At 41.0% G+C, this 57671-nt stretch carries 60 protein-coding genes (1 of these 60 running past the window's edge); 8 read left to right on the forward strand and 52 right to left on the reverse strand.

Annotated features, from left to right (window positions below; genetic code table 11):
- Positions 1–54: 54 nt before the first annotated feature.
- The 21 genes from DP73_RS13025 to DP73_RS13125 all read right to left on the reverse strand — a co-directional run bounded on the left by DP73_RS13025 (position 55) and on the right by DP73_RS13125 (position 18966).
- Positions 55–477, reverse strand: a complete 423-nt coding sequence (locus DP73_RS13025) for an acyl-CoA thioesterase (RefSeq protein ID WP_034600074.1) — start codon at positions 475–477, stop codon at positions 55–57.
- A 39-nt stretch (positions 478–516) separates the two neighbouring features.
- A complete protein-coding gene (locus DP73_RS13030) occupies positions 517–1374 on the reverse strand; it encodes an ARMT1-like domain-containing protein (protein ID WP_034600076.1) in 858 nt (285 codons plus the stop codon).
- A gap of 20 nt (positions 1375–1394) precedes the next feature.
- Positions 1395–1826 carry a DUF2695 domain-containing protein gene (locus DP73_RS13035; RefSeq protein ID WP_034600078.1) on the reverse strand — a complete coding sequence of 144 codons (432 nt, stop codon included), beginning with the start codon at positions 1824–1826 and terminating at the stop codon, positions 1395–1397.
- Between the two features lie 79 nt (positions 1827–1905).
- Positions 1906–2451, reverse strand: coding sequence for a phosphohydrolase (locus tag DP73_RS13040; protein WP_034600080.1), 546 nt, complete (start codon positions 2449–2451; stop codon positions 1906–1908).
- Between the two features lie 162 nt (positions 2452–2613).
- Entirely contained in the window at positions 2614–3333 is a 720-nt protein-coding gene (gene fabG, locus DP73_RS13045) for a 3-oxoacyl-ACP reductase FabG (protein WP_034600081.1), read from the reverse strand.
- A gap of 27 nt (positions 3334–3360) precedes the next feature.
- Positions 3361–4446 (reverse strand): class III poly(R)-hydroxyalkanoic acid synthase subunit PhaC, encoded by a 1086-nt coding sequence (gene phaC, locus DP73_RS13050; protein WP_242865754.1) that lies wholly within the window; start codon positions 4444–4446, stop codon positions 3361–3363.
- Between the two features lie 22 nt (positions 4447–4468).
- The gene (locus tag DP73_RS13055; protein ID WP_034600083.1) at positions 4469–5566 is read right to left on the reverse strand and encodes a poly(R)-hydroxyalkanoic acid synthase subunit PhaE; all 1098 of its coding nucleotides are present in this window, start codon (positions 5564–5566) and stop codon (positions 4469–4471) included.
- Positions 5559–5762 (reverse strand): hypothetical protein, encoded by a 204-nt coding sequence (locus DP73_RS13060; protein WP_348982427.1) that lies wholly within the window; start codon positions 5760–5762, stop codon positions 5559–5561. The genes DP73_RS13055 and DP73_RS13060 overlap by 8 nt, the downstream gene beginning before the upstream one ends.
- 363 nt (positions 5763–6125) lie before the next feature.
- Positions 6126–7307: a radical SAM protein gene (locus DP73_RS13065; RefSeq protein WP_242865755.1), complete on the reverse strand. Its 1182-nt coding sequence runs from the start codon at positions 7305–7307 to the stop codon at positions 6126–6128.
- 237 nt (positions 7308–7544) lie between these two features.
- Entirely contained in the window at positions 7545–8582 is a 1038-nt protein-coding gene (locus DP73_RS13070; RefSeq protein WP_034600086.1) for an NAD-dependent epimerase/dehydratase family protein, read from the reverse strand.
- Positions 8575–9873 carry a beta-ketoacyl-[acyl-carrier-protein] synthase family protein gene (locus DP73_RS13075; RefSeq protein WP_034600087.1) on the reverse strand — a complete coding sequence of 433 codons (1299 nt, stop codon included), beginning with the start codon at positions 9871–9873 and terminating at the stop codon, positions 8575–8577. The genes DP73_RS13070 and DP73_RS13075 overlap by 8 nt, the downstream gene beginning before the upstream one ends.
- Positions 9870–10886: an AIR synthase related protein gene (locus tag DP73_RS13080; protein WP_242865756.1), complete on the reverse strand. Its 1017-nt coding sequence runs from the start codon at positions 10884–10886 to the stop codon at positions 9870–9872. The genes DP73_RS13075 and DP73_RS13080 overlap by 4 nt, the downstream gene beginning before the upstream one ends.
- A 46-nt stretch (positions 10887–10932) precedes the next feature.
- Positions 10933–11889 (reverse strand): diacylglycerol kinase family protein, encoded by a 957-nt coding sequence (locus DP73_RS13085; RefSeq protein WP_242865757.1) that lies wholly within the window; start codon positions 11887–11889, stop codon positions 10933–10935.
- An 8-nt stretch (positions 11890–11897) separates the two neighbouring features.
- Positions 11898–13073 carry a pyridoxal phosphate-dependent aminotransferase family protein gene (locus tag DP73_RS13090; protein WP_034600090.1) on the reverse strand — a complete coding sequence of 392 codons (1176 nt, stop codon included), beginning with the start codon at positions 13071–13073 and terminating at the stop codon, positions 11898–11900.
- A gap of 5 nt (positions 13074–13078) precedes the next feature.
- Positions 13079–13306: a phosphopantetheine-binding protein gene (locus DP73_RS13095; protein ID WP_034600091.1), complete on the reverse strand. Its 228-nt coding sequence runs from the start codon at positions 13304–13306 to the stop codon at positions 13079–13081.
- Between the two features lie 6 nt (positions 13307–13312).
- The gene (locus tag DP73_RS13100; protein ID WP_034600093.1) at positions 13313–14521 is read right to left on the reverse strand and encodes an NADH:flavin oxidoreductase; all 1209 of its coding nucleotides are present in this window, start codon (positions 14519–14521) and stop codon (positions 13313–13315) included.
- 71 nt (positions 14522–14592) lie between these two features.
- Complete coding sequence (locus DP73_RS13105) at positions 14593–15573, reverse strand: UbiA family prenyltransferase (RefSeq protein WP_034600094.1); 981 nt, start codon at positions 15571–15573, stop codon at positions 14593–14595.
- Between the two features lies 1 nt (position 15574).
- Positions 15575–16048: a helix-turn-helix domain-containing protein gene (locus tag DP73_RS13110; protein WP_034600095.1), complete on the reverse strand. Its 474-nt coding sequence runs from the start codon at positions 16046–16048 to the stop codon at positions 15575–15577.
- A gap of 249 nt (positions 16049–16297) precedes the next feature.
- Positions 16298–17053 carry a sulfite exporter TauE/SafE family protein gene (locus DP73_RS13115; RefSeq protein WP_034600097.1) on the reverse strand — a complete coding sequence of 252 codons (756 nt, stop codon included), beginning with the start codon at positions 17051–17053 and terminating at the stop codon, positions 16298–16300.
- 300 nt (positions 17054–17353) lie between these two features.
- The gene (locus tag DP73_RS13120) at positions 17354–17989 is read right to left on the reverse strand and encodes a DedA family protein (RefSeq protein ID WP_034600098.1); all 636 of its coding nucleotides are present in this window, start codon (positions 17987–17989) and stop codon (positions 17354–17356) included.
- A 224-nt stretch (positions 17990–18213) separates the two neighbouring features.
- Positions 18214–18966, reverse strand: a complete 753-nt coding sequence (locus tag DP73_RS13125; RefSeq protein WP_034600099.1) for a carbonic anhydrase — start codon at positions 18964–18966, stop codon at positions 18214–18216.
- 254 nt (positions 18967–19220) lie between these two features.
- On the opposite strand from DP73_RS13125, the gene DP73_RS13130 reads away from it, so the two are divergent.
- A complete protein-coding gene (locus tag DP73_RS13130; RefSeq protein WP_034600100.1) occupies positions 19221–19706 on the forward strand; it encodes a NapC/NirT family cytochrome c in 486 nt (161 codons plus the stop codon).
- Here DP73_RS13130 and DP73_RS13135 read toward each other — a convergent pair whose 3' ends face one another.
- The 3 genes from DP73_RS13135 to DP73_RS13145 form a co-directional block, all read right to left on the reverse strand.
- A complete protein-coding gene (locus tag DP73_RS13135; protein WP_242865759.1) occupies positions 19707–20432 on the reverse strand; it encodes a sulfite exporter TauE/SafE family protein in 726 nt (241 codons plus the stop codon).
- A gap of 285 nt (positions 20433–20717) precedes the next feature.
- Positions 20718–21167 carry a C-GCAxxG-C-C family protein gene (locus DP73_RS13140; protein WP_034600102.1) on the reverse strand — a complete coding sequence of 150 codons (450 nt, stop codon included), beginning with the start codon at positions 21165–21167 and terminating at the stop codon, positions 20718–20720.
- A gap of 117 nt (positions 21168–21284) precedes the next feature.
- Positions 21285–21626 carry a toprim domain-containing protein gene (locus DP73_RS13145; protein WP_205623391.1) on the reverse strand — a complete coding sequence of 114 codons (342 nt, stop codon included), beginning with the start codon at positions 21624–21626 and terminating at the stop codon, positions 21285–21287.
- 357 nt (positions 21627–21983) lie between these two features.
- On the opposite strand from DP73_RS13145, the gene DP73_RS13150 reads away from it, so the two are divergent.
- A complete protein-coding gene (locus DP73_RS13150; RefSeq protein WP_034600105.1) occupies positions 21984–22766 on the forward strand; it encodes an enoyl-CoA hydratase/isomerase family protein in 783 nt (260 codons plus the stop codon).
- A gap of 125 nt (positions 22767–22891) precedes the next feature.
- Here the strand turns inward: DP73_RS13150 and DP73_RS13155 are convergent, their stop codons facing one another.
- The 10 genes from DP73_RS13155 to DP73_RS13200 form a co-directional block, all read right to left on the reverse strand.
- Positions 22892–23659 carry a cytochrome b/b6 domain-containing protein gene (locus DP73_RS13155; protein ID WP_034600106.1) on the reverse strand — a complete coding sequence of 256 codons (768 nt, stop codon included), beginning with the start codon at positions 23657–23659 and terminating at the stop codon, positions 22892–22894.
- Positions 23640–24710, reverse strand: a complete 1071-nt coding sequence (locus tag DP73_RS13160; protein WP_034600154.1) for a 4Fe-4S dicluster domain-containing protein — start codon at positions 24708–24710, stop codon at positions 23640–23642. The genes DP73_RS13155 and DP73_RS13160 overlap by 20 nt, the downstream gene beginning before the upstream one ends.
- A 238-nt stretch (positions 24711–24948) precedes the next feature.
- Positions 24949–25794 carry an ectoine/hydroxyectoine ABC transporter ATP-binding protein EhuA gene (gene ehuA, locus DP73_RS13165; protein ID WP_034600107.1) on the reverse strand — a complete coding sequence of 282 codons (846 nt, stop codon included), beginning with the start codon at positions 25792–25794 and terminating at the stop codon, positions 24949–24951.
- Positions 25795–25834: 40 nt separating this feature from the next.
- Entirely contained in the window at positions 25835–26485 is a 651-nt protein-coding gene (gene ehuD / locus DP73_RS13170; RefSeq protein WP_034600109.1) for an ectoine/hydroxyectoine ABC transporter permease subunit EhuD, read from the reverse strand.
- 2 nt (positions 26486–26487) lie between these two features.
- A complete protein-coding gene (gene ehuC / locus DP73_RS13175) occupies positions 26488–27129 on the reverse strand; it encodes an ectoine/hydroxyectoine ABC transporter permease subunit EhuC (protein ID WP_034600111.1) in 642 nt (213 codons plus the stop codon).
- A gap of 58 nt (positions 27130–27187) precedes the next feature.
- The gene (gene ehuB / locus DP73_RS13180; RefSeq protein WP_034600113.1) at positions 27188–28075 is read right to left on the reverse strand and encodes an ectoine/hydroxyectoine ABC transporter substrate-binding protein EhuB; all 888 of its coding nucleotides are present in this window, start codon (positions 28073–28075) and stop codon (positions 27188–27190) included.
- 313 nt (positions 28076–28388) lie between these two features.
- A complete protein-coding gene (locus DP73_RS13185; RefSeq protein WP_034600115.1) occupies positions 28389–29816 on the reverse strand; it encodes a peptidoglycan DD-metalloendopeptidase family protein in 1428 nt (475 codons plus the stop codon).
- A 137-nt stretch (positions 29817–29953) separates the two neighbouring features.
- Complete coding sequence (locus tag DP73_RS13190) at positions 29954–32383, reverse strand: hypothetical protein (protein ID WP_034600116.1); 2430 nt, start codon at positions 32381–32383, stop codon at positions 29954–29956.
- The gene (locus DP73_RS13195; RefSeq protein ID WP_034600117.1) at positions 32373–33533 is read right to left on the reverse strand and encodes a hypothetical protein; all 1161 of its coding nucleotides are present in this window, start codon (positions 33531–33533) and stop codon (positions 32373–32375) included. The genes DP73_RS13190 and DP73_RS13195 overlap by 11 nt, the downstream gene beginning before the upstream one ends.
- Before the next feature lie 31 nt (positions 33534–33564).
- A complete protein-coding gene (locus tag DP73_RS13200) occupies positions 33565–34620 on the reverse strand; it encodes a GerMN domain-containing protein (protein ID WP_034600118.1) in 1056 nt (351 codons plus the stop codon).
- Between the two features lie 222 nt (positions 34621–34842).
- Between DP73_RS13200 and DP73_RS13205 the strand changes: the two genes are divergently transcribed.
- A complete protein-coding gene (locus DP73_RS13205) occupies positions 34843–35136 on the forward strand; it encodes a LapA family protein (protein ID WP_034600119.1) in 294 nt (97 codons plus the stop codon).
- A gap of 233 nt (positions 35137–35369) precedes the next feature.
- On the opposite strand, the gene DP73_RS13210 is transcribed toward DP73_RS13205, so the two are convergent.
- Both DP73_RS13210 and DP73_RS13215 read right to left on the reverse strand, forming a co-directional pair.
- Positions 35370–35711: a cupin domain-containing protein gene (locus tag DP73_RS13210; protein WP_034600156.1), complete on the reverse strand. Its 342-nt coding sequence runs from the start codon at positions 35709–35711 to the stop codon at positions 35370–35372.
- Between the two features lie 64 nt (positions 35712–35775).
- Positions 35776–36681, reverse strand: a complete 906-nt coding sequence (locus DP73_RS13215; protein ID WP_034600120.1) for a DNA-formamidopyrimidine glycosylase family protein — start codon at positions 36679–36681, stop codon at positions 35776–35778.
- A 158-nt stretch (positions 36682–36839) separates the two neighbouring features.
- Here DP73_RS13215 and DP73_RS13220 point away from each other — a divergent pair, with 158 nt between their 5' ends.
- Positions 36840–37151 (forward strand): thioredoxin domain-containing protein, encoded by a 312-nt coding sequence (locus DP73_RS13220; protein WP_242865758.1) that lies wholly within the window; start codon positions 36840–36842, stop codon positions 37149–37151.
- 273 nt (positions 37152–37424) lie between these two features.
- Here the strand turns inward: DP73_RS13220 and DP73_RS13225 are convergent, their stop codons facing one another.
- The 4 genes from DP73_RS13225 to DP73_RS13240 all read right to left on the reverse strand — a co-directional run bounded on the left by DP73_RS13225 (position 37425) and on the right by DP73_RS13240 (position 40675).
- Entirely contained in the window at positions 37425–37649 is a 225-nt protein-coding gene (locus DP73_RS13225; protein ID WP_034600121.1) for a MoaD/ThiS family protein, read from the reverse strand.
- 152 nt (positions 37650–37801) lie between these two features.
- Entirely contained in the window at positions 37802–39526 is a 1725-nt protein-coding gene (locus tag DP73_RS13230; protein ID WP_081963050.1) for an aldehyde ferredoxin oxidoreductase C-terminal domain-containing protein, read from the reverse strand.
- 92 nt (positions 39527–39618) lie between these two features.
- Positions 39619–40161 carry an SGNH/GDSL hydrolase family protein gene (locus DP73_RS13235; RefSeq protein ID WP_034600122.1) on the reverse strand — a complete coding sequence of 181 codons (543 nt, stop codon included), beginning with the start codon at positions 40159–40161 and terminating at the stop codon, positions 39619–39621.
- 193 nt (positions 40162–40354) lie between these two features.
- Positions 40355–40675 carry a heavy metal-binding domain-containing protein gene (locus tag DP73_RS13240; protein WP_034600123.1) on the reverse strand — a complete coding sequence of 107 codons (321 nt, stop codon included), beginning with the start codon at positions 40673–40675 and terminating at the stop codon, positions 40355–40357.
- Between the two features lie 186 nt (positions 40676–40861).
- On the opposite strand from DP73_RS13240, the gene DP73_RS13245 reads away from it, so the two are divergent.
- Together DP73_RS13245 and DP73_RS13250 are read left to right on the forward strand one after the other, a co-directional pair.
- Complete coding sequence (locus DP73_RS13245) at positions 40862–41272, forward strand: 4Fe-4S binding protein (RefSeq protein WP_034600124.1); 411 nt, start codon at positions 40862–40864, stop codon at positions 41270–41272.
- Complete coding sequence (locus tag DP73_RS13250) at positions 41272–43023, forward strand: aldehyde ferredoxin oxidoreductase C-terminal domain-containing protein (RefSeq protein WP_034600125.1); 1752 nt, start codon at positions 41272–41274, stop codon at positions 43021–43023. Before DP73_RS13245 ends, DP73_RS13250 begins: the two co-directional genes overlap by 1 nt.
- A 311-nt stretch (positions 43024–43334) precedes the next feature.
- Here the strand turns inward: DP73_RS13250 and DP73_RS13255 are convergent, their stop codons facing one another.
- From DP73_RS13255 to hcp, 6 genes are all read right to left on the reverse strand, one after another.
- Complete coding sequence (locus DP73_RS13255) at positions 43335–43514, reverse strand: hypothetical protein (protein ID WP_014902933.1); 180 nt, start codon at positions 43512–43514, stop codon at positions 43335–43337.
- A gap of 231 nt (positions 43515–43745) precedes the next feature.
- On the reverse strand, positions 43746–44396 hold the full coding sequence (locus DP73_RS13260) for a superoxide dismutase (protein WP_034600128.1): 651 nt from the start codon (positions 44394–44396) through the stop codon (positions 43746–43748).
- Positions 44397–45030: 634 nt separating this feature from the next.
- Complete coding sequence (nrfD, locus tag DP73_RS13265; RefSeq protein WP_034600130.1) at positions 45031–46275, reverse strand: NrfD/PsrC family molybdoenzyme membrane anchor subunit; 1245 nt, start codon at positions 46273–46275, stop codon at positions 45031–45033.
- 15 nt (positions 46276–46290) lie between these two features.
- Positions 46291–46977: a 4Fe-4S dicluster domain-containing protein gene (locus tag DP73_RS13270; protein ID WP_034600131.1), complete on the reverse strand. Its 687-nt coding sequence runs from the start codon at positions 46975–46977 to the stop codon at positions 46291–46293.
- Entirely contained in the window at positions 46974–49544 is a 2571-nt protein-coding gene (locus tag DP73_RS13275; RefSeq protein ID WP_034600133.1) for a molybdopterin-dependent oxidoreductase, read from the reverse strand. The genes DP73_RS13270 and DP73_RS13275 overlap by 4 nt, the downstream gene beginning before the upstream one ends.
- A gap of 119 nt (positions 49545–49663) precedes the next feature.
- Entirely contained in the window at positions 49664–51304 is a 1641-nt protein-coding gene (hcp, locus tag DP73_RS13280; RefSeq protein ID WP_034600134.1) for a hydroxylamine reductase, read from the reverse strand.
- A gap of 205 nt (positions 51305–51509) precedes the next feature.
- Here hcp and DP73_RS13285 point away from each other — a divergent pair, with 205 nt between their 5' ends.
- Together DP73_RS13285 and DP73_RS13290 are read left to right on the forward strand one after the other, a co-directional pair.
- Positions 51510–51833, forward strand: coding sequence for a YbjQ family protein (locus tag DP73_RS13285; RefSeq protein WP_034600135.1), 324 nt, complete (start codon positions 51510–51512; stop codon positions 51831–51833).
- Complete coding sequence (locus DP73_RS13290) at positions 51830–52048, forward strand: hypothetical protein (RefSeq protein WP_034600136.1); 219 nt, start codon at positions 51830–51832, stop codon at positions 52046–52048. The genes DP73_RS13285 and DP73_RS13290 overlap by 4 nt, the downstream gene beginning before the upstream one ends.
- A 531-nt stretch (positions 52049–52579) precedes the next feature.
- Here the strand turns inward: DP73_RS13290 and DP73_RS13295 are convergent.
- The 6 genes from DP73_RS13295 to rlmN form a co-directional block, all read right to left on the reverse strand.
- Positions 52580–52945: a hypothetical protein gene (locus DP73_RS13295; protein WP_034600137.1), complete on the reverse strand. Its 366-nt coding sequence runs from the start codon at positions 52943–52945 to the stop codon at positions 52580–52582.
- Between the two features lie 106 nt (positions 52946–53051).
- The gene (locus DP73_RS13300) at positions 53052–54425 is read right to left on the reverse strand and encodes a hypothetical protein (protein ID WP_034600138.1); all 1374 of its coding nucleotides are present in this window, start codon (positions 54423–54425) and stop codon (positions 53052–53054) included.
- A 301-nt stretch (positions 54426–54726) separates the two neighbouring features.
- Complete coding sequence (locus tag DP73_RS13305) at positions 54727–55380, reverse strand: SdpI family protein (RefSeq protein WP_034600139.1); 654 nt, start codon at positions 55378–55380, stop codon at positions 54727–54729.
- On the reverse strand, positions 55377–55649 hold the full coding sequence (locus DP73_RS13310) for an autorepressor SdpR family transcription factor (RefSeq protein WP_014902924.1): 273 nt from the start codon (positions 55647–55649) through the stop codon (positions 55377–55379). Before DP73_RS13310 ends, DP73_RS13305 begins: the two co-directional genes overlap by 4 nt.
- Before the next feature lie 278 nt (positions 55650–55927).
- Positions 55928–56959: an aminotransferase class I/II-fold pyridoxal phosphate-dependent enzyme gene (locus tag DP73_RS13315; protein WP_034600140.1), complete on the reverse strand. Its 1032-nt coding sequence runs from the start codon at positions 56957–56959 to the stop codon at positions 55928–55930.
- Between the two features lie 44 nt (positions 56960–57003).
- Positions 57004–57671, reverse strand: the 3' portion of a protein-coding gene (gene rlmN / locus DP73_RS13320) for a 23S rRNA (adenine(2503)-C(2))-methyltransferase RlmN (RefSeq protein WP_034600142.1). Its footprint extends 397 nt past the window's final position; the window shows 668 of its 1065 coding nt (coding positions 398–1065); its start codon lies off the right edge, out of view; its stop codon occupies positions 57004–57006.

Raw genomic sequence — 57671 nt, forward strand, 5'->3', positions numbered from 1 at the left:
AGACAGGCTACTACTATACTTTGTGCAATATTAGGTGCAAATTAAGCACACAGGTTATAAAGCTACTTCCAAATTCCTAATCTTTTCAGTAATCAATAACGGCAAGTCTGCCTTCTTTTCAGTATTATAATCATAAATGACAATCACTTCTTCCCCAGTTGTAGCTAGCCCAATTTTTTCGCTTACAATTATGTATTCCATGACAAAACTTGATTTGCCCATCGACTTAACTCTAGCACCAACCATTATTTGATCAGGATAAGCCAACGGCTTAAGGTACTTACAGATCGTTTGGGCCAGTATAACTCCTATACCCGTCTTGGTTTTGAATTCATCGAACCGGAGCCTTTTAAGATATTCAAGGCGAGCTTGTTCAAAGTATCTTACATAATAGATGTTTTTTACATGACCGGAAGCAGCCATCTCATTTTCAGTAATTGATATGCTTACTTGTACTGGAAAATCTCTTAAATCCATAGCACTCTCCTCTTTACAAAATATATATATTATGCATTTTTAACTGCGGCAAAACACCATTTCATTTAGTTTAACCCCTAAATTATTGGCGACAATCTCACACTTGGCTCGCAGCAAAAAATATAACCTCCTATCTTTTTTTCCAAGCTCTTCTAAGGATTCATAATTAGCCTGTCCCTTACTGATTACTAAGTCTGCAGATTTATATACATCCAGGAAATCAGACGAACAGTCTTCAAGAATCGTCCCAAGAAAGCCACTGCCGTTAGAAATAACGGGAATTTGATCTGTCATTCCCACATAAGTCGCGTCTTCCATAGTGGCATCATTTAAAATTGGTTGATCTTTAACGGCATAAGTCACCTTAACCCCAGATTTAAAAAGCTGTTCTGCTAATAACTTATCAAATACAATTTCTCCACTGTTATCTCCCAGAATTAATATCTCCTGGGCTTTATTTAGACCTTGCTGGAAAGAAGCATAATCGTCCCGCCTAAAACTTTTAGCCAACGCCTCCTGAATACTTTTCTCAACATCGAAATCTTTCAGAATCCCCATATCAATGATATTCCCGGCTACTGCGATTTGCAAAGACATTAACAGAGGATCTTCGCTTTTCTGAATTCTGTCTTTTAGTTGAGGAAGAAGTTCAAGAGCCAAATCATTAGACTCTTTTTTAGCCTTATGAAAGGGATCCTCGTTTCCCAACAATTCATTTGCTCTTCTAAGAATAATGGTCGAGTTCTCTGCAGGAGTTCTTTGAGGATCTAAGGTTGAAATAAGGGGGAGAGTTGCATTAATTATTTCTCTCGCTTTTTCCTCAGTGATTTCAGTTTGTGCCAAGGTATTGATGGTTTGCTTTATATAGCAAGGAATACATTCCAGAGTTACATTCACAAATAGGAGCCCCCTCTGTTTTATTTCCCGATTAATTGACTCTCCACATTATAAAGAATCTCACAATCACACTGTCCACCATTCTTTTTGAATACATCGATTATCTCGTTAATCTTTCCCCTTTTAAATTGCATCTGAGTTAAGATTTGCTTAGTTAAACGAAGGGTATGGTCACATGACAACCCAGAGAGCTTCTCGTTTAATTTATAAAAAAACATTCTCCGAAAGAGCAGACTCAATAATACACAATCCTTATTTAAGGTTGCTTTCTCTTCATTAAATAGTAAATCATACTCCAGTGCAAATGTCTGTATATCTGAAACAAGTCGTCTCTTAACTTCTTCTTTGATAAGTTTTTTATCGTTTAAAACCTGCGGATTTGACGCAAGGTGTTGACTAATTTCTTTGCCTATTTCTATATTATCTGTTTCCTTATCGTTAGATAGCTGCATTAAAACATAGCCTCCAGTAATTCAAAGTTTTATTGCAGTATGTACTTAACCAAACAAATTATACGCTTTAGTTTTCATCCTAATTCTCCGGATTATATAAGTTCTTAAACGCAGATATAAATTCATTTTCTACACTTGCAAAATCCCGAAGTGAAAATTCATGTTCCATCCCCTTGTCCGGTGGGACATCGAAAATTGGAAACTCCATTAATGTTTCAAACTCATAGTGTAAAAGAGTATCATCTACATTTTCAATCTGTTTCCGTTCTTCATCCGACAAATCCCCCAGACCAAATCTATCATAAATAACACTTTGTAATTTTTCCTCAATAGCAAAGTACTGCGGGAGGTTTTTCTTGACCGGCCTTGTCAAATCTGAAATATAGCTTTCACTAGCATCATGTATAAGGCATCCGAGTTGTACTCGCTTAGAATACCCCCGGCTTTTGGCCTCTTTATAGCAATGAATTGAGTGCTGAGCCACTGAGTAAAAGTGGCTGCAATGTCCATTGGCCCTGGTCATCAGTGATAAAGAATGGGCAATATCTTCAATCTTAATGTCTTCCATAATTGGCTCCAATGGAAAGAACTTGATCTTTGAGTAGGTTAGTATGTAGTCGGACATGTTTACCTCACTTATAGTTTGGATTTTATCAATATATTATTAATTTCTTTCTTAGATCATAAACTATTATTTAGCTTTCTGTAAAGAGAACGTGATAGAACAAAAAAACCCCCACACAATTTGTATAGGGGCGCGTAATTCTTGGAATGAAATTAAATAACTCTACAACCTCATCCCGCCATTAACACTTAAATTATGACCGGTTATATACGAAGAATCATCAGAAGCTAAGAAAAGAGCTGCCTTAGCAATTTCCGTCGGTTCGGCAAGTCTTCCCAACATAGTTTGCTTCGCGAATTTCTCCAGTAACTCTTGAGGAACTGTCTTTAAAATATCTGTCATTGTATAGCCTGGAGAAATTGCATTAACTCTCACTTGCGCTCCCTTCATGGCAAATTCTTTCGCCCAAGTTTTGGTCATCCCAATAATGCCAGCTTTTGACGCTGAATAATTAACCTGACCAATATTGCCATATTCTCCGACAACTGAAGATATATTGATAATAGATCCTTTACCATCAACCTGCATCATGGGGCCAATATAGCGAGTCAGATTATACGCACCTTTTAGATTTACGTCTATTACTAAGTTCCATTGTTCATCTGTCATTTTTCCGGTAAGGGCATCCCTAGTAATACCTGCATTATTCACTAGGATATCTACTTTACCATATTTCCCCTTAACGTAATCAGCTAAAACTTTGCAAGCTTTGCCATCGGTTACATTCAGTTCATACCCTTCGACATTATCATTTTTATATTGTAAAACTTCTATATCACAGGCAATAACTATAGCTCCGGCTTTTGCAAATTCTTCTGCCATCGCCCGTCCGATACCTCTGGTTCCTCCAGTAATAACGGCCACTTTGCCCTCTAATCTCATTAACCCCATCATCTCCTTCCCCACTGATTACTTTTCACGCTTTAATAGCCACTCCGCAATTTTAGGTGCAATGACATGATGAGATTTTGAGCTGACATACATTCCGATATGACCTATTGGGTATGAAACTAGTTCTTTATCTTTACTCCCAACATAATCTAACAATGGTCTTGTCGATTCCGGAGGAACTATATGATCTTCGTCTCCACATATGGTTAAAACCGGCATGGTAATTTTCTTTAGATCAACCACCCTACCCCCGATATCAAAGGTTCCTTTAATCAGTCTATTTTCTTGATACAATTCTTTAATAAACCGTCTAAATGCCTCTCCCGACTGATCTGGACTGTCTAGGATCCATTTTTCCATACGAATAAAATTGGCGGCTGTATCAGGGTTTTCTAAATTATCCACTATACTTACATATTTATTAAGCATTAACTGGAACGGTTTAAGAAAATCAAAACCTCCGTTTAGAAATTCCCCCGGGATAACACCATACGTATCAACCAGATTATCTACATTCATATCTTTACTCCACTTAAATAAATAACCATCCTTAGCCTTTCTCCCCGCTTCAAAATCAATGGGAGTTACCATAGTAACCAGGTTTTTAACCTTTTCTGGATTTAAAGCGGTGTAAATAGCGGAAAACGTTCCTCCTTGGCAAACTCCAATGATATTTACCTTCGTCGAATCAGTTCTTTTGAGAATCTCATTAACGGTATTTTCAATATAGACGTCAATATAATCCTCTAACGTTACATATTTATCTTGTGCAGTCGGGTATCCCCAATCAATAATATACAGATCCAAACCGAGTTCCAGCAAATTTTTAATTACACTACGGTCTTGTTGAATATCCATCATATATTGTCGATTAACTAGGGCATAGATGATAAGTGTAGGAACTTTACTAACTTTTTTGGCTAACGGTTTATAGTGAAATACCTTCATTTTGTCTTCTTTGTAAAAAAGCTCTTTAGGGGTCTTATTTGATTCTGTATCTTTTAAATTCAATAATACATCGATTCCATGGATGAATTTTTTCTGGTATTCGAACAAATCGTCGAAAGATTTCTCTAAGTCAATCGGAAAATATGGTAACATCATCAAATCCTCCTTTGTCGGATAATCAACTGATTGTCACTGTATTGGCTTTAATTTCCTTGAGCATAATTACTTCCTTTTTCAAGGCTCTTACTTCTCTTTTTAAATCATCAAGTGTTCTATACAGACTATCCATATCAGTTCTTGTAGGATAGGGTAAGAATTTAAGCGTATTTTCTAACAAACTATCAAATTCTTTTTTGAAATTAACCCCAGCATCCATTACCTGTGATATTAACTTAGAAAACTCATCTGTTCCGAATAATTTATGATAGGCTGCCTCATTTTGTTTCCACCAATATTCGTAAAATTCTTTAAAGGTTTTAGGGTTATTGCCTTTTACTAACATCTCTTGGTAATCTTTTATAATCTTTTCAAAGGTTTCCTGACTTACTTTGGCCATAGTTGCAAAAAATTCACTCATTGTGTTAATAAAGTTGATTGAGGCATTAATGCTATGCATTTGTTTTTGCATTAGTTCTCGATTCATTGAAAATATAGGCATATTAAAGATTTTCCCATACGTCGATGAGAACTTTTCATTCCATAGTTTTACAAACTCGATATAGGCAGTTTTATCTCCAGTAATGCTTTTTGTTAATAGGTTTTGTAAGGTTTGAGAGCCTTCTAACCATGGATGTAAAAACTTTTGGCTTGTATCTGTTGATAATGAATAGATTTCGATGAACTTCTTAGAGAAATTTTGCACTTGCTCAGGCAAATAAAAAATGAAATTACTGGACAATAGTTTCTGATAGTCTTTAATCCATTTATTACAAAAAGTAATTGGGTCACTATCTTTTCCAGTAAAAGTCTTAATTAGATCTTCCCAAATTTCATATAGATTCTGATAGATGTTAGCTCCGGAAAAAATTTTATTGAACTGCAATGGAAAAAATACTTTGGATATATTTTTAAGATATTGATCATTGAATTCAAACCATTGCTTAGTCATCTCCTGAGTGGGTCTTAGGCTTTCTTCAAAATCACTATTCGGCTCCTCCTTCTTACCTTGAGCTTTATCTTTAGGAGTTACCACCACATTCATAAGATCCTGCCAATAATCAAACATCTTTTTTTGGTTCTCAAAATACATTTCCATAAAATCCATGTTCTCACTCATTTTCAATTCCTCCCTTGTCAGAAAAAGCATTATGGATAAGTGCCAGATCTTTGGGATCGTATGCAAATTCACCTGGTAAAGTATCAAACTGAATTACAATAAAGACACCAACTTCGTCATGGTCAATTCCAACAACAGTACCAATACAGTGACTGATCGTCTCAACACGGTCTCCAACTTGAAACTCAAAAAGCATAATATCAGACCACCCTGTCATAGTTTTTGTAGCTTTTAGGATATTTCGGTATGCAAGATATTTGCAAGAATTTGATTCTGCAAAACATACTAATCATTAATGCTTTTGAAACCTTCTAAATTGTTGATCCTTACCACCTCTCTATAATTTATATTTTCAGAAAAATCGTACCAATTTATCATGATAAAATCCATAGAAAATCATTATATTGGTAATCATTTATATTTATTTACAATTAACCCTAGATAACCCACGAAGTTTGCTCTCATTATTTACTCATAGAAAAAGACTACTCACTGAGTAGCCTAATTGTTGTCGCCAAAAGTAACATAATAAAATTTCCGGATATCAATGGTGAATGATCTACCTCATCCGCTCCAACCTCTCATATAAATCCGTCCTTCTTCCCCGCTCCCAGGAACCATAGATCTTCTCTGATAGCTCCGGGGTCAGAGGGAGAGTGTCTAAACCATTCTCTTCATAATGCCTATGAATCTCTTGAGAGCAGCTTTCACAGAGATAACCCTCTCCGCCCCAAGCAAAACAAGTGCGCATTTTTGTATAGATATCCTCAAACTTATCCCTCATTATGTTACCAAAGGAGATATTTAAAAACTCACAGGGCTGGAGATCACCCTTGGCATTGATATAAAATCTGTCAGTCCCCCCGGCAGTACAGCCAAAAACCGACTTGTCTTCTTCAATGATTTGAGCAGAGATGGCCGGATAATTGGCTTTCTTTTTATGTAAATTGTATTGGTTTACCTTCCCTTTGACATATTCAATGTCCTGGGGGGAGAATTCGACAACTCCTTTTTCCAGCCACCCTCCCGCAGGTTTAGGTTTAATAATCTGGATCAGACAGGCCTTGAAATCCTTGGCTGTCTCCATAATTCCTTCGAATGTACCGTTATAAAAATCCTCCCGCTGCAAGCAGGTATTAAAAGCCACCGCCAAACCCGCTTCGTGGCACATCTCAACTCCAGCCTTCATGGTTTCCCAGGCAGAGTCTTTACCCATAAACATGTTAAAGAGCTTTGCGTCAGGGCTATGCAAAGAAAACATGACCGCGGTCACATTTAGCCCTCTAAGTTCTGCAAGTCTTTCTTTAGTCATGCCGGCACCTGTGGAATTAATCCAGATCTCAGATCTTGAATCAATAGCTTGGCATACCTGTTTAAGTCGTTCATAAGCAAAAAAAGGCTCTCCACCTTCGATATTAAAGAAAGCTATTCCCATCTCCTGAAGCTTACTGACAATCTCCAGTAATACTTCAATATCCACATCCTTACCCTTATCAAGTTTCTGATAACAATGCTGACAATGATAAGGGCAAGCTGAAGTAATCGATAACAAGACCGTGGTACAAGGCATCCTTTCCTTGAATTGACTAAACTTCCAGCAGGCGGTGAGAAACGCCGTCGACGGAAAGCCGGGGATATACAGTCCTAAGCATGTCTTGCCCTCAATCTCAACAAATTTATTCTGCTTCATTCTGGAGACAAAAAGAAGCAGCCTTCTTAATACTAAAATAAACTCTTTCAAAGAAAGCTCCCCTTTCCTCCGAGCTGAAAGAAAGCAGAAAAAAACACTTACTTTTAACCTTAAGTTAAAGATATTTCTCCTAAAACATGTAACATTCCTTACAGTTACCATAAGGAAACCTCCTTTCTATCATGAGTAAACTAGTTCAGCTAAGCAAAACATCGTCTTTGGTGAGGGACTATACTCCACCGAATCGGGAACCCCCCCTAAAAAGTGTTAGTCTCGAAATTTATCAAATTAAATCAAGCCTTGCTCCTTATACCAGGCAACTGTTCTTTTGATCCCATCCTCCAGACTAAAGGAGTTCCTAAAGCCTAGGATATGGTTGGCTTTTTCAATAGAAAACTCAATATTATCATAGAACATATTCACTCTCCCTCGAGTCAAGAGCGGTGGATTCTGAGCTTTAAATATTGTAAATAACAGTTCCATGAGAAAAGCAATCGGGTAGCTTAAGGCTTTAGGTAGGTTACCAGGTTTTCTTAACCCTGCTTCAGAACAGAATAAATCGTAGATTTTATCCATATTCTCAGGTTCCTCATTACCGATCAGCATACAATGCCTGCCTGTCAGCTGTTTTTTATAAGCTAAAAAATAGGCTCTAGCCAGGTCTCCCGCATAGATAACGTGAAATTTGTTATTCTTAGCACCCGGAACCAAGGGAATTCCAGCTTTCGCCGTTTTAAGGTATTCGTAAAATCCGGTGTTAAATTCTCTCTCTCCATAGACCCAAACAGGCTCTAAAATAGCCAAATTCAAATCATGCTTCTCGGCAAAAGCTAAACCCTCTTGCTTGGCCATTGCTTTTGTATCACGATAGTAGTTTAACTTGCAGGGAAAAAAGCTATCTCCCAAGTATGGGTAATTTGAATTATAGGGGGATTCCTCGTCCTTAAGGAGAAAGCTGTTTTCCTCACCATAGACAGAATTTGATCCCGTCATAAGAATGTTTTTTATGCCGGCCTGGACGCAAGCCTTTAATACATTCACTGTACCAGCAACATTCGTCTGGTAGAATTCCTGGTAGTTCCCCCAGTCCGCTACTTTAGCAGCATTGTGAATTACCCACTCATAACCCCTGAAAACTTCAGTTAAATCCCCGATATTTCTAATATCTCCTGTCTCTAGTTCCACAGGCAACCCTTCTAGGTTCGCTAATTGGCTCTCATTTCTTATCAAGCAGCCGACCTTGACCTGATTTTCGCAAAACTCTCTGGTAATATGACTCCCGATAAATCCTGTCCCACCTGTAATTAAAACCCCCTTCTTATCCATTTTCCTGATACCTCTTGAAAAGGATTAAAGCATTATGCCCGCCAAAACCATAAGAAGCAGATAAGGCATATTCAAGGGGAGTCGTGATCGTCTCCAAAGGAAGATTTAGATTATCCAGGGAATCAGCGGTTAAGTTACCATGGATTCTGGATTCTTTGATAGAAATTGCAGTTATAGCTGCTTCAAGAGCTCCACTGGCCCCGATACTGTGCCCCAATATCCCCTTTGTAGAATTTATAAAAGGTTGCTTGCTCCGATCCCCAAAAACCCTTTGAATAACCTTAGCCTCAATTTCGTCATTGGTTGTTGTCCCTGTGCCATGAGCATTCAGATAATCAACACTAATTCCTCGGCAAATTTTATCAAAAAGATCAGCAATGTTATCTCCGTTAGGCTCTATCTGAACTATGCTGTAGGCATCACTGCCTGCCTCATACCCTACAATCTCTGCATAAATATCTGCCCCTCTAGCTCGAGCCCGTTCTAGCTCTTCCAGGACGAGAACACATCCTGCCCCTTCATTAAAGAGAAAACCGCTTCTTTGCCGCGAAAAAGGCTGAGGCCTTCCGTCTTCTGACCTAGTAAGAGTTGAGAGCATATCAAAGCCTCTCATGATTGCGCCCTTCTTTTCGGTTAATGCCTCAACACCACCTGCTAGAATGACATCACTTCTACCCCCACTAATAGCTCGATATCCCTCACCCAGAGCAAAAGTTCCCGAAGCACAGGAAGCATTAAGAGTGTAACTGAATCCATTAAGTCCAAAGAGGATGGATACCCAAGCTGCCGGGGAATTAGTCATCAGCATAGGAATGACCATTCTGTTAAACCTGGGTTTAACAGAATTTGAGGATAGGTTCGGGTTTCTTTCAGCATCTAACTTTTCAGTATCTGTGATATGGGCAGTATAGGAGTCGAAGGCTGTCTGCAGGCTGCTCATACCAATACCAATAATCGCCCCGCTGTTTTCCAAGCCCTCTACCTGCAGATACTTTTCTCCATTTGAAATTTTAAAGCCGGCATCTTCTAGGGCCAGCTTTGTACACAAGATGGAGATTCGCGCAGCCTCTTCCATCATTCCTTCCACTGACTTATGGAACCCTAGATCGGTTAAGGAAAAGATTGGTTTAGGTACGTAATACCTGGATTTAAACTTATAGTTTTGTTCATAACTCCCTGGAATCTCAGCCAGACAGGTTTTTTGTCCGAAAACACCTGCAGTGAAATCTCTGATACCAATTCCGCAAGCTGTAGCCGGCCCAATCCCCGTGATAACAACTCTTCGGTTCATTTCAATGCCTCCTTGAGAAAATTTACGACTTTCCGCAAATAGTCTTTAGGATCTGAGTAATCCCTAGCTCGCAGGTCATACGCCTGAAAATCTATCCCTCGTCCTTTTTCCCAAAGAATTTGGGAACCCGGTTCTTTAACCATTCCAATTTTCTGAAAGGTCAGTTTCTGCTCCTTTGCAATTCTTAGAAACTCCTCTTCTCCCTTTTCACTCAAGGTAAACAGCAATTCGTACTCCCCACATTCTCCTAAAAACAGCATCTCTTTAGGCAAGTTAAGAGTCTTAGCTAAAATTAATCCACTTTTCACATAGGGCAGGTTGTCAACGAAAAAACCTGTTCTGCTCATTTCTGAAATCATTCGTAAGGCATTGAAAACTCCATCGCTGGTATCTATACAGCAGCGGCTGTATTTCCGAATAAGCTCAGCTTCTTTATTTCTCAACCGCAAGAGGTTTTTCCATCCTCCTGTTAGACTCTTAACTAATAAGTTATCTCCATAAAGTTTGAGGGCGGCTTCCACATTCCCTCTGCCTATGCCACCGGTTATATATATTCCATCTCCCACCTTAGCCCCACTTCTCAATAAGGCTTGACTTTCAAGCTCTCCAATAACTGAACCGGTGTATCTCCAGGTTTTAGAAATCCCAAAATCCCCGCCTATAAAAGCTACCTCTGCTTCCTTAATTACCTGAGCGATTCCTCGAGCCAGCTTTTCAACATACTCTGTACTCCAGGAGTCTCGAACAACCATACTATGAGCATAAAACTTAGGAATCCCTCCTGAGGCCAGAATGTCACTGATACTGCCTATGGCCATATTCCAGCCCAGCCGATAAGGGTCATCCTCCCTAAATAAGTCTTCTTCCGAAAATTCATCAATATTATAGAGAAGCCCCTTACCGTGAAAGGTCACGATTTCCGCATCCGACTCAAATAGGTGATTAACTTGACTGGAACTCCTAGGCATTTGTTTATTGATAACTTCGATCAATTCTTTTTCTCTTCTCATCATCAACCTTCTCACTTAACCATCTATCGCCTATAGAAAGTAGACCCACCTACGGACAGATTACATCTAATGGGTCCCAAGCAGGCTCAATTCTACAGGGTAAAAACCCTCTTGGATCTCCATCAAACTCAACTTCATTATTCGTAGGATTTCCGAAAATCTCCATCTTGTGAACATAAAGCAAGGAGATTGTGGAATTATTAGCAAACTCATCCCCACTATATAGCTTTTTTAAAACATTAACCCAATTTACGAGACCAAGCTTTTGAATAATTAACCCATAGAGCCGAGAGTCGTTTAAAGCTAACTCATTTTTGACTTTTAGCCCAGACGCTATATAGGTGGTCTTACCCACAAAGATGTTGTAAACCTTCTCCAAAACCACTTGTTTTCCGTCAATACAGACAGAGAAGTTGAAGGGATGATAACTGATCAGCGCTTTCATCAGAGAAACTAAGGTTCCGGCAAAATCTCCGATATAGTCTCTTATCCCACTATTCGCCCCCCTGGCCACAGCGGCCCCAATCCCAATATTAGCGCAGCAGGCAAAATAACTGGTTTGCAGCTTTTCATGAGATAAACTTAGTGGCCGGCCGTCCAACGTTTCATCATATTCACTGAGATAGGTAATCTTAGCCATAGGAATTTGAATAGTCTTTCCCTCCAGAACAGCGCTGAGGGCCTGGTCAATTTCTAAGGGTAAATCATAGCTCTTGCAAAAATCCGGGCTGGTGCCTGTATGAATCACTGCCAGCTTTGCTTTAGAAATTCTTTTGCCCTCAAGATCATAAAACCCACTGATCACCCTGTTAATCGTTCCGTCTCCTCCAACAGCAAGGATCAGATCATAACCTTTTTTATTTCCTTCCACGGAGAAGGTATAAGCCTCATCTAAGGTCTTTGTCAGTTTATAATCAAACTTCACCCTATTATTATGTAGAAAAGCAAAAATTCTCTCAAACTTTGCTTTGCTTTTGCCCCCCTGGGAACCGGGGTTTAAGATCAACAAACACCTCATGAGGCACCTAGCCTTTTGATAATCCCGGCGGCTTCATCAACAGTCCCTGGAGAGAGGCCGGCTCCGGCAATCAGTCTTACCCGTCCTTGATTTAGGGGAACAGAGGGCTCTATAAAGGGTGTTGAGAGAATCCCCTTGGCATAGAGCCTCTGACCCAGACTAAAAGTTACTTCTTTACTAGCGGTTTGAACGGAATTAATAGGAGCTTCACCGGCAACTACCTCAAATCCCCCTTCGATTAGAGCTTTATGAATTTGTCGTTGATAAGAAATGAGCTTATGCTTAATTCCTGTAAATTCCACCCTAATAATATCCAGAACAGCACTGATCCCTGCTAATACTGCCGGTGAAAGAGCTGTAGAGTAGACGAGATGGGAGCAATAATATTTGAGATAGTCTATGACCCTCTTTTCTCCGCTGATCATTCCGCCGGAATTAGCCAAGGCTTTTCCTAAAGAGGCAGTATAGATTCCTTTATATCCTTCAATTTTTTGCTCCTCAAGGATACCTCGGCCAGATTTACCCAACACCCCAATCCCGTGTGAGTCATCAATGATTGGCATGGCCCCGTATTTTTCACACAATTCAACGATCTTTTTAAAGGGAGCAACACTGCCTTCCGTTGAAAAAACAGACTCAGTGACAACGAAAACCTGCCGATAGCTGCTTGATCTTTGCAAGATTCCTTCTAAGTGATTCAGATTATTATGCAAGAAAGGCCTGATTTTACAGCCTGCTGCTTTAATCCCTTGAATCAAGGAAGAATGAACCAACCTGTCAACAACAATCAGATCCTCAGAACCGGCAAGACAACTGAATAACCCGTTGTTAGCCTGGTAGCAAGAAGGAAGAATAACAGTTCTCTCCAAGCCAACAAAGCTCGCTAATTCTTCCTCCAGCCTTTGGAACAAATCAATATACCCGGTAGCGATAGGCGTACCGCAAAGGGAAACTCCATATTTCTGCACAGCCTCTATAGCAGCTTGTTTTACTCGACTGTCCGTTGCCAGACCCAAGTAATTATTCGAGGCCAGGTCAATCATTTTACACCCGTTGACTAACAATCGTTCATTGAGTCCGGAATTAACAGACAAGTAATAGGGATTATACCCGGTGACTTCAGCGAGACTCTCATCCACCCATAACCTCTTATAAAATTCTTTTCGATCCATCTCCTCTAAAAACCCCTCGCCTTCAACTTAACAACAATATCCTTGACAGTATGTACATCAGCAAATTCTTCTTCGATCTCTAGGCCAAATTCATCCTCAATTGCCGAAAGAATCATCAGTTTATCTAACGAATCTACCAATAGATCTTCCAGCAAACGACTGTCTAAGGTTACCTCGGGACGTTTATCTAAAACCCCTTTTACCGAGTTAATAACTCTGTCTTCAATATTCATCTCAAATCATCCTTTCCTATAACACCTGGTTGCCCTGTTTGAATCGCACATGACAGCACAAATATTGCAATTTAGGCATTTAGAGCTATAATCTTTGTCTTTATAAAGTTTCCGAACGAAATCCGGTTCACAAATGAGTGGCCTGCATAAACTAACGAAATCTGCAAATTCCTTGTCCAGACAATGCCGGATTTCCTCTCCGGTTCGAAACCCCCCTACGCAAATTACGGGAATACTGGTTAATGATTTAGCAATTTTGGCATAGTTAAGATTATAGACTGGCGTAAAAGGTTTTAACTTCACTCTCATCAGACAGTAAATCAAGGCATTATGTAGTGATCTGGGGATTGCTTTTAGGTCAGAGGAATTCTTAAAGATCGGGTTATGTTTCAAGATTACTTTCAGAGGGACATCTCCTCGAAAGATGTTCAACGGATTATCCATTGTCCCATAACTTAGCTCTATACCATCAACCTTCTGATCATCAAGGAAGCGGATAAGGTTGGCAAACTGATCATTGCTAAACCTGGGATAATAATCATCACTTCCGCTAACCTTAACTAACAAAGCAAATTCTCTTCCGCATTTATTACGAATTTCTTTTAACACAAGCTCCAGGAACTTTGTACCCAGCTTACTTTCAGCATTAATTCCAAACTCATCCTGTCGATTATTAATTGCAGGCAAGATAAACTGGTGGATTAGGTAACCGTGAGCTGCGTGAACCTGTACTCCGTCAAATCCAGCGGCTTGTGCATACATTGCGGCCTTTCCAAATTGCTTAACCAGGCCATGTACTTGTTTCGTGCTTAATTTCCGAGGAGATCCTCCGAAATACAGGGATCTTTTCTGGGATACTCCCCAGACCTCTTGTCCCGTTTCCTTTTTCCTTGTCTGCCTGCCGGTGTGGGCCAGCTGCAGAAATATCTTACAGCCATTTTGATGTACTCTCTCGGTAACAGACCTAAAGAACTCAATCTTCTCCTCACTGTCCATTCCCGACTGGCCCGGCTGCATTGCTTTTCCTTCAGGAGAAATATAGGCAAAGCCTGTAATGATTCCTCCCACTCCTCCGGAAGCCAATTGTTCATAGAGTTGATAATAATCCTGTAAGGGGTGGCCTTGGGAATCGCACATCCCTTCAAAGGTTGCTGACCGAATTATTCTATTTTTCAAGTCACAGGTGCCTAATCTGGCGGGTTCGAAAAGTTGCATTTTAACCTCCTGCTTATCTAGCCCCTATAAATCACTCTTTTCGTAAGTGAGTGATTCTTTGCGGGAACGTCTTAAGATTTCGGGTCGGTGTGCAGGTCAAATAGGAAGCCTACAAACATATAGGATACGAGAAATAAGATCATGGCCAGTTCAGTATTAAACAGAGCAATCAGAGTGGCCTGACCACAGATACAGGAGCGAAAATTTGCTAGTAAGGAATAATAGGTTCTCTCCCCTCGAGGGTTTTTATAGTAAAGGTAGCCAGTCCACAGCTCAAGGAATAGGGTTAGCCCTGCCAGAATGAGAAACATATTATTAACTCTGGCTTCAATGAAATTATTGAGATATAAAAGCAAAAAGATAACCGTAGGAAGGAAAGAGGAGACGGCTGCTAAATATCTGGACTTCTCTACCCCTAAGCGCACGATGATGGTTCGTTTACCTGCCGCTTTATCTCCTTCATAGTCTTTGAAATATGTATAGAAGGTCATTAAACCATTCATAACTGCCACTAAAATCAAGACCGAGACCCGGCTTTCGGTAAAATACGGTGAGGTTGTGGGCCCTGCTGCTAAGAACCCATAGGCAGTGCAGGTAGAAATCATTAAGCCGAAGATAATATTGCCGAAAATTCCATAAGCCTTAGCGTACTCATAAACAATATTTAATAAAATTCCTAAGATTGCGGGAAAAAGGGCAATTGGTTCCAAATAGGAATATGTGGTCAGTAAGGACAGGATTAGCAATACTGCGGTTAAGATTAGAGCTTTCCTGGGATCAAGTTCACCAGTCACCATAGGCCGATTTGGCGCGTTCACCCGATCCTCTGCCAAGCCTAGATAATCATTAATAATCTGGTTAATACCCCAACTTAGAAAGAGCATGATTAATACAACGGCCTTTTTCTCCGTCTCGGGTACTACCTCCACGGTCTGAAAGGGAGACTTGGCGATGTACTCATAAAACGCCATTCCAATCCATCCGGCAATCCCGGTGACAAATGCATAGTAAAGTCTCATAGATTCCACGTAGGCTTTAAGAAACTTTAACAATTTAGTCTGTTCCCCCTTCTCCTGAAAGCTCTCTAAATCTTTTGCGAATGTACTCATGCTCAAAGGAGGAGCAGATTCTTCTATCCTGACTATCGAGAATCCGAAAGTGCCTAGATATTATGTTCTGCTGAATACGAAACTGATCTGAGCTTTCGATATTTGACCACCATATTTTTCCGCCCATGGTTTTCTCGTTCGCTATTTCGTTGGCCTCGGAATCGGTAAATGCTAAGGATTGAATAATGTCTTGAGTATCTCCGCCAAAAGTCATTTCCAAAACTTCACTGCCTCTAAAAATTGTGCATAACACTACTGCGCCAGCCCACCCTAGGTTTGTTCGACTTTTCTCAATCTGTACTAAAGTCTTTTTAGAGATACCTAATATATCAGCCATTTTGTCTTGGGTATAATCCCTTTCAATCCGGATTAGCTTCAATTTTTCCGAGGCTTTAGCAATAAATTCCTCTCTCGTCATTAGAAATCCACCCTTTCAGTGTAATTTTACACTATATTGGTATGTTTTCCAACTAATTAATGAAGAAAAGAAAATACTTTCAATCCATTATTCGGACGGGATTAAGAGCCATCCCGAAAGTAGCCAAGTCCCTTCCTGTGAATATATGTATAAAAAAAAACCCCCATCGTTTTCGATGAGAGTTCTGAGACGAGAACTTTCTTTTAGAACCACCTTAAGCTTCAACCTTACACTTACACTTAGTATTGTTTATAATAACAGTCTTACCGCAGCAACTGCTGTCATGACGATTATTAGTATACGAAATTGTTTTTCGTTTACCTTCTTAATGACGATAGCCCCTAATAGAGCACCTGCCGCAATAGCAGGAAGCATACCTATAGTAAGTCCAAGAGTTTTAAAAGAAATATTATGCCAGAATAGAACTTGTAAGGGTACTTTAGATAAATTAACAATAAAAAAGAACCAGGCAGTTGTCCCCATGAAGCCATTCTTCTTAAAACCCATGGCTAGTAAGTAAATGCTGAATATAGAACCGGCAGCGTTACCGATCATAGAAGTAAAACCACTAAGGGCTCCCATGGCAGCATAAAACCAGGCACCCTTGGGAAGCTTAAAGTTCTCTCCTTTTTTCTCCATATATATTAAGATGATTAGGCATAAGATCACTGATATAGCTATAAACATCTTAAATTGTTTGTCATTAACGTTGCTCCCAGCTATCACTCCAATTATTAGCCCAACGTATGTCCAAGGCAAAAGCTTCCTAATATTACTCCAATCCGCATGGCGCCGATAATAGTATAAGGCAAAAGCATCCCCTACGATAAGTAGGGGCAGTATAATACCAGTAGACTCCTTCCCGCCAAAAACGGAAGCAACAATTGGTATTACAGGCATTAAAAATCCGCTCATTCCAGTTTTAGAGAATCCAACCAGAAACGCAGCTATAATTACCCATACCCACTGCCATAGGGATAAATTAAATGAATGAATTATCTCCATCTTTTCACGCCCCTTTACAGACATATTAATATTCTTGATAAAGGGAAAAAAACCTTTGTAAATATTATGTAAATGGATTAGATGTTACCAATCTTGTCACAATAAATATTCAGCTATCCTACTGATACTTCATAAATAAACGCAACGCTTATATTATATTTCTACAGAAAATAGCAGATCGTGAAGATCTGCTATTTTTGAGCTTGCTATTGTCCTTGAATTTAAAATGCCCTCTATATCCATCGTATTCGAAATAAGTAACATTTCTATCTTGGGTTTCCCTCTTCCAGGATCACTCCTCTATCTTCGTTTACTGCGAATATAGGGAATAATTGTAGGCAACAACGAAACAAAGATGATGGCAAAAATCACATAAGTGAAATTTTCCTTTACGGTAGGAATGTTTCCAAAGAAGTACCCTGCAAACATAAATAATAAAACCCATGAGACACCACCGATAACATTATAGATAGTATATCTCAAAAAGCTCATTTTACCCAGTCCAGCCACAAAAGGGGCAAAGGTTCGAATTATGGGGACAAAACGAGAAAATATTATAGCCTTACCACCATGCTTCGCATAAAAAGCATGAGTCTTGTTAAGGTACTCCTTCTTGATAATTCGAGAATTTTTCATGGCAAGTATGCGGTGTCCAATTATTTTTCCAATAAAATAATTTAAAGTGTTACCCCCTAAAGCTGCAATGATTAGCAATATCATCGCAAACTCAAAGCTTAAAGTTCCTTTAGCGCCTAAAGCTCCAATTACAAAAAGCAACGAATCTCCCGGGAGGAAAGGAGTAACCACAAACCCTGTTTCACTGAAGATAATCGCAAAAAGGATTAAATAGGTCCATGTTCCGTAATTACCAATTATCTCCACCAAGTGTTTGTCAACATGAAGAATAAAATCAACCAGTGCTAATATAAAATCCATAATCGCTCCTTCAATCTTTTCAATTTCTTAAGTACTGCAACTCATTTTTATTCGACGCAGTAACTATAAACTCCTCTTTCATAGATATACAATATTATCCATTTTATTCCTCTAACAACATAGAATAAAGGCCCCTCTTGTATTTAGTATTGAGGAGCCTTTATTCTATCATATCTGACCTTATATCGCCAAAAGCCAACTAGTACCAGCAAATACCAAAGGTTTCAATTCACTATTGTTACTTTACCCTCGTCCAGATCATACATCATCCCTAAAACACTAACATGATTTCCTGCCAAACGTTCTTTAATAATAGGACTTTGTAAAATATCCTGCTTTGCATTTTTAACGTTAAATTCTGTAGTCTTAGAGATTAGATTTTCTGCACTGGTGCCTTCAGATTTAGCCTTTTCCAGGGCAGGGGTTATCTTGTTAAGAATTGAGGAGATATTACCATGAGCTTCCCCTCCCTGTACAGCGGCCGTGACCGCCCCACAGTTCTCATGCCCCAGAACTACGACTAACGGAGTATTTAAATGCTCTACGGCATACTCCACACTTCCCAATTCCGGAGGAGTAATGATATTACCTGCTATGCGGATTATGAATAGATCTCCAAGAGCTTGATCAAATAAAAGCTCAGGCGGAACTCTCGAATCCGAACAACTTACTATGACGGCAAAAGGATGTTGCCCTTTTTCCATCAGCTCACTTCGTTTGCTGAGACTCAAATCTTTACTTAAAGGTTGACCAGTCATAAAACGTTCATTACCCTCCATTAAGAGCTTTTGAGCCTCTTCGGGAGTGGAAATTATGTCTGAACGCATGTAGACTGGGGCTGCCAGCACTTCCCGAGCTGGGGAGCTATCAGATTCATTAGTTTGTTGCTCAGCTGCCGGAAAAAGTCTATCACAGCCTGAGAGCAGGATAGCTAAACTTAGTATTGCGCAGCTAAGATATGTTGATGGCTTACTCACGAAATCTCTCCTTATTATATCAAGTTGCAAAACAATCTATCTATCATTTTACCATAATAAGGAGAATTCTAATCAATTAATCCTGAAATTTCATTTGGTGCACCGATGCACCATTTGATTTCAACTCATAAATGAATCCCTGTATGTAGGCTCTTCTTCTAAGTTAAAAACCCATATACTTTTCTAATAATTGGATAATAGTTGCTCTTATAGACATACTATTCAATATTTCAATTTTCTGGGGAGGTTTTCTAGTGTGGAAGAAGGCTATTCTAAGTGGTTTAATAGCATTCGTAGCTTCATACATATTATTTCAAATAGGGTATGTTGCCACCTCCGGGCCTTATTTTTGTGCCAAGTGCCATGAGGTAGAAAAATACGTTATATCCTGGCAACAGTCACCCCATAATAATGCAAACTGTTTAGAATGCCATCAGCCTCGAGGCGAGTTGGGCAAAATCCACGCTAAGGCCCGGGGATTAAATTATTTGTTCCAACATTTTAGCGGCGACTTCACCGTTCCTACTCGAGCCATTGTGTCGGATCAGAATTGTTTAATATGTCATTTAGGAGACAGGGAGCGCTATCCTGATACAGTACGTCTGGCAAATACATCCAAAGTAAACCACTATGAAACCATCCAAAACTCCCAATCGTGCTTAACTTGCCACCGATCCACCGGGCATGAAGTAGATATGTACTTGACCCCAGACCTCAAAGGAGCAAAAGAACAACTTTAATTAAAACATTGTTGAAACTCCAATATGATTAATTGATTGAAAGATAACGGCGCCGCCTAAAAATATGATTAAGCATGAGGATACCAAGGCCAGACGATTTACAACCTGCCATTTTTCTAACCTCTTCATTGTATGACTAGCCCGAACCACAAATAAGGCTATGGCTACCATTGTAATAGCTCCTCCAATTGAGAAGGCCCCAACTAATCCTAATCCCAAAGGGATTTTATCCGCTGAAACTGCCGCGAGCAAGATGGCTAAGGCACTTGGACAAGGAACAATACCCGTGAAGAACCCTGTTAAGAATAAGTTAAATGGTGTCGAAGGAGTCGTCGTAATGCTTAAATGACTATGACCATGATGGCAATTGCAATGACTGCTGCAATTATGGCTCACTGTATTCAGGTGCTTTTGCTTCTTTTCCCGTTGCTCAAAGATTCTTTGGGTAATTATATTGAGACCTATGTAGATCACAACAATTCCGGAAATAAGTTGAAGCCAATGAATCAAATTTTCCGGAACAAATACCTTAATGGCCGTTGAAGCTGAGACTGCCAGTAGAACAATCGAGAGAGTATGTGCCAATGCGGAAATTAGACCAATCATGACAGCCTCTTTAACTTTAGCACCGGAAGAAATTAAGTATGCTGTAATCACTCCCTTACCATGCCCCGGTTCTAATGAATGAAGAGCCCCTAAACCTATCACCACCGGAAAAGTATACATTAATTCCAAAATAGATTCCTCCCATTTTAAGCTTAATAGTATATATGCAAGCCTGTCTCATTACTTGCTACACCTATGCCACTAATCTCGTGAGAATTTTCAAGGGTATTCTAAGGCCTAATAATGGGTTATGCCTCCTAATCGACTCTGTCAGTGAAGGCTAGCTAGCTATAGTTTTCATATGAAAGAGATCTCATTACCTCCAACTAATAAAGAGCTCACCCCCATTAATCACAAGTGGGAGTGAACTCTTTATCGGTCTGGGTATACCTAGGCATCTGAGATTTAAGAAACTTCAGGTTTTAGCAACCCTTTCTCTTGGATGAACTCCATAAGAAGCTTGGCTGTTCCTCCGGTTAGCTTTAGACATCGGCGTAAATGCTCAGGGGAGTCATATTCATGAGGGTTTAAGGCCCTACAGCAAGTTGCTTCGTATTCTTTGAGGAAGCGATCGTGAAAGTCGTGAGCGAGACTGTAGGCTGGTTCTCTGGCGTCGCTAGGATCAAAGCGTCCCTTGAAAAGTCCTAAAACCATAACCGAACCTGTCAAGGCACCACACATACAACCAGCGTAGCCCAATCCCCCACCAAAGCCTGTAGCCATTTTTAAGGCTTCGTCGTTTAAGGGATTATTGAGGATTTCGTTAAATGTATGAACAATAGATTCGGAACAATTCAGGCCATTTTTAAACTTATTTCCGGCACGAGAACGAGCTTCCAAGGCTATGTCTTCCATGTTTTATCCCCCTTTTATAATTACTTACTATTAGTATTCTACATTAACGACTGTACTCCTACTAATAAGTAAATAATTATCCATTTTTGGGGGTAGTTTCAATTATAAGGCAGGTTTCTAAAACAAGTCCTCGTCCTCGGGATCTTTAACAGTAAAATAAGCCCCCTCCAGAATCCTTGCCAGAACACTAAGGGGAGTAGTCGCCACCTCTCTATACATACGATGAGTATATAAGTGTCTTACATTGGGAAATTCTTGTTTAAATAGCCGACGGGCCTTATCTCCGGCCTCATCAGCATCTAACAGAACACATACTTCATCATCGCTGTAATTAGCAATTAATTCTTCTAATTTATCGACACCTAGTGTTCCATTAGTACACACGATCTCTACAGGTTCATCTAAGATCTGGAGTAAACGTTGCTTATCTGTTTTTCCCTCTACTATAATTACTCTCATAATCCACCAATTCTTTCTATAGCTTACACTTAGTACTTGTACTTTGAATTACTGACTACTTTTACTGATTACTACTCTTATATTACTTTATAATCTAAACTACTGTACCTGGCAATACAATAAGCTATGATACCTAAGAAATATCCTCTACAATAAGGCTATAAATAGACTCTACCCTTTGCCACGGAAATATACCAGATTACTTATCCAATTAAATCAGAATCAGCTCATATCTTAAGAAAATGAATACAAATTCATTATTCCCGGTCTAAAAATTCTAAATAGTATAGATTTTCCAATTAAAATATATTACAGTACAAGTAGTACTTAATGCAAAAGAATTGGGGGAAAACAAAAATGAGCTATGGTAAACATTTGGCCTTTAATAGGGATGGCAGAATCGGAGTTATTACCCTGGATAACGCAAAAGGATTTAATCTAGTGGGTTCTGATTTTCTAAAAGAATTAGAGGAAATACAAAAAGAGATTACTGCTGACGGCGACCTTGGAGCAATTGTAATAAACGCTAAGGGTGATAACTTTTCGGCAGGAATTGACCTTAAGTTTTTAAAGGAGGTTAGTTCTGAGTTTATCATGGCCAACCTAGTATGGCTGCAAAATCTTTATTCTTTTTGGCAAGACTTACCCATTCCGGTGATCGCAGCCATTAATGGTCTTTGCTATGGTTCAGCTACGGAACTAATCCTAGGCTGTGACATACGAATTGCCGCTGATGACGCTAAATTCTCTATTCCTGAAGTACGGTTTGGCTTAGCTCCGGATATGGGCGGAACAACCCGCTTAACCCATCTAGTTGGGATTGGCCAAGCTAAGCGCTTGATTCTAGGTTGTGAAGCAATTGATGCGGAAGAAGCGTTACGAATTGGCTTAGTAGAAATCTTGGTTAAAAAAGAGGATCTTAACCAACGGGCCATGAAACTTGCTAAAAAAATGGCTGCCTTCCCTCCCTCAGGAGTTCGTTTTGCGAAAAAAGGAATTAATCTGGCCAATGAAAGCGGTGTTCAGGCCGGATTGCTCTTTGAGCAGTCTCAGTCAACTTTTTGTTGTGGAACAGAAGATTTGCGCGAAGCAGTTACCGCCTTTCTGGAAAAGAGGAAACCTGTCTTTAAAGGACGGTAATTCAAATACTTCTAATACCGTAAAACTCTCCACAAATTGCTTGTGGAGAGTTCTTCTTTTTACTTTAACTTTTCATAATCGGCGAGAAGACTCCCACCTCCAGAGGTGGAGAAGGTTTACTTTATTTATATAGACGTGTGAGTTTGGGTATTCGATCTACTATTGCCGTCACCTTTCAAATTTTCATCTGCCTCCAGGCTGCTTTCGCTGATTTCTCCGCTGTACAATAGTTTTGCGTACCAAAGACTATGCCGATGTTTGACATACTCCCGATTAATAAACCCGGTGAACATCCCGGGGATTAACGGACGGTTTTCCTTGAGCAGAAATGCCGCCAAGTGCCCGATTATGCCAAAAACAATCAAACCCGTACCAATGTTATGCAAGGCAGTGTTCCAGTATAAGAGAGAATGAGAAAGGTCAACGCCCGGAACATTCTTTAAAGTCTTAATCAAGCCGGTAGCAATCAAAAGGAGAAGGCTAAAACCGATAAACAAATACGCAACCCGTTGTTCTGCCAGGTATTTATCTGAAGCGGGTTCTTGACCCTTGGTCAACATAGCTTTAATGATCTGATAGGATTCTTTCAGGTCACCTTTTCGAGGAAAAATATCAAATTCACGCCGAGCAAATGCATACACAATATGAAAAGCTGCGATAAATATGAGCCCAAGCGCTCCTAGATAATGTAATTTAATGGTTATAAAGTAATCACCGAGCCATGCTGCACCGGGGAGCTTTGTGACATTATAGCGTGTATACAAAGGCAGTTGACCTAACCCAGTAATAATCAGCAAAATCACGGAGAGGGCCGTTGTCCAGTGGACAAATCGATTGACAAGACTTTGACGCAAGATCTTACTTTGCTTTGGATTATTTGATTTCTGTGCCATCGCTCTTCTCCTCTCTTTGATCCTTCAGATCAATTTGGGCACCCTTGACCTTATCCCCTTTTAAAGTTCGATAGGCAGTTATCCCAGCTGCAGCTGCTCCCGCAAAGGGAGCGATTACTGTACTGAAAAACATCCCTTTTCCTGTCGATAGATAATTCTCGACATTTACCGGCATACCTGGACGGCCAGGGGCAGTATCTTTTTTACTAACTTTGTCCCCCTTGATTGCTGCATCTATCGCCTCAAAGGGCACTGCAGAAATATAGAAGGTTGATGTTCCTCCATTTTCCTTGTCTCCGTAGACATAACCGTTGATTTCTTCGGCGGTTTTATACGCAAGGGCTCTCAAATCCTTTTTATGACCAATTGAAATTGCTCCCCTTGGACAAGCACTTACACATGCCGGTTTTTTGCCCTCATGCAAAAGATCAACGCACATATCACACTTATACATAACTCCTCCACCGGCTAAGTCCGGTGCAACTTCCATGTATATTCCAACACCTGCTTGACGCTGTGGAATACCCCATGGGCAAACATCACGACATTTAGCACCGCCAAAGCATATCTCATCATCAATGGATACTGCTCCAGTTTGATCCTTAGTGATTGCACTAAAAGGACATAGTTTTGAACAGGTTGGGTGGTCGCAATGCATACACCTTCTTGGAACATAGACTTCTTGCTCAGCACCATTATATTGAACCTTAACATGATCCACAAAGGTCCAATTATAGGGAGTTAAGCGACTTTTTAAGTCTCTCTTGTTTGACCAGTCCTCCACTTTATCTTGGGGCCAATATTTTTTCAGAGGCTTTTGAGGTTCAGGGAATCGCTCCTGATTATGCTTGCCACATGCCTCGACGCAAAGTGGTGTGGCATAGTTTTTACACCCGTCACACTTGGTCAAATCAATTAGGGTTCCTAACTCTCCCGCGCCTAATTCCGAGGCCTGAACTGGTTTATTGAGTCCTGTAACTGCTAGAGCACTGAGTAACCCAGCTGCAGTAGTTCTCTTAAAAAACGTCCTGCGAGAGATGGCATCGTTTATATTTCGGTTGTTATCCATCATCATACCCCCTATACCCCCCCTGTGTATTCATTTATTATATTATTTTTATCATAGAATTGTGATATTGGCAAGGAGAAATTTAGCGATATTTCCTTGGTATATAGTGGTAAGAAGAGGGTGTCCGCCAACAAAGTTTAGTTTTTACCGGTGATGTGTATCTAGACTTGAGCGCGAAAAAAGCAGGCCTCACATTGACCTGCTTTAAACGACATATTCATTAATGTCTGTTGAAACGACTTAGGAAGGTCTGCAAACGTTCGCTTTCGGGATTATTAAAAATCCTCTTAGGTGGTCCTTGTTCAATAATACGCCCTTGATCAAAGAACAAAATTCGATCCGCCACATCACGAGCAAAATCCATTTCGTGAGTTATCAGAAGCATTGCCATTTCTCCTTCAGCGGCAATAGCCTTGATAACTTCTAATACTTCACCAACTAACTCCGGATCTAGCGCGGAGGTCGGTTCATCAAAAATCATAACCTTTGGCCGCATAACTAGGGCACGAGCAATTGCAACACGCTGCTTCTGACCTCCAGAAAGCTGCGCCGGATAGGCATCAATTTTATTGGCAAGCCCTACTTGTTTCAGCATTGTAACAGCACGTTCCACTGCCTCTTCTTTGCTAAGCCCAAGTACATTCCGAGGGGCCTCCATGACATTGCGTAAAATTGTCATATGGGGAAACAGATTAAAGTGCTGAAAAACCATGCCAATATTACCGCGAACCTTGTGCAGGTGCTTCTCGTTAGCTTTAACCAGTTTCCCGTTTGTTTTTTGATGCCACAGCATTTCTCCATCGACTTCGATGGTTCCTGAAGTCGGTTCTTCTAAGGTCATAAGCAGTCGGGCTAAAGTCGTCTTTCCTGATCCGCTTGGACCAATAAGGGCTACCTTTTCGCCCGGCGCAATGTCCAAATCAATATTCCTTAAAACTTGAAGATCACCATATGACTTACTGATATTGCTATAGTTCACAATCGGTTGAACGGCAACTTTCCGTAGGTCGTTCCCTATACTTTTAGTTGATTCTTCGTTATAAATAACCTTCAATGGTACACTCATGCGATCAACCTCCTTAAAATAATAATTTTCTTAATTAAGTCTATCTGAGATTTAGTCGGACTTCCAAGCGCCTCACCATCAGCGAGGATGAGTAACTCAATACTAAGAACAGCACTCCAACGATCGTAAATGCCTCCAGATAACGAAATGAGTGCGACCCCAGCATCTTTGCTGTCTGCATTATCTCAACTAGGGTGATCGCTGAGAGTACAGGGGTTTCTTTAAACATAGTTATCAGATAATTCCCCAAAACTGGTATTATCGGCGGAATAGATTGGGGGAGAATAATCTTTCGCCATGTCTCAAGAGGAGTAAAGTTCAGTGCTTTAGCTGCTTCCCATTGGCCCGGCGGTATTGACTCGATTCCGCCACGATATACCTCTGAAAGATAGGTACTATAGTGAAGGCCTAATCCAATAACTCCTGCTATAAACGGAGAAAGAGATAATCCATGCTCCGGCAAGACGTAAAATATAAAATACAGTTGCACTAATAGGGGTGTGCTTCTAACAAATTCTATAAATCCACTGGCAAATAGAGATAACGGTTTAAAATCTGATCTACGCGCCAGTGTCAGAATCAAACCTACCACCAGCGCTACTGCAAATGCGACAAATGTAGCCGAAACTGTTAATTTTAAAGCCTCTAAAATCTGGGGTAAAATTAATAGTGTATAGTCCCAGTTCCACATAATTAATACCTCCCTGCAGATAACCTATGCTCAATCCATCGAATTCCTTTTGTAAATGGCAAGGATATTACAAAATAGATTACTAACAGCACAGAGAATATTTCTGTGGGTCGCATAATTGAGGAATTGAGAACAGTCGCTACAAAGGTCAGATCAGCAAGTGTCACTAGGGATACCAGAGCAGTTCCTTTTAGCATCTCAATGATTAGATTTCCAAAGGCTGGTAACATCATTACTAAGGCTTGGGGCAAAATAACCAGCCAGGTTCTTTGCCAAGGGGTCATGTTAAGGGCAATTGCAGCTTCCGTCTGACCTTTTGGCACGGAAATTATTGTGCTCCGGACAATCTCAGACCCATAAGCCCCTGCATTGAGTGACAGAGCCAATACCCCGGCCAGCATCTTTGGCAGCATAATACCGAATAGCGGTAAGGCGAAGTAAATCCAAAAGAGCTGTACGAACAAAGACGTTCCTCTAAATATCTCCACATAAGTTGCGGCTAAGAAACGGACGGCTTTGATTTTCGAGAGCCGCCCAAACCCCGCTAAAAATGCTAAGAAAAAGGCAATTACTGCTGAAAATAATGTTAATTGAATTGTTATTTTAGTTCCCTCCCAGAAAGAAGGGAGAATATCAAACCACATAGGTTCACATCGACTCCTTTCAGAAAGGTTATTTTCGAATGATTTAATATCAGAAAGCTTAGTTATCCGTTGGAGTACTCAACTCTTCAGCTGTTTTATCTCCAGGCAATTCTTGTTCGGTAAATCCAAACTGAGAGATGATTTTTAATAATTCTCCTGATTCCTTAAGTTTCTGGATTTCACTGTTAAAAGCTTCGCGAAAATCTTTGTCATCTTTACGAAAGGCCGTTGCTCCATAGCCTTTGACTTCCTTACCATCAATAACTGGCTGTATAAAATCCATGACTCTTTCTAGATCAGGATTATTTGCTGTTTCAAGTGTCGCCTGTACGGAAGGACCGGTAGCGGTTAATGCATCAGCACGACCTGATTGAAGAGCAGATAATGCTGCCGGCATATCCGGCACGGTCATAATTTGCTTGAGGGGTACTCCGGATTTCAGAAGGTAATCATATTCAATGGCCCCTCCCGGAACGGCGATTTTCACATCAGGATTAGCCGCAATATCCTTGTAACTGTGAAGGTTTAAAGGATTTCCTTTTTTAACAGCAATCGCTTCTCCGATACTATACTCAGGATTAGCAAAATCTACTTCCTTGGCACGTTCAGGATTAATAAACATCCCTGCCGTGATCATGTCAAAGCGCTTGGCATTCAGCCCGGGAATAAGGGAGGCAAATTCTGTTAACTCCCCTTTCATTTCGCTAATACCCATATTTTTAAGGGCGGTTCTAGCAACCTCTACCGCTTCCCCCGTAAGTTTACCATCCGGGGTTTGATAGGCATATGGTTTCTCATTGGCAAATCCTACAACAACATATCCTCTTTCCTTCGCGGTCTCTAATGTGGACTTAGCTTTACTTCCGGAATCCGTTGTCCCACATCCTGCTAATCCCAAAAGGGACAAAGCGAGCCCAGCGGCGAGTAGCTTTCTGAATCGTTTCATGTAATATCCCCTTTCCAAATAGAAATTGGTTCTCTCTTCTAAACTATACCTGAAATACATGTACAAAATAAAAAGAACCTTGTCAGGTTCCCAGCTGAGAAAACGCATTAACCATTTAACGCTTAAACGTTTTACCGTAAAAATTGTTTTCTCCTCGGCAACTGACAACCTTATGATAACAAATAAGTTGTTTGTTTGTCAAGGGTTATCATTAGTCTCGTCTAGTTACGAGAATTACCTTTAAATTCAAAAAGAGTCTTAGCCACTCTAAAAAAGTGTCTAAGACTCTTTGTAAACTTTCTTCCTAAATGATTTAGCGCAAAGAATTAAGAGGATTTACTGTATCTCCATTGATGATTACTTCAAAGTGGAGATGTGAACCAGTCGATCGACCCGTTGATCCAACTAAACCAATGGTCTGACCTTTAGTTACCCTCGCCCCGGCAGAAACTAATAGTTTAGTGGAATGAGCATAGCGTGTCATTACTCCATTACCGTGATCAATAAGAATAGTATAACCATAATTACCGCTCCAGCCGGCACTTACAACCTTACCGGCAGCTGCAGCTGTATAGGGATCCCCTTGATCTCCATCAATATCAATTCCTGTATGAAACTCAGAATGGCGATAACCATAGTAGGAGGTTATGGATCCTCTTAATGGCCAGGATACCCCGGAAACAGTGCTCCCGCTGCCACGAGAATAAGCAACTGTGACTTGTTGGGGGCCTTTTTCAATGATTTGTGAAACTGCGGTTTTTAGTACTTTTTCATCCTTAACGGTTTGGGTAACTACTTTTTCATTTTTTTGAACGTAAGCGTATTGCACTTCTTTTTCTCCGTCACTTCCAGCTTGTTTTACTTTTGTTTGTCCACTGGAGAGACTGGAGTCAGTTTTGGTAACCACATCAAAGGGAATTGTTTCTATATCTGTACGAACTCCTTCGCAAACCACGGTTATGTAAGGAGTAACTTTTTCTAAGGTGATTTTCTTGCCAAGTTTCAAAATAGTATCTTCATTCGCACCAGGGTTACTTGCCAAGACTTCTTTAGTCTTCATATCGTTTTTTCGTGCTATGAGCCACCAAGAATCGTTTTCCTGAATTGTATATTCGATCTTTTGCAGATTACCCTGTTTGAGTTTTTCAAGAGCTTGCTCGTAAGAAAGAGCTTGGTCTAAAGGCACCTCCACAGGCTCAGTCTCAACCTCTTCTTCAAAAGAGACTGAGGTGACTTGGTTTTTTTCACTTGGCTTAGCATAATACTCTTGGAATTCTTTTAGCAATCTTTCTCCATCTTCAGCTTTTGCCAGCACAAAAATAGGCTCATTATTTACCTTTACTGCTGCTCCGTCAACATAGTAAGAGATATCTGCCTCTAATGTTGACTTAGATAAAGCCGTATACTCGGAATTTTTTATTCTAACAGATGAAAAGGTAATACTATCATGAGTTTTAGCCGCAACGCCTAAAGGAGCTCCCTTTTCTGAGAGGATTTCATCGATGATTGCTCCCGCTTGCTTCTGACTTTCAAGAAGACCAACCTTTTCTCCATTGATAACAACGTAAACTGCAGAGGTTGTAGAGTTCAGGTAAACAATTCCACTTCCCATTAAGAGCAGCAGAAGGATTGAACCTCCTATAACTTTTGGAGACTTCCATGAGATATTCTTTAATGTGAAAATCTTAGCTTTTAAAACGTCAAGGTATTGTTTAATTGGTAAATCGCTGGCCTTTTTCATAGAACCCCCTTTTTATTTATTTTAGTCATTATATTTGTTTAATTGACCTCTTCCTTTATTATTTTCTATTATTCTGCCTCGATTGTCAACTTAATGTAATAGAGGAAAGTTGCCACTTTCTGATTTTCACATAGATTTTAATCATCCACAAAGCTAAAAGGAGACCATCCGTCATCTAAAAGTATTTCCGCTAGCAAGGGATCCTCAGTATTTAAAAAAACTTGTCTCCCTAATCCTAACTTATTGAGATATTTTGCAGCATCTGCCCAAAAAGTTTGATCCCCTTCGGAGATTTTTCCTACTGAGAAGAATAGAGGTACCTCAGTAGTTATAGGAAGGGCTAATTGGGCAAGTGCCAAGCGATAGGAAAAATAGTTTCTTTTAACCACTGTTTCATTCTCAGTGTATTTACCTTTTTGGGAGAAGAAGTGCTCGTAAATCCATTGTTTTTCTTCACTAAGATTCTTTTCATATTTAGTTTGCCACTCTTGCCAAGACAAATCTAAGATAGCTTGGGCATCATTTAAGGCATGACGCAAATCTTCATAGGCTGTCCATTGACGTTTTTTGACTTCTATTTTTTTCTCAAGGACAGACAAAGAAGCAGCTTGTTCATCCCCCTGAAGACGAGTATTTAAGACTTCTAAATGCTGGTGTATTTCTACTCGCTCTTTTTCCCAGGATGTCATTTCTGCCAGCCTTTCCTTATTTGAAAGACGCTGTTCACGTTCGAGTTCAGCTAAAGGTTCAAGTATCCTTGAGAGTTGTTCTAGATCCCGATTCCCAATCTTTTTGACGAAGATCTCCGAGTACTTGGCCACTTCTTCTTTAACCGCATCTCTTTCTTGCAGCTGACCGGCTACATTCAATATGGCTGATAAGATTTCCTCCCGATCCCCCACGGGAATACCCCAGTTTTTTAAATTTTCACTCATCCCTTCAGCACAGATTGCTAGCTTTTTTTCCAGGTCTAGCTTTTGTTCTAGGTCCTTATTTAATTGATCTGTTTCTTCTGAGCGCTGTTTCTTCATTTGTTGATAGGCTAACCACCCATTCAACCATTCGCTAAAATCTGCCGCTTCAACTTTCGAAAGAGCAAGTTTTATGATTTCATTCCGTGAATCGATGATCCTGAGCAATTTTGGTTCTTTATTGACTTTTTCCTGCAGCTTCTCAATTCTCTTTTTTAGGTTTTCTACTTGTCTTTGCTGTTGTTGATATTCCTCTAGCCGACTTGTGAATTCCCGATAGTTTGCTACGTGATACCTTTGGTAATACTCAAGCAGATGGGCTGATAACCGTTCATTAATACTCTTTATTTTTAAGGGTTTAGTTAAAAGTTGATCCGTAATATTACATATTTTGTAGCTTTGCCAGCGGTTTAATTGTTTTTCTTTTCTAGTAATTCGGTTAACAGTATCTTCAGTTACATCGGACATCACTATTAATTTTGATAACTTAGTGATTTCCTCTTCATACTCTAATTTTAACTCATCTAACTCTTCTCTTACCAGGATAAGCTCATTAAGCCTGTCTCGAGCTGAATCTCTCTCCTCCATCACCCGCCGGAGCTGCTGTTCTTCGTCTTCTCTAAATCCCTGATAGGCTGAGGCTGAGAGTAGTTTTTGCATCTGCTCAATTAGTATTATTCGATCTTCTATTTCTGCAGTTAAACTTCTCACATCTTTCTGAAGGCAGGCCCATTCCATACATTCTTCTCGAAAGTTCTCTATGATCTCCCAATCGACTGCACCATCACTGGAAATCGCCCTAAGGCCTTCATCTAAACATTGTTGGCGCTCTTCCAGCCTGCTTATCTCATCTTGAAGTTGGCGCAGCTCACGATAATCTGGGTTTTGAGCAAGACAATCAAGGCGTTGATGGATTTTGTGAGTAAGAGCAATTTTTTCAGATAAAATAGCTTCATTTTCTTGCAAATTCTTAATCTCAATCAGGAGCAGTCGATTGGCTTCTTGTTGTCGATGAGCATTCTCCCATTCATTTCGTAAGGCATCGTATTCAGCCTTTACCAACTCCATACTCTCTCTTTGATCTTTAACTCTTTTTTGAGCACCAATCAGGGAAGCTCTCACTTTAGTTAAAGAGAAATCCTCATCTCCACCTTGGCTAAGGTTATTAATTCGCAGAAACAAGTTGTCCTGACTGTCCTTATCCGGCCAAGTAATTCTGCCACCTTGTAGAAAAGCTTGCAAGCGAGCCCGAAATAAGTATTCTCCAATGGTCATCTTTTCTGGCAGATTAACTTTGTACCCATTTCCATCTGAAAAGGTAAGTTGTTGTGTTATTTGGCCGTCTATTTGGATGTTTTCATAACGAACCATGAAGTGATGATTATCCTCAGATATCCATACCTCAGCTGCTGCATTATCTTTTTGCTTCTCCAACAATTGGGATTCCTGTTCATAGAATAGCTTCATCAGTAAATCATCTAATAGTTTCTGATCATTGATGTCTCGATTAATTATCAGAGTTGGAACTGTAGGGAATATCCAGTCGATATCCTTTAGATCTCTAAAATTACTAATTCTAATACGTTCAATCTTCATCTACTATCCGCCCCTGCCCAAGTGCTGTCATTCCAATTTTTTGCACGACTCCCCAATACTCTTTGTTTTCCGATTCAACCGCTTCTGACAATCTTGTTTGTAGTTTGCCGGAAAAAATTTGGGCGAGTGTAGGAAAGCCTTCTTGAATATTTGCTTTAGAGGCCCTAGGCACATCCACATAGGTGGGGTCTGGTTCTTCGTGAGCAATAACTTCAACGAATTGAAGCTCTGCCATAAGCAGCTTCTGTAAAGGAGATACTAACCTTTCAATCTCTAATTGGTCCCCAGAGATATTAATCCTATATAAATTTTTTTGACGTTCATCAGGGCTTAACTCTTTAATTATTTTTTCAGCTATTTCTGCAAGAGATTCTTGAGACTGAACTGTTATATTTATTTCATAGTAACAGCGTTGTCCCAGTTCTCTAAATTCAATACAGGTTGATCCTTCTCTAATTTCTCCCAAGATCACACCATGAGATCCAATGTCTACAAAACTTCTAGCCTCTATCACTCCACAGTCTGCCCAGATAGTCTTTCCAGCCTGCTGTATTCCGCTCCATCCTTCCAGATGTCCGAGGGCTAAATAGTTTACCCCACTGGCAGATATTTGGTCTTGCTTAATGGGTATAAGTCCTTGGCTATTCCCTTGTGAATCTACAACAGCGTGAAGAAGCATAATCTTTAGTGTCGTATCATTAATAGGAGTGAAATCATCCAGAAATGATTTCTCTTGATGATAGGCAGTCCAGCCTGCCCCATATATTGTTAGATTATGGGACGGGAGTTTGACACTTTTAATTCCACTTGAGAATATATGGACATTCCTTGGCCATACTGTCAAGCGATAAGCGGAGGATATTGTAAGCGGGTCTCTCCTGCCCGGGGTGATGAAAACTTTGGTTCCGTCCAATTTTCCAAGCAATTCAGCGACCCGCTCGACGGTCTCCTGGCGTACATACTGCTGTTCAAATAGATTACCGGTTAAAAAAAGTAATTCGATTTTTTCCCCTTGACAAAGAGATAATAGAGCCTGAAATGTCTGCCACAAATCTTGATTCCTTGCTGCTGCCCACCTCTCCGGTCCATCCCAAGCGGGGCTATCAAATCGAAAACCAGAACACTGTATGAAACGTACACTTTCAGCCATTTATTCTCACCTCATCCGGTACAACCATTCGTTATTTAAGTTCTGTACTGTTACTTAAATCGACAGAAAAGGACTCACCTTTATTCATGGCATAATGCCCAGACGCATAGGGATTTCCTTCAACTGTAATATAAACCTTATCCACCCCGTAATAATTTCCCAGGGTATTAGTGATGCTCTGCAAGATTAAACCCTCATAACTAGATCCGGCAATCATTTCGCCTCTCAATTCTTTACTAAAATCAACATAAACTGCGTTATCCTTGTTTAAGTAAAGACTCTTTATCTTGACATTGGGACCTAATACCGGAACAACATCCCCTTTGGGTAACTCTTTAAATGCCCTCTCAAAAGAAGCTTTTGTTAGATCATTGGTTTTAAAGGATAGTATTTTGCTGACAGTATAAAGCTTATCAACATTACTATTGGGATAATAGAATTTGACTGTTTGGTTCAGAGATACATCACTTTCCAGTTTGCTTAAAGTTGAAGTGACCTCAAAATCATCTGATGTAAAAACTGATTTTACAAGTCCAATATTCGGGGCATAATAGTCTTGAATTTTATCATCTTTACCCTCTGTAGTAACTTCTAGAGTTTTGTAAGTGCCTGAAGGTGTAGTTATATCGGCTTCTATATTAGTTATCGAACGTTTTCTCCCATCCGCCAATACCCATGATGTTCCCACCACAAGTGGTTCTTGCAACAGAATTTCTTCACTGTTACTTGGGCTTTGGAGTAAGTTTTCTCTAAAGTAGCTTTCCCCTCTTGCTAACCGCAAGGTCAGCTTTCCATTATCCAATTCCAGCACTTTTACCGTCTCTGTTCCTCCATTATTAGAACGAGTCTGAATCCGGTTTCCTTCAATATAATCAACCATAAGGTTATATGAGGCATACTCAATTCCTTTGCCCTCATAAACGTAGTTTGTATTTTCTTTGAATGAACAATAATCTTGGATGCTTAGTACCTTAGTTTCTGGGGGTTTATCATCAGAATTACTGGCCGCAGAGCCACCCTTATTGGCACATCCGTTAAGTAGAACCAGTGTGAGTAATATACTAATTAGGTATACTAGTTTCTTCATTTTTTTCCCTCCTCGGTGGTTTGATGTTAGTATAGCACTTCTCGGTCTATTTACACAGTTAAGATCCCCAGAGTTAGCGAACTTGTTTCAAAAAACTAATTCTTCGCATAGCGTAAGGTTCCTAAAGCTAAAAATATCAATCTGCGGGTTATGACAAATTATTGCAGGAATTAGACGCTGCTGGTCGAATTTACTATTAACCAAGAGAGAGGAGGCAATGCAATGTTTGTACTTATCTTATCCCTTATCTGTTCATTGCTTATTGCGGTGTTTGCCATCCAAAATGCTGGTTTAGTGACTATTCAGCTCTTCTGGGTTACTAGGGATGTGCCCTTAGTCTTAGTAATCTTAGGTTCCACATTTGCGGGAGCTTTAGTAATGCTCCTTTTAGCAATCTGGCGGGAACTGCGCCTTAAGTTAAAGTCTAAACAACAGCCAATAGAGCAGTGTCAAAAGAGCGACTCTGCTGGCCAACAGGCTATTTCCCCTTTGAAGCCGACAGATGGGGCAGAATAATTAGCCCCCATGGCGCTATGAAGCACCAGCAGGATAAAATTGGGTCGTTCGGGGCAGGGCGACTTCGTCCACATCCTGCAAGACCCATGCAATGGGTTCACTCCTGTGGATCGAAGCCGCCTGTCTTTTGGGTCTGTTATTCTCAAGGATGTTTTGGGGCTTTCAGCGTATAATAAATTAAATAAACGAGACAGATACCTATGCTAAGGTTCTGTCTCGTTTTTTATTGGTTATTATACTTCTATAGAATAGGCGGCTGATGGATTAGGGGCTAATATTACAAAACAAGACATGTCTTTATCTCCTGTGTTTTTCAGGCTGAAAACCTCAGCCCCTTTACAGTGGATAACGTCTCCTTCGGTAATCTCATGTATTTTATCATCTACCCCCATTTCACCTTGCCCGACAAGCACGTGGATAATTAGGTCACTTTGTTCATGGTGGTGGGGCGGGACTCCTTGACCTGGTCTAAAGTTCAGAACGAAGTTCAGAACCCGAGATTCATTAAAAAGTATCTTTTTGGTAAGATTATCATCTTTATAGACAATTTTATCGGCGATTTTTTCAATTTTCATAAATAGACCTCCATGCTTCATATTTTTGTATTTGTTAATCATATTCTTTTTAACATCGCTTAAACTACTTCTGACAGTGAGGGCAAAAAAAGGCATTCCTCCCCCCTACTTCCGACTTTTGAATATCCTCCCCACATACTAAACAAGGTTTGCCGGTACGATCATAAACTTTAAAGTAGGGATTATATCCCCCTGTAAAGTCATCCCAAGAGGCAAAGGGTTCCTCCATGTCTCCGCCAAGGCGAATAGAATCTCGAATAACTCTGACTAAGGAATCGAATAGATTCTCTTTTTCAGCAGCATCTAATGTTGAAACTCCTCGGGTTGGCAGTATACCTGCACTAAATAATGCTTCATTAGAATAAGCATTTCCTACGCCGGAGATGTTTTTAGGGTTCATCAACCAAGGTTTGATCATTCCCCTTTTCCCTTTCAACAATTTGGCAAAGTCCTGGTTGTTGAAATCCGGTTCTAAAGGATCCTTTCCTAATTCTTGCAATTTCGCATCCAAATTAACTTGATCAAGATAGTGCAAATAGCCCAGGGTCAGATTACAAAAAAAGAGTATCAAGTCATCGGATAGCGCAAAAATCACACTAGCTCTTCCCGGAAGATCCTTAACTATGCTTTTCAACTCTTCTGCACTGCTTTCCATGATCACAGACTGTAAATTTTCTGCTTTTTGGCTATCGGTCTTTTTGAGAGTTTCGGAGTCAAGTTTTAAGAGAAATAGCCTGCCATCGAGCATCATATGAGTCAGTAAAAAATCGCCTTCCTCAAAATCAAATATTAAATATTTGCCCCGACGCCTAATCTCTTTAATTCTCTTCCCCTGTACCTTTGCGCTGAATTCTGATAATTCCAGGTTAATGCTTTTAGCTCGTAAGATCTTAACCTCACTAATTTCTTTGCCTTTGACCCATTGATTTAAATAATTTTTATAGATCTCCATTTCAGGAACTTCAGGCATGGATTCTCAATCCCCTTTCGGCACCTGTAGTTATAATTCCACTAGGCCAAAGATTAATGCAAGCTTTAACCTGCTTAAGCTAATTCAGTTCTAAGAGGCTTTTATTTTCTTCCTTATTTGAGAAGACTATTGATTAGTTGATTAAGGAAGGATGGAGTATGATGATCAAAGAAATATTTTCTGGTAAACTACCGGCTGTTTTGAACAACCCTACACCCTTCATACTGGAATTTGGTTCGGATAGATTTCCAGAAAGCCAAAGGCTTCATTCAGTTCTAGAAAACATCTCCGATAGTCTTCAGGATCAAGTTCAACTATACTATGTAAATGTCGATAAGGTTCCCGAAGTCAAAACTATGTTTCAAGTTGAGGATCTTCCTACAATGATTCTTTTTAAGGACGGTGAACCTCTAGACAAAATGATTGGTCACCATTCTGAGCAAGAAATTCAAAAATTCCTGACTCAATAACTCATTCACCCTAAACCGGACAATCCCAAGTGGACAAATCTAATTAGAAAACTTGGCTAGCGCCCGAAGACACAGTCTTCGCACGTATTAGCCTTCTTGCAGCCTTCAGGGATAGGCGGTCGCCAAAGTTGCACTTATGCTTAGACGAAGACACTGTCTTCGCACGTATTAAGCCTTCTTGCAGTATGCAACTAAAAGTTATACTTTCTGACTAGTACAAATTAGGAGGCTAGCCCAGCTAGCCTCCTAATTTGTGTCCAAGCTATCCTTCGTTTACATGCCTCCCACCGGAGGGGAAAAAGCGACTGTATCCTGGTTTTGAAGGACTTGCCCAAATTCTGCTTGGCAATTGTTGACCATACAGATGGCAACTTTATCAAGAGGCAGGTTATGTTTATTAATAATATCAATTACGCGGCTATTTTCCTGCAGTTCTGTTTTTTCTTCCTTGAAACGTCCCTCACGAAGATCTCCAAAAAGCTTGACATTAACTTCCATTTTTTACCTCCTTACTGAAATACCTTAAATTTCATTGCGAAACTCCACTGTTCTCTCTAATCGCTGTCTCGGTATATTCACTTTATTAACTGCTAATTATCGGTGTCATTATGGGCTTAAGTACTGAGCTGAATGAGTTTTCTTGATTAAATCTAAAACTCAAATACTTTATCGAGCTCTTCCCCTGTGAAATCCCAAGTAACATTATGGGGAGGCACAGGTTCGCTGAAGAATTCGGGTAAGCGGTCGTCCTTCTTGGTAAACCCAGCGGCTTCATTGAAAGCCCTTTCCGTTTTAAGAATATTGCGGCCCAGATCAAACCAATCATCTACGGATAATTTCGCCCCATACTGAGCATTAATCATGTCAATGAGGGCATGAGAGACCGGCTCATAATCCAAAATCGCAAAGGCCGTAAAAATACAAAGTCCGGCACTATCAATAGAGGCAGTGGCAATTTGCAAGTTTCTGGACAGCTCAATTTGACCCTCTTTGGCCAGAGGATCTATTTTACCGCCAACATTTAAAACGTTCGAAGTCACAGAATAACCAGCAGTATGGTCTGCTCCCATGGGGGTTGTAGCATAGGTTACACCGATCCCCTTAACGGCTCTGGGATCATAGGCCGGTATACTCTGATGTTTAACCGTCGGAACCCTCGTCACTCCAAAAGCCTGACCAGTAAAATCAGCGCCGTTGCCCAGGATTCGACCGAGAGGAGTACCTTTTTTAATCTCTTCTTTAAATAATTTTAAGATTCCATTACCGTCCCCCCAAGGAATCAGTCCTGCTTCCATAGCCACCATCATGGTTCCTGCTGTTTCGATGGTATCAATGCCAATGTCATCACAAATCTGGTCAACATGAGCAATAATATCAAGATCATCTACAGTACACCCTGCCCCAAAGCCCCAAATAGTTTCATATTCAAAACCCGAGGTCAGATATTTTTTATCTTTATCATTATAGGTCTGGGAGCAACGAATAACACATCCTACATGACATCCATGAGTGGGATCTCCGTCTCTGCTCATAATGGTATCGTACATAGTTTCTCCGCAAATCTTTTCTGCTCCGTCAAATTGACCAATTCGGAAGTTCTTAGTCGGCAATCCACCTGCTTCATTAAGAATGTTAACAAGGACATTCGTACCATATTTAGGCAAGGCATCCCCACTTACCGGGTGACTAAGTAATCCTTTGTTAAAAATTTGGGCAGCATTCTTAAATTTTTCTTTATCTTGAATCTTTATCCCTTCACCATCATTATCATCAAGAGTTATAAACTTAATTCGCTTCGAGCCCATGACAGCACCCAGACCGCCACGTCCAAGACTTCGGATATGACCCTTAGGATCCTTTACAGAAATATTTGCTGCGGACATTTTATACTCTCCGGCCTGTCCAATAGTAATCACGCCGGTATTTTCCCCATATCTCGAAGTTAGTGTATGGATTACTTCATAATTGCCCTTGCCTAAGAGTTCGGTTTCTTCCTTGATTTCCACGCCATCTTTATTAACATGGAGACAGTACCATTGATCCCCTTCTGGGATATCTTCAATAATCAGAGCTTTAACCCCTAGTTTTGCTAACCTTTGAGCGGCAGTACCTCCCGAATTGCTCTCTTTAATCCCCCCTGTTAATGGGCTTTTAGCACCCGCCGATAAACGTCCGGCATTGGCTGCCATAGTACCCGTCAGTAGTCCGGGAGCAAATACTAATTTGTTTTTTCTTCCTAGAGGATGAGAAGTTGGTTCAACTTCCTTGGCGACAATCTCCGAGGTAAGCCCTCTGCCCCCAAGAACCTTCCACTCATCAGGCACTTCTTCCGCAACAAATGTGAGCTTTGACATATTGACACGATATATTTTCACTTCTGAACCCTCCAAGAGCCACAATTTTGTGAACTGTTAGCTTCACATAGCTTATTATTTAACGTGAACTCTTGTACTATTCCTTCGTGTAATCATTTCAAAGATTTTAAGCTTTGTATAGCTATTTCGGCCATAAATCTATACCCATCCAGACTAGGATGGACTTCATCGACAAAAAGCTTCGCTTCCTCGCCTGCCTCCAGGCGCTTAGAGTAAGGACTGTAAAAATCTACCAAAGGCAAACTGTTGATTTTAGCACAGTCTGTTAACCACCTTCGGTATTGACGGAGAAAAACCTCATCATCAGCTACTAAGGAAGGGGTAGGCAAGCCAAGTATAGGGATAATTCCATGTTCTCTGCTCATTTTCACCATCTCTGAGAAATGGGGAGTCACATTTTCTAAGGGATATTTAGCATAGGCATCATTGGTGCCGCCAAGAATAATCACGTGGGTCGGATTATTTGATAGAACATCAACCTCGAATCTATCATTCATTTCTTGCGTTAGATTTCCGTTAATCCCTTTGTTGAGAACTTCACATTCAAGTTCTTGGGCTAAATAAGTCACCCAAGATTCTTGGGGAGTATAAGGATAGCCTTCGGTAATTGAATCACCAATTGCAACGAATTTCATAACTTTTTCGGACTCCTTCCTTTGATTTCGGTTGAAGATTGAGTGCTTAAATGGGTAATTAAGTACAGTTCACTTTCGGTCTAAAAACACAATATACCGGTTAAGATGTATTTGCTATCTTAACCGGTATATTTTTACAGGGACGTATTAGGCATTTTTCATCCTCTGCTGGCTGGGATAGCGGCATAAAAGTCTACTCGACACGTACAGCTGTCCCCGAAGCGCTAACCATCAGCATGCTGCCACTTTGACCAACCACTTCATAGTCCAGGTCAACTCCAACCACTGCATTAGCTCCTAATCTTGAAGCGCGCTCTTCTAATTCTCGCAAAGCAATTTGTCTGGCTTCTTGCAGTTTTTCTTCATAGGCCCCGGAACGCCCGCCAATGACATCTGTTATGCTTGCAAAGAGATCTCGCATTATGTTAGCACCCATAATAGCCTCACCGGTAATTATCCCAAAATAAGCTGTAATTTTATGCCCTTCGATAGATGGTGTAGTTGTCACAATCATGTTATTGCCTCCCTATACATCTGGTTTCCTTTAATTATAAACGATATACCATGTATTAACAATCAATCGTACTTCTCATTAATGTTTCAAAAATTATTAAAAATATGCTTAAAATATTATATTTCAACTGGTTTATTGTAGTATACTTGGATTTATTAGATTTAATGGAACATCTGGAGGCTAATGATGAAAGTATTTAAAGCAGTTGAAATGAACCGCTGTATTGGCTGTTTATCATGTATGATAACCTGCAGCGCCGTTAACCAACAAGACCATTCCATCTTAAAAAGTGCTATTCGGATAAAAACCAGTGGTGGACTAACAGGCAAGTTTGTGGCGATTGTCTGTCAAGCATGTAAAGATGATGTACCCTGTGCTGAAATCTGTCCGACAGGGGCACTTATAAAACGTCCAGCCGGAGGAGTTTTATTAGATAAAGATAAATGTATCGGCTGCGAACTTTGCGTTAGTGCCTGCACTGTTGAGGCAATTCATTTTGATCAAGAGACTCAAAAACCTATTGTCTGTAAGCATTGTGGTGTCTGTGTTCGCTTTTGCCCCCACGGCTGTTTACAGTTAGTTGAGGAGGTGCAGTAATGTTATACGAAAAAACCATTAGGGTTCTATACATAGACCTTGCTGCAAGTAAGATCGAAGTCAAGCAGCGAACAGATTTGAGCGAATATCTCGGGGGAGTCGGCATAGCCACAAAATTACTCGAAGAAACCGTTAAACCTGAACTTCCTCCTCTAGCCCCCGAACAACCCATTATCTTGGCGATTGGCGCAATATCAGGTATCTTTCCACTGGTAACTAAGACCGTTGCTATGTTCCTTTCTCCTCTTACAGGAGAAATGGGGGAAAGCTACGCAGGAGGCAGACTAGCTTTAGCCTTATCAATGGCTGGCTATGACGCTGTTGTAATTTCCGGAAAAGCGTCCCGACCTTCTTACATAGCTATTGAAGGAGATACTGTCCAAATCAAGGATGCCCGTCCCATTTGGGGGATGGATTCGGATGTTGTCGGACAATTCCTTCGAGATTCAGAAGAAGGCCGAGGCAGACGCAGCATTTTGCGGATCGGGCCAGCCGGTGAAAAGATGGTCAAGTTTGCCAGCGTATGTGTTGATACCTATCGGCATTTTGGGCGTCTGGGCTTAGGGGCAACTATGGGCAGTAAACTTGTTAAAGCGATTATTGTCTCCGGAGATAATACGACCAAAATTCAGAATTTCAAAGACTATTTCCGCTCTTATCAAGAAATCTTCAAATCTGTCACTGAGACTGATTTAATGTCCAAATATCATGACCTGGGGACAGCTATCAATGTTGAGTCTGTGAGCGCTTTAGGTGCCCTGCCCACCAGGAATTTGACGGAAAATCACTTTGACGAAGCCGAGGAGATTAGTGGTGAAGCCTTCGCCGAAAAAAGCCTAGTAAGAAAGATGGCCTGTACGGGCTGCCCAGTTGGCTGCATTCATATTGGCCAATTCCGTCGTAAGTTTGACGACGGCTATGACTATGAATCCGTTAGCGTGGCCTATGACTATGAATTAATCTATTCACTTGGAAGCCTACTGGGTATCCCTAAAACGGATGAAGTATTACAGCTGATTGAGGTTGTGGAAAAAACAGGTATGGATGCCATCTCTGCGGGTGTTGCCTTAGCCTGGGCCACCGAAAGCCTAATGCAAGACATTGTCACCGAAGAAGATACTATTGTCCCCCTAACCTTTGGCAATTCAGAAAACTATTCTAAGGCTATCCGCTATTTAGCAAGTCGAAGGAATTCCTTTTACGAAGCTCTCGGAGAAGGAACCCGCTCTGCCGGAGCAAAGTTTGGCGGAAAAGACCACGCTCTCCAAGTTGCAGGCAATGAAATCCCCGGCTATCACACGGGCTATGCCAATTTAGTGGGTCTTACCGTAGGTGCTCGACACTCCCATCTATGCAATGCGGGTTACTCAGTTGATCAGTCATTAAAAGACTTTGACGAACAAAAAGCTGTCAATAAACTCTTTGACGAGGAACTTGAACGCTGTCTCTTAAATTCTCTCGTTATCTGTCTCTTCGCTCGAAAATTATACAATCGGGAGACAGTGCTAAAAGCTCTTAGGGCGGCAGGCTATCCTTTAACCGATGATGATCTTACCTTAATTGCCAAGCGAATATACTCCACAAAGCTGCACCTTAAAGAAAAACTAGGCTTCGACCCGCGCCAAGTCCAGTTACCTAAACGCTTCTTTAAAACTCCAAGCATGCAGGGAGTCCTGGATTCAACAATGGTAGAACGAATGATAAGCCAGTATGTTGAAAAATGCGAAGCCCTACTCGCCGAAAAAATATAATCACCTAGCAAAAGGAACGAGTCTTGAAAGACACTTGTTCCTTTTGCTAGGTGAGAAACATACGGCATTGTCCCCTTACTTTCACCCTCTCCGTCCCCCAGCCCCAGCCGACCAGAAACTAAGGGGACATTTTCTTAGTGAACACTTTAGTGAAGTTCACGATAAAGCGAGCGCCGATGCTGGAGGGCTAATTGCGCCCAGGTTCACTTCCTGCGCCGCCTAGAGGTTGGCGTAATTCCTTCAGCATCCAGCGAGCTCGTGAACGCAACGTGTGTGAACGGGCATTGTCCCCTTACTTTCACGCCCCCAAATTAATGCACTAAAAACTGCCTTACATCGTCAAGGGCTTTCCTCAAATTCTGAAGAGCTTCCTCACTCATTCGTCCTGAATTTTTCATCCTTTCGATTAGATCATCAGGACCAATCCCCTGCATTTTCATTGTATTGATAATCTCTTTTTCATCTCTCGTTAAATCTTCCCATTTTCTCATAATTAACACCCTCCCATTTTGTTAAAACAGCCACCTGCTTTGTAGCTTTTGAGTTCTGCCAATTTTTATGTATCTGCCCTTGTTTTTTTAGATACCTAATTAAATATTTTTATGAAAAAATCAGTATAACCTAAACTGAACACCTTAGTAGTCTTCGGTTTAAATAATACTGATTTTGTCATATAACCTAACTATAGAAATCGTGCGAAAAGCTAGGGTGTTCTTAAAACTCTAGCTGATTACCAGCGGCATCTGACCTACCAAAGCCAGATTCAGTCTCTTTTCAACGGCTGCCCAATTAACAATCTGCCACCAGGACCTAACATATTCCTTGCGTTTCGATAGATAATCCAGATAATAGGCATGCTCCCATACATCCATTACAAGCAGCGGGATACCTCCAACCTGAAAGAAATTCTGATGTTTCTCGATTGCCAGGATTTCTAAGCGTCCCCATCCGGGCTGCCATACTAACCCAGCCCAGCCAGACCCTTCTACATTAATTGCAGCCTCACTAAACTGTTCTTGGAAAGCAAGAAAACTTCCAAAATAATTAGCCATTAAATTATGAATTTGAGTACCGGGAGTTTCCCACCGATTCCCAATAGGGGCCATCGAAGTCCAATAAATGCTATGCAAAATATGGCCGGAACCATGAAAAGCAATTTCCCGCTCCCAATGTTTAACAAGACTGTAATCCCTCTTACCCCGCGCTTCAGCCAGTTTAAGCTCCGCCTTATTCAAACCTTCCACATAGGCTTTATGATGTTGACTATGATGTATTTCCAGCAATTTTCCACTAATAACCGGCTCAAGAGCATGATAGGAATAAGGTAATGGGGGCAATCTGTGTTGTCCCAGCGGCACTGTTAAGTACTGCATAAGTATCCCTTCCTTTTATGTGAAGTCAGTTTACAACCTAATATATTCATCACAAACTTTTTCGTACCATAAAAGCTAAAGGGACATTTGCCCAGAGGTTAGCCCAATTCCTTTCCTTCAGCACAGCGAGCTAGTGATCGCAGCGTGTGTGAACGGGCATTGTCCCCTTACTTTCACACCCTCCGTCCCCTAGCCCCGTCGACCAGAAACTAAGGGGACATTTTGCTTAGTGAACACTTTAGTGGAGTTCATGATAAAGCGAGCGCCGATGCTGAAGGGCTAATTGCGCCCAGGTTCACATCTTGCGCCGCCCAGAGGTTGGCGCAATTCCTTCAGCATCCAGCGAGCCAGTGAACGCAACGTGAGTGAACGGGCATTGTCCCCTTACTTTCACCATACATTACTACTTTCACACCCTACGTCCCCCAGCCCCGCCGACCAGAAACTAAGGGGACATTTTGCTTAGTGAACACTTTAGTGGAGTTCATGATAAAGCGAGCGCCGATGCTGAAGGGCTAATTGCGCCCAGGTTCACATCTTGCGCCGCCCAGAGGTTGGCGCAATTCCTTCAGCATCCAGCGAGCCAGTGAACGCAACGTGTGTGAACGGGCATTGTCCCCTTACTTTCACGCCCCTACTTTTGCGGCACATAATTATACATTTTTAACGCCAAGGTAACCACAAAGACCAGCAGTCCAAAGGGTAGAAGAGCAACAGCATACTCAACTAGGGACGGCGTATAGGCCCAAGAACTGACAAAGACCGGCACCCCCTCTTGAAGCTGACCAATTGCCACCGGATAAGCCCAACTTTCAATCCCTGCCCCTGGAATAGCTAAAGTAAGGGGGATTGAATTAAAGGCCGGGTACATCAGCATTAAACGATGAGCAAATACTCCGATAAAAAGAAGCAAACTTCCGATTATCAGGGCATTAAAACTATTTTTTCCTTTCTTAGTTAAAAAGAACACCATGGTAAAAGCAGGAAGCAATAGTTCTGTCCCATAGAGAAAGCCATAGTGACTGAAAATAAGGGAAAGTACTTCCTTACCTTCAGGGCTCCCCCACCAGCCATGGATCAGCAAATCTACGGAAACAAAGAAGAAATGAACAACCAATGCACCTGCTACGATTAGGGCCATCCTTTGAAAGGCTTCCTTATACTGCTCAAACTGGTCTTTTCCCACTGCAAGCAAGGCGATAACCAAGACAAAGGCTGTCCCAGAGGCAATTGCCACAGAAACAAAGTCCGGCGGCAGCACTGCCGTATTCCACCACCCTCGGGACTCTTGAGTGGCGAAAATCAAGGCTGTCACTGTATGAATTAAGATGGCTACCGGTAAACCTACAAGGGCAACCCGTTTAGACCATTTTTTCGAGAAAGCCTCAACATATTCTTGGGGGTGACTTTTAGTCCACCCATTTAAAAACCCCCGTCCTTCTTTTTTCCAATCCGGCAATAGTTGAACATAGACGCTCAAGAAGGTGATTAGGAGGTAGGCTGATATAACCACAACATCCCAAACCAAAGGAGATTTGAAATTGGGATAAACAAAGATATTCCAAACCCGATCCACCCGGCCCATGTCTGGAAAGATCATGGCCCCTGCCCCTAAGATGCTGGCAAAGGCAGAGAGGGAGGCAATTCGAGTAAAGGGCTTCAGTTTTTCAATGTTAAAAAGATACACTGAAGAGGAAATAATTAATCCCCCGGCAGCCACCCCTACAAAAAAAGCAAAGGTTGCAATATATAAGCCCCAACTAAATGGATTTCGCATATTGGTGACGATCAAGCCTTTGTTTATTTGGTATCCCCAGGCGATTAAACTAATCAGAATCAAAACACCTGCCAGACCCAGTATTAAATTACTTTTTTTCATGTCAATCCACCTCCTTTAGCGTATGGGCTTCGCCGGGGCCAAATAGAATACCTTGGGTGAAGTACCCAATTCTTCTTTTAAGCGAATGGGCTGCCGCTTTTTAATTAGTTTACTGACCTCGGAGTTAGGATCATCCAAATCTCCAAAAAGCCGAACCTTCCCGGGGCAACCCCGGACACAAGCCGGTTCTTCCCCTTGAGAGGTGTATTGAGCACAGAAGGTACATTTTTCCACCACCCCCACGGGGCGATTGGGGGTGAATACTAATCTGCCGTCTTTATCCCGAAAATCCTCAGGATATCCATACTCATAACCTTTTTCATACCCAACCCGTTCTTTGGCCTTTTTCGGGTCTTCCCAGTTATATTGACGAACTCCATAAGGACAGGCAGCAATACAATACCGACAGCCTATGCAGCGCTCATAATCGATGAGAACTACGCCCTGTTCATCCGTATAGGTAGCCCCTGAAGGACAAACCTTTTGGCAAGCCGGATTATCGCACATTTGACAAGATACAGGCAAAGATTCCATCTGGAGTGCTCCGTCTTTGCCCACGGCGGCTTGATGAAAAGAAGCCCCAGGAGTAAATACTCTATTCCACCAAGTTCCGGGCGGCTGTGCATTATGGGATTTACAAGCAACAGCACAGGAACGGCAGCCGATGCAGCGATCTAAATCAATCACCATCCCCAGTCTCATAGACTATCACCAACCTTTCTCACATCACAAAGGCATTCATTCCAGGCAGTGTTGGGAGACCACATTCCGGGAACAAAGTATAATTCATGAGTAGGTTTAATAAAGGGATAGGTTAAAGAATTATAGGATGCTCCTTTTAGATAACGGCTCCACCACCCTTGTTCAAAAACAGCCTGTTTTCGCCCAACCCCCGGATCGATAATCGCATAAGCTGTTAGTTTGCCGCGATCATTATAGATTTCAACTTCGTCCCCTTCTTTAATCCCTTTTTCTTGGCCATCTTCAGGGCTAAGCCATACTCTTGGCTTCCCCTCTTGAAGCTCGTTCATCCAGACATTATTAGAATGGGTTGAGTGGACGCGGTAAATTGCATTGCGAGTGACATAACAAAACTGATACTTTTCCTTAGCTAAGGGATTTAAGGCATATTCGCTTTCCTCAAAGGGAGGTTTATGGACAGGCAAGGCCTCACCTGCTTGGAGCATGAGATCTTCATCTTTGTAAAATTCTATCCTCCCACTCTTCACAAACTGAGCGGTTTGTTCAAGTTTGGCCGGCAGGCTGACTGGCGGAAAAGGTTTTTTATGTTGGACTTGTTCATAAAAGGGAATCTGCCTACCTCCGGGGACCTCGGACTTCAGGCGAACCGGGCCTTTTCTGAGGTGTTCCAGAGTAATACCAGCCACTTCAGGTCCACCGGTTTCCAGCAGGAGTTCGATGACTTTTTCTGCTGCCTGATTAGGCTCCAGGTCAGGATAAAAATATTTTTCAAAGTCCGGGTTAAGCCGTTTGGCTAATTCTCGCACAATCCAAAACTCCGGTTTTCCCTCATATAGGGGATCTACCGCCGGTTGCTGGAGTTGGAGGTAAGGATGTACCGGAGTGGCCACCAGATCTGTCTTTTCATACCAGGACACAGCCGGTAATACAGCATGACTGTACTGGCAGGAGGTTGTCATCTGGAAATCAGTAGTGACGACAAATTCCAAATCCTCTTTCTCCACCATTTCCCGCAGTTTATTGGACATGTTGTGTTGATCAAAGGGATTACCCCAGCCCACAATAAGGGCCTTTATTCCGTTTTTGGGCCACTTGGCTTTCATAGTTTTAGTGGGGCCGTGAAGAACATAGAGAAAGGGCAGCCAGTTTTGTTTTTTCCCTTCCGGAACCCACCATTCCGCAACCTTAAAACGAATTCGATATTGGCCCGCATATGTAGATATTCCGGCACCGGGCTTGCCAATATTTCCGGTAAGAACCGGCAACAAGGCTAAAGCTCTTCCTTTCAGATCACCGTGATACCACTGATAATTTCCTGCTCCATAGATAACATGCAGGGGTTTGGTGCCAGCCATTTCTCGGGCAATCCTCAGCAGATCATCTTTAAGGATCCCTGCAGTTTTTTCAATCTCTTCAGGTGTGTATTGGCTTAAATTTTCTTTTAGTAATTGAAAGGCTGGTTTGACTTTGACAGTTTCACCTGTTTTTAAGGTCACATCCACTTCCCCTTCGATCACCACATCTAATGGCAGGTCGAGTTTTTCCGGATGGACTGCCATAAACTGTCCATTGTAGGCAACATATGCTTCTCGATAGGCTGGAGTATCTGAGGGTTTAGTCAGGCCTTTTACCTCATCAGCCTTTAGTCGTTTACCATTGTCTACACGTACCAGGAGGGGCAAGTCTGTAAAGGTTTTAATGAAGTTAGCGTCGTAAAGAGTCTCTTCGATCAATACCCGCGCTAAACCCAAAGCAACTGCTGCGTCACTGCTGGGTTTAATGGAAAACCATTCATCGGCTTTAGCGGCAGTAGGACTAAAGTTAGGATCAAAAACCATGATCTTGGCACCCTTATTTCTAGCTTCTAAGAGGAAATGGGCATCAGGAATTCGAGTCGCCAAGATATTCGAACCAAAAACCATAACGTAACGAGAATTATGCCATTCTCTTGGCTCAATTTCTTCACTTTGAACTCCAAAGGTCATTGGCCAAAACATCGGTAAGTCCCCGTTTTGATCGTAGGCATGATGCATTGTCCAGCCTGCTAAAGTCGCTAAACGACTGACCGCCCCTTTTTGAACGTATCCGGTTCCACCTACCTGAAAGATTACCCCAATTGATTCCGGCCCGTATTTCTCGGCAATTTCCTTCAGGCGTCCTGCTGTATAATCCAAGGTTTCATTCCAGGAAGCTTCTTTAAAATCTCCTGAACCGGGTTTTCCCTTTAAGATAAGGGGTTTCTGCAAGCGATCAGGACCATAGATTAAATTAGTCATGGATAGCCCTTTCAAGCAACCACGAGGATTGTACTCTGCTTCGGGATAATCAGCAGCTTGAATAATTGACTTAATCTCACCGTCCTCGACAAGGGCATTCATTCCACACGCCCCGGTACAGTTCGGAGAACAGGTTGTTCGCACATAGTTAATTTTAGAGTCGCCTTTTTTTGGAGCAGCTCCTGCTTGACGAATTACAGAAGCTGTGCCTATTGTTCCTGCCACGACCCCAGTAGCAGCTGTTAATTTAAGAAAATGCCGGCGAGTGAGTTTCAGATTCTGGGTTCCCATTGTATGAACACCTCCTATTGGTTATGTGAATTAATTCTCATACTGTTTAACATGCCCGCCTTAGAAAAATGACTGCCTTCTTGTGGAAGGCAGTCCATTCACTAAATTACTTAGTGAGCTTATGACATAAACATTTTGACGTCATCTTCAACATTGGAAATGCCAGCTATACCGAAGTTTTCAACTAAAACATTGACTACATTCGGGGATAAGAAGCCCGGTAAGGTTGGTCCGAGGTGAATGTTTTTCACACCTAAGTGGAGTAAGGCTAACAGTACGATGACTGCCTTTTGCTCATACCAGGCAATGTTGTAGGAAATCGGCAGTTGATTGATATCATCGAGGCCGAAAACCTCTTTAAGTTTCAAGGCGATTACTGCTAAAGAATAGGAGTCATTGCATTGTCCTGCGTCAAGCACTCTGGGAATACCGCCGATATCACCTAGGTTAAGCTTATTGTATTTATATTTGGCACAACCGGCTGTTAGGATTACGGTGTCTTGAGGCAGTGCTTTTGCAAAGTCAGTGTAATAGTCCCGGCTCTTCATGCGACCGTCACAACCTGCCATTACGAAGAATCGCTTAATGGCTCCGGATTTTACCGCGTCAACCACTTTATCTGCCAGGGCCATTACTTGATTATGAGCAAATCCACCAATGATTTCCCCAGTTTCGATCTCCGTCGGGGCAGGGCAGCTCTTAGCATGGGCAATCAAAGCAGAAAAATCTTTAGCCTTTCCGTCTGCCCGATCGGCAATGTGCTTAATTCCCTCAAATCCTACAACTCCTGTTGTGTAGACTCGGTCTTTGTAGGAATCTTTCGGAGGAACAAGGCAGTTAGTGGTTAAGAAAACGGGACCGTTAAAGGAATCAAATTCTTTGTCTTGCTTATACCAGGCGTTTCCGTAGTTACCAACAAAATGGTCATACTTTTTGAAAGCCGGATAGTAATGAGCCGGGAGCATTTCACCGTGAGTATAAACATCGACACCTGTTCCTTCGGTTTGTACGAGTAATTCTTCTAGGTCTTTCAAATCATGACCGCTGACGAGAATGGCTGGGTTGTTTCTGACTCCGATGTTAACTTTGGTAATTTCAGGGTTGCCGTAAGTGGAGGTATTAGCTTTATCTAAAAGAGCCATAACATCTACACCATATTTCCCTGCTTCTAAGACTAGACCCACTAAATCGCCGACTTCTAATGTATCATCAATAGTCGCTGCCAAGGCTTTTTCAATAAAGGCGAAGATTCCGCTTTCTTTATGCTCTAGAGTATAAGCATGCTCTGCATAAGCAGCCATCCCTTTTAGTCCGTAAGTGAGCAACTCCCTGAGAGATCGAATATCCTCGTTTTCTGTGGCTAAGATACCAACAGCTGCAGCCTTCGTTTCGAACTCTTCGGCAGGTGCAGTCCAAGTTGCCGCGTCATGTAAGTTCTCCGGAATTATACCGCCTACTCTTATGAGAGCTTGTTTAAGATCTTCGCGGAGTAAGAGTCCTTCTTGAATTCGTTCAACGAAACGAGCTTTGTCGAAGTTGGCATTAGTAATTGTGCTAAAAAGGCTTTCCATGATAAATTTCTCTACGTCTTTGCGAATAAGATAACGTTCCCGCGCTTGAACCGCGTAAACGGCGATTCCTTTCAATGTATAGATCAGAAGGTCTTGTAAGTTAGCGACATTTTCGTTTTTCCCGCAGACACCCTTAATCGTGCAGCCCGTTCCTTTGGCGGTTTCCTGACATTGATAACAAAACATCATTTGAAAATTACCCCTTTCATATTAAAGCGCCCGTGCGGTGCGTTTTCTTTGATGTGTTCATATTATCAGAATGAACGGTGCGCTTATGTGATTTGGGTCACGGTTGCAATGTGATTAATAAAAAGAACATTTCCCTTTGATAGGGATAATAATTTTATCTTTTTTAAGCGATAATGTACTTAAGAAGGGCTGAAAGGATGATTTTATGATTGTTGTGACTACAGAAAATATACCAGGTAAAAAAGTCGTGGAAGTTAAAGGGCAAGTTTTTGGGCTCGTTGTTCGAGCTCGTGGGATTGGCAAAGATATTAAGGCTGGGCTAAGAGGTCTAATCGGAGGAGAGATTAAGGAATACACAGAGATGATTGAAGATGCTAGAAGGCAAGCCATTGATCGTATGGTTATAAATGCCAACCTCATGGGTGCTAATGCTATTGTGATGATGCGTTTTGATAGTTCTTCGATTATGAATAATATGTCTGAGATTGTGGCCTATGGAACAGCTGTTGTTATTGAGGATTTTGAATGATCTACATTTTAGCATTTTATGGAATTCAAATACTACTACTGATATTTGTTGGAATCATCTCCTGGAAGTTTTATGATAAACGCATCCGAAATTACAAGAGGGCTCCTACGGGTTATGTTAAGACTGACGAGGTCTTTAGAGATCCAATCACAAATAAAACTTTAAGGGTGTATTATAACAAAGAAAACGGAACACGAATTCATATTGAAGACTAACTAAGTACCCTCGGATCGTCGAGGGTACTTGGTTAGTCTTCTCAGTTTGTTTTAGCAAATAAATGTACCGAAAGACGAAATATTAATAATAATAGTTTGATATTATGATTATTTTGCCTGTTCTTAAATTGACAGATTTTCTTTAGCGGAGTATTATAAATTATAAGAAATATAATTTCTGAATTATCAAACTACATCCATTCTAACTATTTACTGCCCTTGAAAGGAGATGACGATATGCGGGTTTTAAGATCTTTTTGGGATTTCTTGGTTTTCTTTGGAACTTGGCTTTGGCCTTATGAGGAGCAAACAGTAACGGACGTTAAATAAACGTCCGTTTTCTTTATAATCAAGCTAAACTATTATTAATTCCATTACTCTGCAATCTATCGAAATGATTGAGAAATTATAAGTATTGCCCCTTTAAGTGAGTTTCTCTTATTTAATAATATTAAAAGACATGGACGATTATTAATCCATGTCTTTTAATATTCTAAAAAGTTTAGAATGAAAGGATCTTAGAATTAAACATCATGAATCCATAAAAACAGTACTTAAGTATCCTAAAAGCTCTACAATAGATGTATGGGGGACTTCTGAAGCAAGAATTATATCAAAATAGATAATTTGCTCAGATCTATCAATATCCCAGATCACCTTCTCTATAAAACCTTTGTCAATTAGCAAAGAGGTTTCAAGCTTTGAAATTGTTAAGAGAGCTTCCTTCTCTAAATACGGAATTACATCACTGTATTGTTCAAGGTCAAACTCTCGATAAAACTTGACCTTGTTTCTGGACACGAAGGTCACATGGCATGGAACCAAGCATAAATCCTTTGATTCTTGGTAATCGCTCATAATGGCTTCATTAACATTACTTGTATGTAAAGCTTTCATATTTCTCCTCCGGCAGTCAATTATATAATTCGGCTTGGATAGCCTCTTATATAAATACGATTCTCAGCTCTTTTTTAGAGGGGCCGGAGTAAAAAAAATCAAAAAACTAAAGCCACCCTATTAGTCGAAAGACCGTTAAAATAAGGATCATTAAGGTGGAGGCAATAATCACATATAAGCTATTCCAACGGGGACCCACATTCATGGGAGACAGGCCTGTCAGTCCGGATAAGGCGATAACTGTTGCCGATGAGGGTGAAATCGATATTCCCATAGCCCAGCTAATTGCTAAAATTAGGGCAACATAGGTTGGAGTTACGCCATAAGCAGCAGCTTGAACCGTGCCGCCAATAATAGTCACCGGAATTATAGGGTGGATGCCTAAGGCAGAGAGTATCAGAATACTAACGATAATTACGATAGCCAGCAATACAGCATTTTGTCCAACAAAGAGGGATAAAATCACTGATAAATAGTTTCCTAAATGTGAGTAATTGATACTGGTAGCAAAAAGTCCGGCACCAACAAAAAGAATTATCTCGTTTTTAAGCTTTGGAACACTTTCCTGAAAATAACCTCTAAACTCTCTAATCAGGATCCCTAAACGGCCAATTATCCCCATCCATACAAATGGGAAGATCAGTGATGCCAAGGAAACCACAATAACCGTATGTATTCCTGTAACTAAGGAGATGACAGCAATAGCGGTAATTAAAATTATACTAAAAACACTGAGCTCGAATACTTTCTTCCCATCATATTCAACATCAGGCTCCTCAACTGCAGAATCCAAACTTATCCCAGCCCTTTTTTCCTCATACATGGTCATAAAGTACCCTACTAAGCCGGCTATTACACCACATAAAATGGCATAAGGAGAAAAAAGAAGCCAGCTTGCTCCGCTTAGATGCACTATTAAAGCTATGGCGGCAGTGGTAGGAGCCCAGATGGTACAAGTTGCAAAACCTCGAACAATGGCAGAACTTAAGAGCTTCCTGTTAGAGCTTCTAGTGCTGGCCTGACTTATCTGGAGCACGAGGGAAACTACGGCCAAATTTACCAATACTCCTACAAAGGCAGATACAAAGCTTACCAGCAGATAAAAACGGCTATCGTTATAAACATAACGCTTAAAGACCCCTTGTAAGGCTTCAAAGTATCCTCCATGCTTGATGGGAATACCTAAGAGTGGTACCAAGGTAAACATTACGACAAGATAAATGTTTTCTTGCAAGGCTTGTTGCCATACATTAAGAGGCGCATGGTAGAAAAGAAAAAGAAGGATGCTTAGGGCAAATAGCATGAAGCCAATTACCAAAGTCGTACCCCTAACCTCCCAAAAACTAAGCCCAACGACAACAACCATCATCATCAGATTCAAATCATCCATTAAGGTTGATTTGATAAAAAGGTTGCTTAAGAAAATAAATGCAATACATAAAGTGAGTACACTGCGGATACGAGTAAAAAGATCTTTCATAAACTATACTCCTTGCAACGGTCACTTCTTACTATAATCTTCACCGCTTTTTATTATAGCATATTCTTTACAATTGCTTTCTCTAGGATTAAAGAAAAGAGGGGTTGTTCAATAGTTTTAAATCGTTGTTTTACATCCTTTACATTTTACTACTATAAACATCAATGCAAAAGCGGTCTCTTCACCTGTGGAAGCAGACCGCTTTTCTATAGAAATAATCACTTTGATTTGGAACCAGTTTTCACACGACCCCTCTTGCTTTGTTCTCTTACTAATGATGGTCTTAATAGTCTAGTATTGCTCATTGCTGCTTTTGTTTGCGATGTTGAACCCAAGAATATAAGATAGGTTCAAGGGCAGATACGACTATTACAGCAAAATAGGCAAAAGCACTACCCATCCCGGGGAAGAATGCCAATACACACATAATGAGTCCTGCAATAAACCAAACAAAGCCCCCATGACGATGGGTTTTGGCCCACACCACCTCATTATCCAGAGTCCAAGGTGTCTTAATGCCCATGAAATAATTTTGTTTAAACTTAGGCATCAAATTTCCCAGGACTATGAAAAGAATACCCACCATTAGTTTTATAATCGTATCAACTTTAATAAAGGTTGCTCCCAAACTAATGGACATTGTTACAAATTGCAGAATGGCAAAGAAAGCGACTAACAAAAATCTAATTAAAAGGTATTGTTCTTTAAATCTATCGTAGTTAGCTTTTTTAGGATCAATTTTTGGTAATATGGCTACCAGAAGGGTTACTGCTATTCCGATTAGCGGAGCCATAAACGCCCAAGGGAATTTGGGATACCAGGCATCAATTTCGCCTTGAATATTCCAATGCATAGGGATTTCTGCAGGCAAATTGTTAAAGATGAAGGCTGTAATTACCAGAGGAATCAAGGCCATGGCCCACATTAATCTCATCATTACTTTCTCGTTTTTCATTGTTTATCGACCCCTTTCAGCTCTATTAACCAAGCCATGATTTCTTCAATGACCGAAGTATTCAGCTCGTAGAATATATATTTGCCATCCCGTCGATCCGTGACTAATCCCCCGTCCTTTAATACCGAAAGATGGTGTGACACAGTGGCCTGGGTCATTGAAAAATGAGCAGCAATATCTCCTGCTGTCATATCACCATTCTTCAGCAAATTTAAAATCTCTCGTCGAGTTTTATCGGACATTGCTTTTAAAGATTCCTGAAACCCCATATCGCTCCCCCCTTCATTTAGAAGATCATCTAAATGTATTTTACCCCTCTATTAATAAAAAAACAATATACATTTAGATAAATTTCTAAATGTATATTGTTGATACTTTGGTTCATTTTTCCTTTTCCTCAAATAGCAAATTAGGCAAGGGAATTCTACTTCTTCGAGTAGATGTACCATATTCTCCTTAGGTCGAGATAACTCCACCGAAGTCTCGATGTTCAGCAATAAGCTGTATGAGTTCACTCTACTTCCTGCCCATTATTTCTCTAACTTTGTTAGTTTCTGACGGCCTTTCTAATCTCTTCTCTCAAAGAGCTTACAGCTTCCTCACTTGTAGCCCAGGAAGTTACAAGCCGAATAGCCGAGTGATCTTCATCGATTTTTGCCCAAACATAAAAAGCATACTCTTCTTGAAGCTTAGCAATCATCCAATTAGGTAGTATGGGAAAGATCTGATTAGATGGCGAATGGGTGAAGAATCGATATCCGGCTTCACTAATTTCAGTCTTGATCAGTTTGGCCATTGCATTGGCATGTCTAGCCAGTTCAAAATAGAGATCATCTCGGAAAAGCTCCAGAAACTGCAGGCCCAGCACTCGTCCTTTAGCCAAGAGCCCTCCCTTTTGCTTAATATGAAACCGAAAATCCTCTTTCAGGGAATCCTTGCAAATCACTAAGGCCTCTCCTAAGAGAGCCCCATTTTTAGTTCCTCCAATATAAAAGGCATCAACCAGAGTTCCCAGGTCACTAAGTTCGAGGTCATTCTCTTCTGAACATAGAGCAGAACCTAAGCGTGCTCCATCCAGGTATAATATCAAACCATTGCTCTGACAATACCTGCTCAATTCTACGAGTTCACCCTTGGAATAAATCGAGCCGATTTCTGTGGGATTTGAGATGTAAACCAATCTCGGCTTGACCATATGTTCGTCCGTATGGGCATCCAGAACAGCTTGGATATGACCCGGGGCCAGCTTCCCATCCCTCACTTCGCAAGAGAGTACTTTATGCCCCGTCCCTTCGATAGCCCCGGTCTCATGGACAAGAATATGCCCGGTATTAGCCGCAATAGCCGCCTCATGAGGCCTTAGAAATGCTGAAATCACCGTAAGATTGGTTTGGGTTCCTCCGGAAAGGAGATGAACATCTACATCCCTGCGCTTGAGCTTTTTTTTAATCAACTCGATTGCTTCTCTTGTGTACTCATCCTCACCATAACCTTTCATCTGGTGAAGATTTGTCTGGATTAAGGCCTCTAAGATCCTGGGGTGTGCCCCTTCGCTATAATCATCTTTAAAACTGTACATTCAGTGCATCTCCTTTATCTCTAGTTAAGCCAGTTAACTAATGTTCATCCCTGGTTTGCTTTAACTTGCTTGCTTCTTAATTGTCCGCAGGCAGCCTCGATATCTCTGCCATGCTCCAGACGGATACTGCAATTAATCCCATGCTTTTTAAGAACATCATAGAAAGCAAGCATGGTTTCATGGTCACTTCTCTGATATTGTGGATGTTCATCCACCGGGTTATAGGGTATTAAGTTTACATTGATAAGTTGTTGGATATTTTTTATTAAACTTACCAGCTGAAGAGCATGCTCACGCTGATCGTTCAGATCCTTGAGCAGAATATATTCTAAGGTTATCCGGCGTTTGGTTTTCGCAAGATAGTACTCCACGGCTTGGATTATCTTTTCCAGGGGGTAAACCCGGTTGATTTTCATAATCTGTTCACGGAGTTCGTTATTTGGGGCATGTAAGGAGATGGCCAGATTTACCTTTAAATCACTGTCCGCAAACTCATAAATTTTGTCCGCCAAACCGCTGGTGGATATTGTGATACCCCTGCCGGGGATGGCAAGTCCTTTGTGGTCTATTATAATGCGTAAAGCGTCCATAACATTTATATAATTATCAAAGGGCTCACCAATTCCCATGACGACTACGTGACTCACTTTCTCACCCTGGCGAGCATTATCCATGTATTCTTGGACTTTCATGATTTGCTCCACGATTTCAC

Origin of the sequence: Desulfosporosinus sp. HMP52, from assembly GCF_000765145.1 — a bacterium.
In the GTDB taxonomy this organism is placed as follows: Bacteria; Bacillota; Desulfitobacteriia; order Desulfitobacteriales; family Desulfitobacteriaceae; genus Desulfosporosinus.

Bases quoted from the DNA above. Each gene is read 5' to 3' on its own strand.
- DP73_RS13035 (WP_034600078.1), bottom strand. From the start codon at position 1,826: ATGCAGCTATCTAACGATAAGGAAACAGATAATATAGAAATAGGCAAA.
- DP73_RS13250 (WP_034600125.1), top strand. From the start codon at position 41,272: ATGTTATACGAAAAAACCATTAGGGTTCTATACATAGACCTTGCTGCA.
- DP73_RS13215 (WP_034600120.1), bottom strand. From the start codon at position 36,681: ATGCCTGAAGTTCCTGAAATGGAGATCTATAAAAATTATTTAAATCAA.
- DP73_RS13025 (WP_034600074.1), bottom strand. From the start codon at position 477: ATGGATTTAAGAGATTTTCCAGTACAAGTAAGCATATCAATTACTGAA.
- DP73_RS13040 (WP_034600080.1), bottom strand. From the start codon at position 2,451: ATGTCCGACTACATACTAACCTACTCAAAGATCAAGTTCTTTCCATTG.
- DP73_RS13235 (WP_034600122.1), bottom strand. From the start codon at position 40,161: ATGAAATTCGTTGCAATTGGTGATTCAATTACCGAAGGCTATCCTTAT.
- DP73_RS13205 (WP_034600119.1), top strand. From the start codon at position 34,843: ATGTTTGTACTTATCTTATCCCTTATCTGTTCATTGCTTATTGCGGTG.
- phaC (WP_242865754.1), bottom strand. From the start codon at position 4,446: ATGATGTTACCATATTTTCCGATTGACTTAGAGAAATCTTTCGACGAT.
- DP73_RS13255 (WP_014902933.1), bottom strand. From the start codon at position 43,514: ATGAGAAAATGGGAAGATTTAACGAGAGATGAAAAAGAGATTATCAAT.
- DP73_RS13315 (WP_034600140.1), bottom strand. From the start codon at position 56,959: ATGTACAGTTTTAAAGATGATTATAGCGAAGGGGCACACCCCAGGATC.
- DP73_RS13145 (WP_205623391.1), bottom strand. From the start codon at position 21,626: ATGAGAGTAATTATAGTAGAGGGAAAAACAGATAAGCAACGTTTACTC.
- nrfD (WP_034600130.1), bottom strand. From the start codon at position 46,275: ATGAAAAAAAGTAATTTAATACTGGGTCTGGCAGGTGTTTTGATTCTG.
- DP73_RS13080 (WP_242865756.1), bottom strand. From the start codon at position 10,886: ATGATGAGAAGAGAAAAAGAATTGATCGAAGTTATCAATAAACAAATG.
- DP73_RS13210 (WP_034600156.1), bottom strand. From the start codon at position 35,711: ATGAAAATTGAAAAAATCGCCGATAAAATTGTCTATAAAGATGATAAT.
- DP73_RS13195 (WP_034600117.1), bottom strand. From the start codon at position 33,533: ATGGCTGAAAGTGTACGTTTCATACAGTGTTCTGGTTTTCGATTTGAT.
- DP73_RS13200 (WP_034600118.1), bottom strand. From the start codon at position 34,620: ATGAAGAAACTAGTATACCTAATTAGTATATTACTCACACTGGTTCTA.
- DP73_RS13110 (WP_034600095.1), bottom strand. From the start codon at position 16,048: ATGACGAGAGAGGAATTTATTGCTAAAGCCTCGGAAAAATTGAAGCTA.
- DP73_RS13275 (WP_034600133.1), bottom strand. From the start codon at position 49,544: ATGGGAACCCAGAATCTGAAACTCACTCGCCGGCATTTTCTTAAATTA.
- DP73_RS13075 (WP_034600087.1), bottom strand. From the start codon at position 9,873: ATGAACCGAAGAGTTGTTATCACGGGGATTGGGCCGGCTACAGCTTGC.
- DP73_RS13240 (WP_034600123.1), bottom strand. From the start codon at position 40,675: ATGATTGTGACAACTACACCATCTATCGAAGGGCATAAAATTACAGCT.
- DP73_RS13185 (WP_034600115.1), bottom strand. From the start codon at position 29,816: ATGAAAAAGGCCAGCGATTTACCAATTAAACAATACCTTGACGTTTTA.
- DP73_RS13290 (WP_034600136.1), top strand. From the start codon at position 51,830: ATGATCTACATTTTAGCATTTTATGGAATTCAAATACTACTACTGATA.
- DP73_RS13245 (WP_034600124.1), top strand. From the start codon at position 40,862: ATGAAAGTATTTAAAGCAGTTGAAATGAACCGCTGTATTGGCTGTTTA.
- ehuD (WP_034600109.1), bottom strand. From the start codon at position 26,485: ATGTGGAACTGGGACTATACACTATTAATTTTACCCCAGATTTTAGAG.
- DP73_RS13140 (WP_034600102.1), bottom strand. From the start codon at position 21,167: ATGGAAGACATAGCCTTGGAAGCTCGTTCTCGTGCCGGAAATAAGTTT.
- DP73_RS13070 (WP_034600086.1), bottom strand. From the start codon at position 8,582: ATGGATAAGAAGGGGGTTTTAATTACAGGTGGGACAGGATTTATCGGG.
- DP73_RS13120 (WP_034600098.1), bottom strand. From the start codon at position 17,989: ATGGATTTTATATTAGCACTGGTTGATTTTATTCTTCATGTTGACAAA.
- DP73_RS13295 (WP_034600137.1), bottom strand. From the start codon at position 52,945: ATGAAAGCTTTACATACAAGTAATGTTAATGAAGCCATTATGAGCGAT.
- DP73_RS13310 (WP_014902924.1), bottom strand. From the start codon at position 55,649: ATGGGGTTTCAGGAATCTTTAAAAGCAATGTCCGATAAAACTCGACGA.
- DP73_RS13090 (WP_034600090.1), bottom strand. From the start codon at position 13,073: ATGGATCGAAAAGAATTTTATAAGAGGTTATGGGTGGATGAGAGTCTC.
- DP73_RS13115 (WP_034600097.1), bottom strand. From the start codon at position 17,053: ATGGAGATAATTCATTCATTTAATTTATCCCTATGGCAGTGGGTATGG.
- DP73_RS13190 (WP_034600116.1), bottom strand. From the start codon at position 32,383: ATGAAGATTGAACGTATTAGAATTAGTAATTTTAGAGATCTAAAGGAT.
- DP73_RS13055 (WP_034600083.1), bottom strand. From the start codon at position 5,566: ATGAGTGAGAACATGGATTTTATGGAAATGTATTTTGAGAACCAAAAA.
- DP73_RS13285 (WP_034600135.1), top strand. From the start codon at position 51,510: ATGATTGTTGTGACTACAGAAAATATACCAGGTAAAAAAGTCGTGGAA.
- ehuB (WP_034600113.1), bottom strand. From the start codon at position 28,075: ATGAAACGATTCAGAAAGCTACTCGCCGCTGGGCTCGCTTTGTCCCTT.
- DP73_RS13300 (WP_034600138.1), bottom strand. From the start codon at position 54,425: ATGAAAGATCTTTTTACTCGTATCCGCAGTGTACTCACTTTATGTATT.
- ehuA (WP_034600107.1), bottom strand. From the start codon at position 25,794: ATGAGTGTACCATTGAAGGTTATTTATAACGAAGAATCAACTAAAAGT.
- DP73_RS13155 (WP_034600106.1), bottom strand. From the start codon at position 23,659: ATGGCACAGAAATCAAATAATCCAAAGCAAAGTAAGATCTTGCGTCAA.
- hcp (WP_034600134.1), bottom strand. From the start codon at position 51,304: ATGATGTTTTGTTATCAATGTCAGGAAACCGCCAAAGGAACGGGCTGC.
- DP73_RS13060 (WP_348982427.1), bottom strand. From the start codon at position 5,762: ATGCTTTTTGAGTTTCAAGTTGGAGACCGTGTTGAGACGATCAGTCAC.
- DP73_RS13135 (WP_242865759.1), bottom strand. From the start codon at position 20,432: ATGTATACTTTTCCGGTGGTGATAGGTTTAGGGGCTCTTCATTCATTA.
- DP73_RS13220 (WP_242865758.1), top strand. From the start codon at position 36,840: ATGATGATCAAAGAAATATTTTCTGGTAAACTACCGGCTGTTTTGAAC.
- DP73_RS13225 (WP_034600121.1), bottom strand. From the start codon at position 37,649: ATGGAAGTTAATGTCAAGCTTTTTGGAGATCTTCGTGAGGGACGTTTC.
- DP73_RS13150 (WP_034600105.1), top strand. From the start codon at position 21,984: ATGAGCTATGGTAAACATTTGGCCTTTAATAGGGATGGCAGAATCGGA.
- DP73_RS13095 (WP_034600091.1), bottom strand. From the start codon at position 13,306: ATGAATATTGAAGACAGAGTTATTAACTCGGTAAAAGGGGTTTTAGAT.
- DP73_RS13260 (WP_034600128.1), bottom strand. From the start codon at position 44,396: ATGCAGTACTTAACAGTGCCGCTGGGACAACACAGATTGCCCCCATTA.
- DP73_RS13100 (WP_034600093.1), bottom strand. From the start codon at position 14,521: ATGCAACTTTTCGAACCCGCCAGATTAGGCACCTGTGACTTGAAAAAT.
- DP73_RS13270 (WP_034600131.1), bottom strand. From the start codon at position 46,977: ATGAGACTGGGGATGGTGATTGATTTAGATCGCTGCATCGGCTGCCGT.
- DP73_RS13305 (WP_034600139.1), bottom strand. From the start codon at position 55,380: ATGAAAAACGAGAAAGTAATGATGAGATTAATGTGGGCCATGGCCTTG.
- ehuC (WP_034600111.1), bottom strand. From the start codon at position 27,129: ATGTGGTTTGATATTCTCCCTTCTTTCTGGGAGGGAACTAAAATAACA.
- fabG (WP_034600081.1), bottom strand. From the start codon at position 3,333: ATGAGATTAGAGGGCAAAGTGGCCGTTATTACTGGAGGAACCAGAGGT.